The sequence below is a fragment of the Pseudomonas sp. Tri1 genome (genome assembly GCF_017968885.1).
GTDB lineage: Bacteria > Pseudomonadota > Gammaproteobacteria > Pseudomonadales > Pseudomonadaceae > Aquipseudomonas.
In genome coordinates this window covers 5,207,709-5,263,225 of sequence record NZ_CP072913.1, presented here as the reverse complement: position 1 = coordinate 5,263,225, position 55,517 = coordinate 5,207,709, and the positions used below count along the sequence as shown (strand labels likewise).

General features: G+C 60.2%; 59 protein-coding genes (2 of these 59 cut by a window edge). 25 read left to right on the top strand and 34 right to left on the bottom strand.

The window, feature by feature from the left end:
- Positions 1-61, bottom strand: partial view of an ornithine carbamoyltransferase gene (gene argF, locus J9870_RS22815; protein WP_210640323.1) — the 5' portion only. The gene continues 860 nt to the left of window position 1, outside the view; only the first 61 of its 921 coding nucleotides appear in the window; it begins with the start codon at positions 59-61; the stop codon falls past the left edge of the window.
- Between the two features lie 404 nt (positions 62-465).
- Here argF and J9870_RS22810 point away from each other — a divergent pair, with 404 nt between their 5' ends.
- The 3 genes from J9870_RS22810 (at position 466) to grxD (ending at position 3,424) form a co-directional block, all read left to right on the top strand.
- Entirely contained in the window at positions 466-753 is a 288-nt protein-coding gene (locus tag J9870_RS22810) for a hypothetical protein (protein ID WP_135846873.1), read from the top strand.
- A 131-nt stretch (positions 754-884) separates the two neighbouring features.
- Positions 885-2,993: a molybdopterin oxidoreductase family protein gene (locus tag J9870_RS22805; protein WP_210640321.1), complete on the top strand. Its 2,109-nt coding sequence runs from the start codon at positions 885-887 to the stop codon at positions 2,991-2,993.
- 89 nt (positions 2,994-3,082) lie between these two features.
- Positions 3,083-3,424 carry a Grx4 family monothiol glutaredoxin gene (gene grxD, locus J9870_RS22800; protein WP_135846871.1) on the top strand — a complete coding sequence of 114 codons (342 nt, stop codon included), beginning with the start codon at positions 3,083-3,085 and terminating at the stop codon, positions 3,422-3,424.
- 226 nt (positions 3,425-3,650) lie between these two features.
- On the opposite strand, the gene bfr is transcribed toward grxD, so the two are convergent.
- Both bfr and J9870_RS22790 read right to left on the bottom strand, forming a co-directional pair.
- The gene (gene bfr, locus J9870_RS22795) at positions 3,651-4,124 is read right to left on the bottom strand and encodes a bacterioferritin (RefSeq protein WP_210640319.1); all 474 of its coding nucleotides are present in this window, start codon (positions 4,122-4,124) and stop codon (positions 3,651-3,653) included.
- Between the two features lie 199 nt (positions 4,125-4,323).
- The gene (locus tag J9870_RS22790) at positions 4,324-4,542 is read right to left on the bottom strand and encodes a bacterioferritin-associated ferredoxin (RefSeq protein WP_092201551.1); all 219 of its coding nucleotides are present in this window, start codon (positions 4,540-4,542) and stop codon (positions 4,324-4,326) included.
- 315 nt (positions 4,543-4,857) lie between these two features.
- Here J9870_RS22790 and J9870_RS22785 point away from each other — a divergent pair, with 315 nt between their 5' ends.
- Positions 4,858-5,460: a peroxiredoxin gene (locus tag J9870_RS22785; RefSeq protein WP_003204949.1), complete on the top strand. Its 603-nt coding sequence runs from the start codon at positions 4,858-4,860 to the stop codon at positions 5,458-5,460.
- Positions 5,461-5,694: 234 nt separating this feature from the next.
- On the opposite strand, the gene rnt is transcribed toward J9870_RS22785, so the two are convergent.
- The gene (gene rnt / locus J9870_RS22780) at positions 5,695-6,372 is read right to left on the bottom strand and encodes a ribonuclease T (protein WP_025215178.1); all 678 of its coding nucleotides are present in this window, start codon (positions 6,370-6,372) and stop codon (positions 5,695-5,697) included.
- Positions 6,369-7,415, bottom strand: coding sequence for a dihydroorotase (gene pyrC / locus J9870_RS22775; protein ID WP_210640317.1), 1,047 nt, complete (start codon positions 7,413-7,415; stop codon positions 6,369-6,371). Before pyrC ends, rnt begins: the two co-directional genes overlap by 4 nt.
- A gap of 192 nt (positions 7,416-7,607) precedes the next feature.
- On the opposite strand from pyrC, the gene J9870_RS22770 reads away from it, so the two are divergent.
- Entirely contained in the window at positions 7,608-8,582 is a 975-nt protein-coding gene (locus tag J9870_RS22770) for an OmpA family protein (protein ID WP_210640316.1), read from the top strand.
- Between the two features lie 127 nt (positions 8,583-8,709).
- A complete protein-coding gene (locus tag J9870_RS22765; protein ID WP_003204943.1) occupies positions 8,710-9,927 on the top strand; it encodes an argininosuccinate synthase in 1,218 nt (405 codons plus the stop codon).
- 68 nt (positions 9,928-9,995) lie between these two features.
- On the opposite strand, the gene J9870_RS29600 is transcribed toward J9870_RS22765, so the two are convergent.
- Complete coding sequence (locus tag J9870_RS29600; protein WP_246883042.1) at positions 9,996-10,511, bottom strand: hypothetical protein; 516 nt, start codon at positions 10,509-10,511, stop codon at positions 9,996-9,998.
- Positions 10,512-10,963: 452 nt separating this feature from the next.
- Here J9870_RS29600 and J9870_RS22755 point away from each other — a divergent pair, with 452 nt between their 5' ends.
- A complete protein-coding gene (locus J9870_RS22755) occupies positions 10,964-11,590 on the top strand; it encodes a response regulator transcription factor (protein ID WP_210640314.1) in 627 nt (208 codons plus the stop codon).
- Between the two features lie 55 nt (positions 11,591-11,645).
- On the opposite strand, the gene J9870_RS22750 is transcribed toward J9870_RS22755, so the two are convergent.
- From J9870_RS22750 to metG, 8 genes are all read right to left on the bottom strand, one after another.
- Positions 11,646-11,828, bottom strand: a complete 183-nt coding sequence (locus J9870_RS22750; RefSeq protein WP_030142527.1) for a hypothetical protein — start codon at positions 11,826-11,828, stop codon at positions 11,646-11,648.
- Positions 11,829-11,935: 107 nt separating this feature from the next.
- Entirely contained in the window at positions 11,936-12,574 is a 639-nt protein-coding gene (nth, locus tag J9870_RS22745; protein WP_210640312.1) for an endonuclease III, read from the bottom strand.
- Positions 12,571-13,104 (bottom strand): Rnf-Nqr domain containing protein, encoded by a 534-nt coding sequence (locus J9870_RS22740; RefSeq protein WP_210640311.1) that lies wholly within the window; start codon positions 13,102-13,104, stop codon positions 12,571-12,573. Before J9870_RS22740 ends, nth begins: the two co-directional genes overlap by 4 nt.
- A complete protein-coding gene (locus J9870_RS22735) occupies positions 13,097-13,708 on the bottom strand; it encodes an RnfABCDGE type electron transport complex subunit G (protein ID WP_210640309.1) in 612 nt (203 codons plus the stop codon). The genes J9870_RS22740 and J9870_RS22735 overlap by 8 nt, the downstream gene beginning before the upstream one ends.
- Positions 13,705-14,691: an RnfABCDGE type electron transport complex subunit D gene (locus J9870_RS22730; protein WP_210640307.1), complete on the bottom strand. Its 987-nt coding sequence runs from the start codon at positions 14,689-14,691 to the stop codon at positions 13,705-13,707. Before J9870_RS22730 ends, J9870_RS22735 begins: the two co-directional genes overlap by 4 nt.
- On the bottom strand, positions 14,678-15,685 hold the full coding sequence (rsxB, locus tag J9870_RS22725; RefSeq protein WP_210640305.1) for an electron transport complex subunit RsxB: 1,008 nt from the start codon (positions 15,683-15,685) through the stop codon (positions 14,678-14,680). Before rsxB ends, J9870_RS22730 begins: the two co-directional genes overlap by 14 nt.
- Positions 15,682-16,254 (bottom strand): Rnf-Nqr domain containing protein, encoded by a 573-nt coding sequence (locus J9870_RS22720; protein ID WP_210640303.1) that lies wholly within the window; start codon positions 16,252-16,254, stop codon positions 15,682-15,684. Before J9870_RS22720 ends, rsxB begins: the two co-directional genes overlap by 4 nt.
- Positions 16,255-16,384: 130 nt before the next feature.
- On the bottom strand, positions 16,385-18,430 hold the full coding sequence (metG, locus tag J9870_RS22715) for a methionine--tRNA ligase (RefSeq protein ID WP_210640302.1): 2,046 nt from the start codon (positions 18,428-18,430) through the stop codon (positions 16,385-16,387).
- Between the two features lie 205 nt (positions 18,431-18,635).
- Between metG and apbC the strand changes: the two genes are divergently transcribed.
- Positions 18,636-19,730, top strand: a complete 1,095-nt coding sequence (gene apbC / locus J9870_RS22710) for an iron-sulfur cluster carrier protein ApbC (RefSeq protein ID WP_135846857.1) — start codon at positions 18,636-18,638, stop codon at positions 19,728-19,730.
- A gap of 125 nt (positions 19,731-19,855) precedes the next feature.
- Here apbC and J9870_RS22705 read toward each other — a convergent pair whose 3' ends face one another.
- A complete protein-coding gene (locus J9870_RS22705; protein ID WP_210640294.1) occupies positions 19,856-20,614 on the bottom strand; it encodes an SDR family oxidoreductase in 759 nt (252 codons plus the stop codon).
- 157 nt (positions 20,615-20,771) lie between these two features.
- Here J9870_RS22705 and J9870_RS22700 point away from each other — a divergent pair, with 157 nt between their 5' ends.
- The 4 genes from J9870_RS22700 to groL all read left to right on the top strand — a co-directional run bounded on the left by J9870_RS22700 (position 20,772) and on the right by groL (position 24,277).
- On the top strand, positions 20,772-21,503 hold the full coding sequence (locus J9870_RS22700) for a HugZ family protein (protein ID WP_210640291.1): 732 nt from the start codon (positions 20,772-20,774) through the stop codon (positions 21,501-21,503).
- 66 nt (positions 21,504-21,569) lie between these two features.
- A complete protein-coding gene (locus J9870_RS22695) occupies positions 21,570-22,046 on the top strand; it encodes an FxsA family protein (protein WP_210640289.1) in 477 nt (158 codons plus the stop codon).
- A gap of 244 nt (positions 22,047-22,290) precedes the next feature.
- Positions 22,291-22,584, top strand: a complete 294-nt coding sequence (locus J9870_RS22690; protein ID WP_024619193.1) for a co-chaperone GroES — start codon at positions 22,291-22,293, stop codon at positions 22,582-22,584.
- A gap of 49 nt (positions 22,585-22,633) precedes the next feature.
- Positions 22,634-24,277 carry a chaperonin GroEL gene (gene groL / locus J9870_RS22685; protein ID WP_109753861.1) on the top strand — a complete coding sequence of 548 codons (1,644 nt, stop codon included), beginning with the start codon at positions 22,634-22,636 and terminating at the stop codon, positions 24,275-24,277.
- A gap of 199 nt (positions 24,278-24,476) precedes the next feature.
- On the opposite strand, the gene J9870_RS22680 is transcribed toward groL, so the two are convergent.
- Together J9870_RS22680 and J9870_RS22675 are read right to left on the bottom strand one after the other, a co-directional pair.
- The gene (locus tag J9870_RS22680; RefSeq protein ID WP_210640287.1) at positions 24,477-25,220 is read right to left on the bottom strand and encodes a phosphatase PAP2 family protein; all 744 of its coding nucleotides are present in this window, start codon (positions 25,218-25,220) and stop codon (positions 24,477-24,479) included.
- A 53-nt stretch (positions 25,221-25,273) separates the two neighbouring features.
- The gene (locus tag J9870_RS22675) at positions 25,274-27,223 is read right to left on the bottom strand and encodes an LTA synthase family protein (RefSeq protein ID WP_210640286.1); all 1,950 of its coding nucleotides are present in this window, start codon (positions 27,221-27,223) and stop codon (positions 25,274-25,276) included.
- 209 nt (positions 27,224-27,432) lie between these two features.
- Between J9870_RS22675 and colR the strand changes: the two genes are divergently transcribed.
- The 5 genes from colR (at position 27,433) to J9870_RS22650 (ending at position 31,124) form a co-directional block, all read left to right on the top strand.
- Positions 27,433-28,116: a two-component system response regulator ColR gene (gene colR / locus J9870_RS22670; RefSeq protein ID WP_109753864.1), complete on the top strand. Its 684-nt coding sequence runs from the start codon at positions 27,433-27,435 to the stop codon at positions 28,114-28,116.
- On the top strand, positions 28,106-29,383 hold the full coding sequence (locus J9870_RS22665) for a HAMP domain-containing sensor histidine kinase (RefSeq protein WP_210640284.1): 1,278 nt from the start codon (positions 28,106-28,108) through the stop codon (positions 29,381-29,383). The genes colR and J9870_RS22665 overlap by 11 nt, the downstream gene beginning before the upstream one ends.
- A 127-nt stretch (positions 29,384-29,510) precedes the next feature.
- Entirely contained in the window at positions 29,511-30,179 is a 669-nt protein-coding gene (locus tag J9870_RS22660) for a class I SAM-dependent methyltransferase (protein WP_210640276.1), read from the top strand.
- A 4-nt stretch (positions 30,180-30,183) separates the two neighbouring features.
- Positions 30,184-30,894 (top strand): lipopolysaccharide kinase InaA family protein, encoded by a 711-nt coding sequence (locus J9870_RS22655; protein WP_210640274.1) that lies wholly within the window; start codon positions 30,184-30,186, stop codon positions 30,892-30,894.
- 2 nt (positions 30,895-30,896) lie between these two features.
- Entirely contained in the window at positions 30,897-31,124 is a 228-nt protein-coding gene (locus tag J9870_RS22650; protein ID WP_210640272.1) for a hypothetical protein, read from the top strand.
- A 101-nt stretch (positions 31,125-31,225) separates the two neighbouring features.
- Here the strand turns inward: J9870_RS22650 and J9870_RS22645 are convergent, their stop codons facing one another.
- The 11 genes from J9870_RS22645 to J9870_RS22595 all read right to left on the bottom strand — a co-directional run bounded on the left by J9870_RS22645 (position 31,226) and on the right by J9870_RS22595 (position 43,658).
- The gene (locus J9870_RS22645) at positions 31,226-34,252 is read right to left on the bottom strand and encodes a multidrug efflux RND transporter permease subunit (protein WP_210640270.1); all 3,027 of its coding nucleotides are present in this window, start codon (positions 34,250-34,252) and stop codon (positions 31,226-31,228) included.
- A gap of 13 nt (positions 34,253-34,265) precedes the next feature.
- On the bottom strand, positions 34,266-35,414 hold the full coding sequence (locus J9870_RS22640) for an efflux RND transporter periplasmic adaptor subunit (RefSeq protein ID WP_210640268.1): 1,149 nt from the start codon (positions 35,412-35,414) through the stop codon (positions 34,266-34,268).
- 155 nt (positions 35,415-35,569) lie between these two features.
- Complete coding sequence (locus tag J9870_RS22635; RefSeq protein ID WP_210640266.1) at positions 35,570-36,667, bottom strand: DUF1513 domain-containing protein; 1,098 nt, start codon at positions 36,665-36,667, stop codon at positions 35,570-35,572.
- A gap of 2 nt (positions 36,668-36,669) precedes the next feature.
- Positions 36,670-37,734 carry an imelysin family protein gene (locus tag J9870_RS22630; RefSeq protein WP_210640264.1) on the bottom strand — a complete coding sequence of 355 codons (1,065 nt, stop codon included), beginning with the start codon at positions 37,732-37,734 and terminating at the stop codon, positions 36,670-36,672.
- A gap of 28 nt (positions 37,735-37,762) precedes the next feature.
- On the bottom strand, positions 37,763-39,154 hold the full coding sequence (locus J9870_RS22625; RefSeq protein ID WP_246883158.1) for a di-heme oxidoredictase family protein: 1,392 nt from the start codon (positions 39,152-39,154) through the stop codon (positions 37,763-37,765).
- Between the two features lie 348 nt (positions 39,155-39,502).
- Positions 39,503-40,843 carry a HAMP domain-containing sensor histidine kinase gene (locus J9870_RS22620; RefSeq protein WP_210640261.1) on the bottom strand — a complete coding sequence of 447 codons (1,341 nt, stop codon included), beginning with the start codon at positions 40,841-40,843 and terminating at the stop codon, positions 39,503-39,505.
- A 66-nt stretch (positions 40,844-40,909) separates the two neighbouring features.
- On the bottom strand, positions 40,910-41,347 hold the full coding sequence (locus tag J9870_RS22615; protein WP_210640259.1) for a Spy/CpxP family protein refolding chaperone: 438 nt from the start codon (positions 41,345-41,347) through the stop codon (positions 40,910-40,912).
- Between the two features lie 211 nt (positions 41,348-41,558).
- Positions 41,559-42,236 carry a response regulator transcription factor gene (locus J9870_RS22610; RefSeq protein ID WP_025215146.1) on the bottom strand — a complete coding sequence of 226 codons (678 nt, stop codon included), beginning with the start codon at positions 42,234-42,236 and terminating at the stop codon, positions 41,559-41,561.
- A 7-nt stretch (positions 42,237-42,243) separates the two neighbouring features.
- Entirely contained in the window at positions 42,244-42,654 is a 411-nt protein-coding gene (locus J9870_RS22605) for a translation initiation factor 2 (protein WP_210640257.1), read from the bottom strand.
- 106 nt (positions 42,655-42,760) lie between these two features.
- Entirely contained in the window at positions 42,761-43,060 is a 300-nt protein-coding gene (locus tag J9870_RS22600) for a YciI family protein (protein WP_210640255.1), read from the bottom strand.
- A 1-nt stretch (position 43,061) separates the two neighbouring features.
- Positions 43,062-43,658, bottom strand: a complete 597-nt coding sequence (locus J9870_RS22595) for a septation protein A (RefSeq protein ID WP_210640253.1) — start codon at positions 43,656-43,658, stop codon at positions 43,062-43,064.
- A gap of 87 nt (positions 43,659-43,745) precedes the next feature.
- Between J9870_RS22595 and J9870_RS22590 the strand changes: the two genes are divergently transcribed.
- The 6 genes from J9870_RS22590 (at position 43,746) to rluB (ending at position 48,681) form a co-directional block, all read left to right on the top strand.
- On the top strand, positions 43,746-44,609 hold the full coding sequence (locus tag J9870_RS22590; protein WP_210640252.1) for a PHP domain-containing protein: 864 nt from the start codon (positions 43,746-43,748) through the stop codon (positions 44,607-44,609).
- Positions 44,610-44,622: 13 nt separating this feature from the next.
- Positions 44,623-45,252: an L-threonylcarbamoyladenylate synthase gene (locus tag J9870_RS22585; RefSeq protein WP_210640250.1), complete on the top strand. Its 630-nt coding sequence runs from the start codon at positions 44,623-44,625 to the stop codon at positions 45,250-45,252.
- Between the two features lie 132 nt (positions 45,253-45,384).
- On the top strand, positions 45,385-46,083 hold the full coding sequence (locus J9870_RS22580; RefSeq protein ID WP_165826070.1) for a ScpA family protein: 699 nt from the start codon (positions 45,385-45,387) through the stop codon (positions 46,081-46,083).
- 11 nt (positions 46,084-46,094) lie between these two features.
- Complete coding sequence (gene scpB / locus J9870_RS22575) at positions 46,095-47,060, top strand: SMC-Scp complex subunit ScpB (protein ID WP_210640248.1); 966 nt, start codon at positions 46,095-46,097, stop codon at positions 47,058-47,060.
- A 51-nt stretch (positions 47,061-47,111) separates the two neighbouring features.
- On the top strand, positions 47,112-47,303 hold the full coding sequence (locus tag J9870_RS22570) for a DUF1289 domain-containing protein (RefSeq protein ID WP_210640246.1): 192 nt from the start codon (positions 47,112-47,114) through the stop codon (positions 47,301-47,303).
- A gap of 142 nt (positions 47,304-47,445) precedes the next feature.
- A complete protein-coding gene (gene rluB, locus J9870_RS22565) occupies positions 47,446-48,681 on the top strand; it encodes a 23S rRNA pseudouridine(2605) synthase RluB (protein WP_210640244.1) in 1,236 nt (411 codons plus the stop codon).
- 219 nt (positions 48,682-48,900) lie between these two features.
- Here the strand turns inward: rluB and J9870_RS22560 are convergent, their stop codons facing one another.
- Positions 48,901-49,866: a leucyl aminopeptidase gene (locus tag J9870_RS22560; protein ID WP_210640241.1), complete on the bottom strand. Its 966-nt coding sequence runs from the start codon at positions 49,864-49,866 to the stop codon at positions 48,901-48,903.
- A 94-nt stretch (positions 49,867-49,960) separates the two neighbouring features.
- Positions 49,961-50,098 (bottom strand): hypothetical protein, encoded by a 138-nt coding sequence (locus tag J9870_RS22555; protein ID WP_003178782.1) that lies wholly within the window; start codon positions 50,096-50,098, stop codon positions 49,961-49,963.
- Positions 50,099-51,033: 935 nt separating this feature from the next.
- Here J9870_RS22555 and J9870_RS22550 point away from each other — a divergent pair.
- Together J9870_RS22550 and arfB are read left to right on the top strand one after the other, a co-directional pair.
- The gene (locus J9870_RS22550) at positions 51,034-52,452 is read left to right on the top strand and encodes an amino acid permease (RefSeq protein WP_210640240.1); all 1,419 of its coding nucleotides are present in this window, start codon (positions 51,034-51,036) and stop codon (positions 52,450-52,452) included.
- A 225-nt stretch (positions 52,453-52,677) separates the two neighbouring features.
- Positions 52,678-53,091 (top strand): alternative ribosome rescue aminoacyl-tRNA hydrolase ArfB, encoded by a 414-nt coding sequence (gene arfB, locus J9870_RS22545; RefSeq protein ID WP_210640238.1) that lies wholly within the window; start codon positions 52,678-52,680, stop codon positions 53,089-53,091.
- Here the strand turns inward: arfB and J9870_RS22540 are convergent.
- The 4 genes from J9870_RS22540 to J9870_RS22525 all read right to left on the bottom strand — a co-directional run.
- Positions 53,088-54,287, bottom strand: coding sequence for an MFS transporter (locus J9870_RS22540; RefSeq protein ID WP_210640236.1), 1,200 nt, complete (start codon positions 54,285-54,287; stop codon positions 53,088-53,090). The two genes, arfB and J9870_RS22540, sit on opposite strands and share 4 nt — an antisense overlap.
- A gap of 102 nt (positions 54,288-54,389) precedes the next feature.
- Positions 54,390-54,623, bottom strand: coding sequence for a hypothetical protein (locus J9870_RS22535; RefSeq protein ID WP_210640234.1), 234 nt, complete (start codon positions 54,621-54,623; stop codon positions 54,390-54,392).
- A 37-nt stretch (positions 54,624-54,660) separates the two neighbouring features.
- On the bottom strand, positions 54,661-54,804 hold the full coding sequence (locus J9870_RS22530) for a hypothetical protein (RefSeq protein WP_162893862.1): 144 nt from the start codon (positions 54,802-54,804) through the stop codon (positions 54,661-54,663).
- Between the two features lie 142 nt (positions 54,805-54,946).
- A protein-coding gene (locus J9870_RS22525) for a transporter (RefSeq protein WP_210640232.1) crosses the window boundary here: on the bottom strand, positions 54,947-55,517 show its 3' portion. It continues 452 nt past the right edge of the window; 571 of the gene's 1,023 nt are visible here — the last part of the coding sequence; the start codon falls outside the window, past its right edge; the stop codon is at positions 54,947-54,949.

Below are 55,517 nucleotides of genomic sequence, written 5' to 3'. Positions count from 1 at the left end.
TCACGCCGAGCAACTCATCGGGCGTGAAATCCATCAGGGAGAGAAAGTGCCTTGCGCTCATGATTGACTACCTTTTTGTAACTGACCGCAGATGCTCAAAGCCTTGTTTATTCAAAAAACGGGCGAGACCTGCGGCAAAAGCCGCACGGGGCGACGAAATAGGGGAAGGCGCGATCTTATAAGGAAATGTCGCGTCTTACCAATAGGGCTACAGTTTTAGGGGATTTCAGCGAGGTCATCACAGGTCTGCGATGACATGTATGAAGCCGGTTTCCTGATAGCAGTGCCCCATTTGTACACTGGCGTTGCGCAGCTTGGCAATCAAGCCGGGCGGGCATGGCGTGGTTGATAGTCGGCCTTTGGCCCGTCATTGCCGGGGTTTGCCTGCTTGTTGTCGGGTGTGAAACATTTCCTAATGCAAGGGGCTGGGTTATAAATGAGCCTCTAGACGCAGGAGCCCCCGAAATGGATTCGAAAGAGCAACAATTGATGGAACTACTGGGGCTGACGGCACGTTCCCTGACTCATTTGACCGCTTCGGTGACGTCCATGTCATTCGAATTGTTGCGCAGCGACGACGAAGTGACCAAGGCCGCAGGCCGCAGAATGATCGATCGCATGGCCACTATCAGCAACGGGCTCGACGAGCATTGGCGGCTGATCGGCGAGCTGACGGGCGTGCCCATCGCCCAGGAGCAGGTGGAAACCGTCGAAGAAATCCAGTTGCTGGCGCCGCCTCCCGAGCGCCCTTGATGCCACTTCATCGGCGGGCCTGATGCCCGGCAATTCACAGGACGAACGTCGCTGGCGCTGCCGGGGATCGCGCGCCATAGTTTTGTTCCCGCGGCCGAAAGCGCCCGCCACGAATAAAACAGAGACTGGCCATGACCAAGACTCTCCACCACCGTGCGTGCCATCTGTGTGAAGCCATCTGCGGCTTGACCCTCGAAACCACCGAAACCGACGGCCAGGGCCTGGCGATCACCTCGATCAAGGGCGATGCGCTGGACAGCTTCAGCCGAGGGCATATCTGTCCCAAGGCAGTGGCCCTGCAAGATATCCAGAATGACCCCGACCGCCTGCGCCAGCCCATGCAGCGGATTGGCAGCGAGTGGCAGCCCATTGCCTGGGACGATGCCTTTGCGCTGGTAGCCGAGCGCCTGGCGGGTATCCAGGCGCGCCATGGCCAGAATGCGGTGGCGGTCTACCAGGGCAACCCCAGCGTGCACAACTATGGGCTGATGACCCACAGCAACTATTTCCTGGGCCTGTTGAAAACCCGCAGCCGTTTTTCGGCGACCTCGGTGGATCAACTGCCTCATCACCTGACCAGTCATCTGATGTATGGCCACGGCCTGCTGCTGCCGATTCCAGACATCGATCACACCGACTTCATGCTGATCCTGGGCGGCAACCCGCTGGCGTCCAACGGCAGCATCATGACCGTGCCGGACGTGGAGAAGCGCCTCAAGGCTATCCAGGCCCGTGGCGGTAAAGTGGTAGTGGTCGATCCGCGCCGCAGCGAAACGGCGGCCATCGCCAACCAGCATGTGTTCGTGCGCCCTGGCGGTGATGCCGCGTTGCTGTTTGGTTTGCTCAATACGTTGTTCAGCGAGGGCCTGACCCGTGACAGCCACCTGCCGGTGGATGGCCTGGAAGAGGTGCGCCAAGCTGTTGCCACCTTCACGGCTGAGGCGATGAGTCCGCTTTGCGCAGTGCCAGCGGAACAGATCCGCCGATTGGCCCGGGACTTTGCCGCAGCGCCGTCCGCGGTGTGTTACGGGCGGATGGGGGTTTCGACCCAGGCATTTGGCACGCTGTGCCACTGGCTGATTCAACTGATCAATCTGGTCACCGGCAACCTCGATCGGGTGGGCGGGGCGCTGTGCACCGAGCCGGCAGTGGATCTGGTGGCCACCACCTCGGGAGGGCATTTCAACCGTTGGCAGAGCCGGGTGTCCGGGCGTCCCGAGTACGCCGGGGAGTTGCCGGTGTCGACCCTGGCCGAGGAAATGCTCACCGAAGGCGAGGGCCAGATTCGTGCGCTGGTTACCGTGGCAGGCAATCCGGTACTGTCCACGCCCAACGGGCGACAACTGGAGCAGGCGCTGGACGGGCTGGAGTTCATGGTCAGCATCGACTTGTACATCAACGAAACCACGCGCTATGCCGACCTGATCCTGCCCTCGACCTCGGCGTTGGAAAACGATCATTACGACACCACGTTCAACCTGTTCGCGGTGCGCAACGTGACCCGCTTCAACCGGGCTATTCTGCCCAAGCCAGAAGGGGCGCTGCATGACTGGGAGATTTTTGTCGGGCTGGCCAAGGCCTTTGCCGCCAGAACCGGTAAGGAACTCAAACCGACCATGCCGCCAGCGCAAATGATCGATTTCGGTCTGCGGGCCGGGGCTTATGGCGATGCTTCGCCACACAAACTGTCCCTGGCGACCTTGTTCGACCATCCCCATGGCATTGACCTCGGAGCTCTGAAGCCCAACCTGGCCCCACGGTTGAAAACCGAAAACCAACGGGTGCAAGCCGCGCCGGCGGTGATACTTGCCGACCTGGAGCGTTTTGCCGCGTTGCGGGCTCCAGCGGCGGATGAGTTGCTGATGATTGGTCGTCGCCATGTGCGCAGCAATAATTCCTGGATGCACAATTTCCATCGGCTGGTGAAGGGCAAGCCGCGTCATCAGCTACTGATGCATCCGGATGACCTCGCCAGTCGCGGTCTTGTCGATGGGCAGCGGGTGAAGGTCAGTTCGCGGGTGGGTATGATCGAAGTCGAGGTGCAGGGCAGCCTGGACATGATGAAGGGTGTGGTCAGCTTGCCCCACGGCTGGGGCCATGCCCGGCCGGGCGTGCAGATGACCATCGCCAGCGGCCAGCCGGGTTCCAGCGCCAATGACCTGACCGATGATTGTCAGCTCGATGAGTTGTCCGGTAATGCGGCGCTCAACGGCGTACCGGTGAAGGTGGCGGCTGCGTAAAATTGTCTCTGGAGCACGTTCGGCTTTCCGTTACAATGCATCACCGTGTCGACAACTTAAGTCGCAAAAGTTTTAAGCCGAGGTGCTCCATGGATATCATCGAAACGATTAAAGACCAGATTGCCAACAACACCATCCTGCTTTACATGAAAGGCTCGCCGAACGCGCCACAGTGCGGTTTCTCGGCCAAGGCTGCTCAGGCTGTGATGGCGTGTGGCGAGAAGTTTGCCTACGTGGACATCCTGCAGAACCCGGAAATCCGCGCCAACCTGCCCAAGTACGCCAACTGGCCAACGTTCCCACAGCTGTGGGTGGGTGGTGAGCTGGTCGGTGGTAGCGACATCATGACCGAGATGGCCGCTGACGGCTCTCTGCAGGCCACGATCAAGGAAGCGGTAGAAAAAGCTGCGGCGAACAAGACTGAAGCCTGATGTGTGATGGTTCTGTTCACCACACAAGTTGTGGTGGACAAGAACCTTGTGGGAGCGAGCTTGCTCGCGATAGCGGTGTGTCAGTCAGCATTTTTTTATCTGATCCACCGCTATCGCGAGCAAGCCCGCTCCCACAGTGGATTTCGGTAGGGTCTGAAACTCAGGCAATAAAAAGCCCCGCCTCTCGAAAGAGGGCGGGGCTTTTTAATGGGTTAGCCGCGAAGAATTACTCTTCACCCATCTGCGATTGCAGGTAGTTCTCAAGGCCGACTTTGTCGATCAGGCCCAATTGGGTTTCCAGCCAGTCGATGTGCTCTTCTTCGGACTCGAGAATGTCCTCAAGCAGTTCACGGCTGCCGAAGTCGCCAACGGTCTCGCAATGGGCGATGGCCGCCTTCAGGTCGGCGTGGCCAGTGCGCTCGATGCGCAGGTCGCACTCAAGCATTTCCCGGGTGTGTTCGCCGATGTGCAGCTTGCCCAAGTCCTGGACGTTCGGCAGGCCTTCGAGGAACAGGATGCGCTTGATCAGCTTGTCCGCGTGTTTCATCTCGTCGATGGACTCGTGGTACTCGTGCTTGCCCAACTTGTTCAGGCCCCAATCCTCGTACATGCGCGCATGCAGGAAGTATTGATTGATCGCGACCAGCTCATTGCCGAGGATCTTATTGAGATGCTGGATGACTGTGACGTCGCCTTTCATGATGAGACCTGCCCTGTAATAGCTGTATATAAGGCGGAGTTTGAGCCGCGTACTTGCGAGTGTCAAACCTAAGTTGTTGAATAATAAATGAAAATTAATCGGAATAAGAATGTTTGTGTTCCGCGTCTGAACGCTAAGCAATTGATTTACAGGCATAAAAAAACCGGACATTGAGTCCGGTTCCTTTGAAAGCTGTTTATTACGCGGCGGTAAATTCTACCGGGTAGGGGATCGAGGCCTGGGCGGTTTGTACTTTGGCGAGGGTTTCGCGGACCACGTCCTTGGCCAGGCAGGCACATTTGCCGCATTGGCTGGCTACGCCGGTGGCCTGGCGGACTTCGCGGTAGCTGCAGCAACCTTCATAGATCGCTTCGCGGATTTGCCCGTCGGTGACGCCAGTGCAGAGGCATACATACATAAGTGAGAACCGTCGCTGGTTGTGACTCAATTGAGACGGATCTTAATGTTAACGAGAATGATTGTCAAAGTGGTTTCTGAAACCCTTGCGCCAGAGCGGCGCCTGGCTGACGAACGGTTTCTGCCCTTGGCCCGTGAGGTGTCATGAAATGCCACAGCGATTTTTCAATACCGCCGAAAAACCGTTGAAGACAGTCCAAATTCGCGGTGTATGATGATCGGCCCTTGCAAGCGGGTTCGTGTCACAGGGCTGTCGCCTGAGGGTGGCAGGCTGGCCCGGACCTTGTTTTCACGTTACTACACCAGGAGATATCCAATGAGCGTACTCGTAGGCAAACAAGCCCCTGACTTCACCGTCCCGGCCGTGCTCGGCAACGGCGAAATCGTCGACAGCTTCACCCTGTCCTCGGCCATCAAAGGCAAATACGGCCTGGTGTTCTTCTATCCGCTGGACTTCACCTTCGTCTGCCCGTCCGAGCTGATCGCACTGGATCACCGCATGGACGACTTCAAGGCCCGCAACGTTGAAGTGGTCGCTGTTTCGATCGACTCGCACTTCACCCACAACGCCTGGCGCAACACCCCGATCAACAATGGCGGTATCGGTCAGGTGAAATACACCATGGCTGCCGACATGAAGCACGAAATCGCCAAGGCCTACGACGTTGAGTCCGAAGGCGGCGTGGCTTTCCGTGGCGCGTTCCTGATCGACGACAAAGGCGTTGTCCGTTCGCAGATCATCAACGACCTGCCACTGGGCCGTAACATGGAAGAGCTGATCCGTCTGGTCGACGCCCTGCAATTCCACGAAGAGCACGGCGAAGTGTGCCCGGCCAACTGGAAGAAAGGCGACAAGGGCATGACTGCATCGCCTGAAGGCGTTGCCGCCTACCTGGGTGAGCACAGCGACAAGCTGTAATCGCACAAGGCATAAAAAAACCGGCCCTCGATAGGGCCGGTTTTTTTATGGGTGTTTCAAACCGGATCATCTGCTGGAACACGAAGCTTTGTGGCGAGGGGATTTATCCCCGCTGGGCCGCGAAGCGACCCAAAACCCGCCAATTGATTTGGCCTGGCTCACCTTTCGTGGGACTGCTGCGCAGTCCCACGGGGGATAAATCCCCTCGCCACAAGAGCCATAGCTGGTCCGATGTCAGTCGTCGAAATCCTGCCAGCCACCCATCTGCTTCCAGCGGTTGACGATGCCGCAGAACAGCTCGGCCGTCTTCTCGGTGTCGTAGCGGGCCGAGTGGGCTTCACGGCCATCAAAATCGATGTCGGCCGCCTGGCAGGCCTTGGCCAGGACGGTCTGGCCATACGCCAGGCCGGCCAGGGTCGCTGTGTCGAAGCTGGAGAACGGGTGAAACGGATTGCGCTTCATGTCCAGGCGCGCGACAGCGGCGTTGAGGAAGCCCAGGTCGAAGCTGCTGTTGTGGCCGACCAGGATTGCTCGCTTGCAACCGTTGGCCTTCAGGGCCTTGCGCACACCGCGGAAAATGTCGGTCAGGGCGGTCTCTTCACTCACTGCCATGCGCAAAGGGTGATCGAGCTTGATCCCGGTGAACTCCAGGGCCGCCGCTTCGATGTTGGCGCCTTCGAACGGTTCGACACGAAAGAAATAGGTGTGGTCAGGGAACACAAAACCTTTTTCATCCATGCCGATGGTGGTCGCGGCGATTTCCAGCAACGCATCGGTGGCGGAGTTGAAGCCGCCGGTTTCTACGTCGACGACGACCGGCAGATAGCCCCGGAACCGGGCAGCCATGGGGTGACGGGCGCCGCCCGAACCACCGTTGCCGTCCTGTTCGTCGTCGAAATGATCTTCACTCACACGTTTTCCTCCAGCAGGCGCCAGCGCAGTTTTTCACCGGCGCGCAGCGGGATGACAGTCAGCTCGCCGAAAGGCAGGCTGGCGGGGGCGGTCCACTCGTCGCGGACCAGGGTAATACGATCGGTGTTCGCTGGCAGACCATAGAAGCTTGGGCCGTGCAGGCTGGCGAAACCTTCGAGTTTGTCCAGCGCGTTACGCTGTTCGAACGCCTCGGCGTACAGCTCGATGGCCGCGTAGGCGGTGTAGCAACCGGCGCAACCGCAGGCGGCTTCCTTGGCGTGGCGGGCGTGGGGCGCCGAGTCCGTGCCGAGGAAAAACTTGGCGCTGCCGCTGGTGGCGGCGACGAGCAGAGCTTCCTGATGGGTATTGCGCTTGAGGATCGGCAGGCAATAGAAGTGCGGACGGATCCCGCCCACCAGCATATGGTTGCGGTTGTACAGCAGGTGATGGGCGGTAATGGTCGCGCCGACGTTGGCCGGAGCCTCGTTGACGAACTGCACGGCATCGCCGGTGGTGATGTGTTCGAACACCACCTTGAGCGTCGGGAACCGTTCCACGACGCGGCGCATGTGCTCGTCGATGAAGATTTTCTCGCGGTCGAACACGTCGACGTCGCCCCGGGTGACCTCACCGTGGATCAACAACGGCATGCCGACTTCGGCCATCGCCTCCAGCGCCGCAAAGATCTTGTCGATGCTGGTGACACCGGAATCGGAGTTGGTGGTGGCACCGGCCGGGTACAGCTTGGCGGCATGGACGAAGCCGCTGGCCTTGGCCTCGCGGATCTCTTCGGGCTGGGTGCGGTCGGTGAGGTAAAGCACCATCAGCGGTTCGAAGCGGCTGCCAGCCGGGCGTGCGGCGAGGATGCGCTGGCGATAGCCATCGGCCTCGGCGGCGTTGCGCACGGGCGGAACCAGGTTAGGCATGATGATTGCGCGCCCGAAGGTGCGCGCGACATCGGCGACGGTATGGGTCAACACAGCACCATCGCGAAGATGAATATGCCAGTCGTCGGGACGCAGCAGGGTCAGGCGGTCGGACATGGGGGGGGCTTCCAGGCGGGTCAAACTCTGGGGAATGCTACCGGAAAAGACCGATTCAGGCACCCGCTATCAAGTTCTGCCGCAACTTACCGATAGCCCCTACAGGTGTGCCACGAATCCGTGCAGTGCCCCGGACAAGCGTCATGCCCTCGGCATGCGTCGATCTTTGTATAAAAGTCAGTGGAGCCTCCCGTGCGCCAGCGTTATCTAGCCTTGCTCAGTGTGTTTGCCAGCTTTCCCGCCATGGCGCTCACTTTCCAGACCCGTCTGGAGAGCATTGAGTGGACGGTCGAAGGCGATAAGTTCGAGTGTCGGCTGAGCCAGCCGATTACCGACTTTGGCAGTGGCGAATTCGTGCGTCGGGCGGGCGAGCAGGCCACATTTCGGCTCAAGGCCTACAACCCGATGCTCGGAGGCGGTTCGGCGACTTTGCTGGCGGCCGCGGCGCCCTGGCAACCGGGGAGGGGTGACATCAACCTGGGCTCGGTCAACATTGGCAGTGGCGATGTCTTGTTCAACAGCTCCCAGGTCCAGGCCGGTCGCTTGATCAGCGGGCTGATGGACGGTCGCAGCCCGGTGGTACGACGCAACACCGAGGACGGGCGGGTATCGGAAGTCCGCCTGCTGCCGGTGCGCTTCAACAAGGCCTTCAGCGACTATCAGAGCTGCGTGGCCAAGTTGCTGCCGAAGAATTTCGAACAGGTGAAGCAAACCCAGATCGGTTTCCCCGGGGAAGAAGTCGAGCTGGATGCGCAGGCCAAGGCTCAGTTGCAGGTGATGCTCGACTTCATCAAGGCTGATCCTAGCGTCAATCATGTCGAGCTCGATGGTCACTCCGACAACAGTGGCAACCGCTTGACCAACCGTGAGTTGTCACGGCGCCGGGCCCTGGCGGTCCAGGACTTCTTCAAGGCCAATGGTTTCCAGGAGTCGCAGATCACGGTGCGTTTCCACGGCGAGCGTTATCCGCTGGTACCCAATACCAATGCCGCCAACCGGGCCAAGAACCGTCGGGTGGTCGTGCGCCTGGAGCGGGTGGCGCCAACCGAGGCACCGGCACCGCAACCGACAACGGCGCCGGCACCTGCGGCAGCCCCTGGCAAGGTCCCGGCACCGGTCGCGGCTCCGGTCAAGGCGCCCGCTACCACCGCTGCGCGGACATCCTGATCCGCGATACCCGTCGCTCGCTCGACATAATCTGTCGCTTCGTCGTCATAAGCTGTCGCGCCCCTGTAAATTATCCGCATTGGACGTTAAACTTCCCGGCTTTCCGTACAACCCGTGGAGTGATGGCATGGCGGACGTAAACAAGGTCGTTCTGGCGTATTCCGGCGGCCTGGACACTTCGGTGATCCTCAAGTGGCTGCAGGACACTTATAACTGCGAAGTGGTGACCTTCACCGCTGACCTGGGGCAGGGCGAAGAAGTCGAGCCTGCACGCGCCAAGGCTCAGGCCATGGGCGTCAAAGAGATCTACATCGATGACCTGCGCGAAGAGTTCGTCCGCGACTTCGTGTTCCCGATGTTCCGCGCCAACACTGTTTACGAAGGCGAGTACCTGCTGGGTACTTCCATTGCCCGTCCGTTGATCGCCAAGCGCCTGATCGAAATCGCCAATGAAACCGGTGCCGACGCCATTTCCCACGGCGCTACCGGCAAAGGCAACGACCAGGTGCGTTTTGAACTGGGTGCCTATGCCCTCAAGCCTGGCGTGAAAGTCATTGCCCCATGGCGTGAGTGGGACTTGCTGTCCCGTGAAAAACTGATGGACTACGCCGAGAAGCACGCGATCCCGATCGAGCGCCACGGCAAGAAAAAATCCCCGTACTCGATGGACGCCAACCTGCTGCACATCTCCTATGAAGGCGGCGTGCTGGAAGACACCTGGACCGAGCACGAAGAAGACATGTGGCGCTGGACCGTGTCCCCGGAGAAGGCTCCCGATACCCCGCAATACCTGGAGCTGACCTATCGCAATGGCGATATCGTTGCCCTGGACGGCGTGGAAATGAGCCCGGCCACCGTGCTGGCGACCCTGAACCGTATCGGTGGCGAGCACGGCATCGGTCGTCTGGACATCGTCGAGAACCGCTATGTGGGTATGAAGTCCCGCGGCTGCTACGAAACCCCGGGCGGCACTATCATGCTGCGCGCTCACCGGGCGATCGAATCGATCACCCTGGACCGCGAAGTGGCTCACCTCAAGGACGAGCTGATGCCCAAGTACGCCAGCCTGATCTACACCGGTTACTGGTGGAGCCCAGAGCGGCTGATGCTGCAGCAGATGATCGACGCATCCCAGGCCCACGTGAATGGCGTGGTGCGCCTGAAGCTGTACAAGGGCAACGTGATCGTCACCGGGCGTAAGTCCGATGAGTCGCTGTTCGATGCCAACATCGCGACCTTCGAAGAAGACGGCGGCGCCTACAACCAGGCCGACGCAGCCGGTTTCATCAAGCTCAACGCCCTGCGCATGCGTATCGCGGCGAACAAGGGTCGCAAGCTGTTCTGACCCTGGCGATGTGAAAACGGCCTGCCATGAGCAGGCCGTTTTTTTTGCGATCGCCCTGTTATGCGGCGCTATTCCCCTGAGCGCCCACCCTCCTGCCTGTCCGGTACCACGTCTGCGTCGTCGCGGCTGTAAATGACGTACAGGACAATTTCGGTGTGTCCCGTGGCGCGCTTCAAGAGTTTGGCCCGATAGGCTGCAATCAGCTCTCCCGATGGGCTGCACACCAGAAGAATGACCCGTTGTGGATCGTGTTTGCGTCGATGACAGCGCATGACTGACTTTCTGACTTTGTCGGCCCGACGTAACACTCGTCTACGTCGGCAGGTCGAGTCATCCATGGTCTTTATGAAGTGCTTGCTCTTGTGAAAGTCGGACGGTGAATATAACGAGCGATAGTTGAAGTTTAGGGTGATAAAAAAAAGCAGCAGTAGATAGAACGGAAAGCTGATCAGGAACCACAGATAATATTCACGATCCTGATCATCCAGGAACGGCAGGGAAATCGCCGCGGACGTTTCAGATAACGTGGCAAATATAGCGATAAGGGTCATTGGGTTGGTGATGGTTTTCAAAGGTTTGTTCATGGTGAAAACTCATGGTTATGTAAGCTCGATGACTGAATGGAATGGCTGAGTGTTAGTCGTTCGGGTTTGCTAATTGAAGACGGGTATGCCCTGCATTAAGCACGTTGGTTTTATATAGGTTTTAGCTGGATTAATGAGGTTGTTGCTGTTTTATCGATAGATAATTCAGTTACTTTTTATGAGTGCAGTCACTTCTATTTCCTTCCCGCGCGACAGCCAGGAGGGGAAAGTCACAATATCCGAAGGGGGGGCGGCTCGTTAGGAAGGGGAGGCTGAGCCCTGTGAGAAAATTCATGGCACATTATTTCCAGGGGAATTTGTAGGATTTTTCTGTATTGCTTGTAGGTTGCGTCTCTCGGTGCGAGCACTCAGGGGGGGCAGCATGCCAAGGTAGAAATGACTAGGCTATTGTGCGTGCTCTAAAAATTCGAACAGCGAAGTTGGATTTGCCCATGAATAAAGTGCTGATCGTGGATGATCATCCCGTCATTCGTCTTGCTGTACGTCTACTAATGGAGCGTCATGGCTATGAAGTTGTTGCCGAAACAGATAATGGTGTCGATGCCTTGCAACTTGCTCGTGAACTTGCGCCTGACATTGTCATTCTCGATATCGGCATTCCGAAACTGGACGGGTTGGAGGTTATCGCGCGCCTGACCGCCAATTCTTCGCCCCTGAAAGTACTGGTACTTACTTCTCAGGCTCCTGGGCATTTCTCGATGCGTTGTATGCAGACGGGGGCCGCTGGTTATGTGTGCAAACAACAGGACCTCACGGAACTGTTGAGTGCGATAAAGGCGGTATTGTCAGGTTACAGCTACTTTCCCAACCAGGCACTGCATACGGTACGTTCGAGCCTTGGAAACGCCAGCGAGTCCGATATGGTGGATCGTTTATCCGGGCGAGAAATGATGGTCCTGCAGCAACTGGCGCGTGGAAAAACCAACAAGGAAATTGCCGATGGGATGTTCTTGAGCAACAAGACGGTCAGTACTTACAAGACGCGCTTGTTGTTGAAACTCAATGCCCGTTCGCTGGTCGATCTGATCGAGCTGGCACAGCGCAATGGGTTGGTGTGAGTTGTTCGGTCACGCGTACTCAGTAAAAAGCCTCCGTTAGGGAGGCTTTTACGTGTCAGAGGTCAAAATCGTAATCGGCCAGTTGCTTCTGCAGGCGGCGCTCTTCCAGCAGGTTATCGATGGTGCGGCGTTTGCTCAGATTGGTTTTCGCCACTTCCACTACCACAGGTTCCGCGTCGTCGGCCTCAACGGCGATGAAATCGTCTTCTACATCCAGTTGTTCTTTGCCAGTACTCATGGGTTCGACTCCAGGCTAAGACTGCCATTGGCGCTCCTTATATCGATAAACCACGGGCGGGTAAAAAAGATTTTTTCAATCGATGGATCAATAAAATCAATAGTGTCTCAATCGTCAGACGTCTTGTGCTTGTATTCGCATAAATCTTCGATTCGGCAGCTGCCACAGCGGGGCTTGCGCGCCAGGCAAACGTAGCGCCCGTGAAGGATGAGCCAGTGATGGGAATCCAGGAGAAATTCCTTGGGCACGAACTTCATCAGTTTCTTTTCCACTTCCACGACGTTTTTCCCAGGCGCCAGCCCGGTGCGGTTGCTCACGCGGAAGATGTGGGTGTCGACCGCCATGGTCAACTGACGAAATGCGGTATTGAGTACGACGTTGGCGGTTTTGCGGCCCACACCTGGAAGAGCTTCCAGTGCTTCGCGAGTCTGCGGGACCTCACCTGCGTGACGCTCGATCAGCAAGCGGCAGGTTTCGATCACGTTCTTGGCCTTGCTATTGAACAGGCCGATGGTCTTGATGTACTCGGAGAGTCCTTCGACGCCCAGGGCATGGATCGCCTCTGGCGTATTGGCCACCGGGAACAGCTTGGCCGTGGCTTTGTTGACGCCGACATCGGTGGACTGGGCCGACAGGATCACCGCGATCAACAACTCGAACGGCGAGGTATAGGCCAGTTCTGTTTTCGGTTCCGGGTTGTCTTCGTGAAAGCGACGAAATATTTCCAGGCGTTTTGCGGCGTTCATGGGCGCGGCGTTTCCTCAACGGATGAATGGGGTTTGGCGGCCGTCCAAGCCTGGTAAGCCGCCAACAGCAGACCGAGCAGGATGAACCCGCCGGGGGCGAGCCTGGCCAGGGGGATGCCGCTGCCGATCAGCTCGCGCAGGGTGCCCAGGCCGATCATCCAGAGGCCGAACAGCCCCGCGAGCCTGAGGTGTCCAGGCAAACGGGAGTCGATGCAGTGATCTTCGTGTTCCAGCGCCACGCAGCTCAAGGCGACCCAGCCAATGTAAAGGCTCAGCGCTCGATACAGTTCCAGCGCCCAGGCCTGGAAGGCAAAGCCTGCGCAGGCGGTCAGGGTCGCGGCCAGCACAATCGAGGCGAGCAAGCGCTCAGGTGCTGTCAGGCGGGACCGTAGAGCAGCCATTGCCAAGCCATGGGCAAGACTGATCAAAGCCCAGGCCAGCCACAGTCCCAGTGCGTTTACCAGCGAGTCGCTTGCGCCGACCAAGGGCACCAGCAGCAGGCCGCGAGTCAGTACCCATGGCTTATTCATTTGCGGCCACTCTGGTCAGTTGAGCCTTGTGCTCGTCGAAATAACGCAGCGCATCGTGAACCGCCTGGAGCACCGCCCGGGAGGTGACCGTTGCGCCGGCCAGTTGATCGAACTGCCCTTGATCCTTTTTCAAGGCCCAACCGTTGTCGTCCGGGGCTTGGCGCGATTTCCCATTGAACGTCTGCAACCAGGCGTTTGGCCAACCGGCAATCGCCGCGCCTAGCCCGGGTGTTTCGGACTGGCGCAGGGTTTTCACGCCCAGCAACCGGCCCTGAGGGTCGATGGCGATCAGCAACTCGATACTGCCTTCATAACCCAGCCCCTGACTGCGTAACAACACGGCGCTGGGCTGGCCGTTGCGGGTCGCCAGGTAAGCGCTCAGCAGCGTGCTATGGGCCAAGGTCTGCGGAGTCGTCACGACAGGCTGCGTCAACGGCTGGTTGTCATAGTGGTCGGCTGGCAGTACGTCGAGCAAGCTTCTGCTGGCGATGGCCTGTCGTTGGGCCTCGATGTGACCGGCAGTGCTGATTTGCGTGACGTAAGTGGCTCCTACGCCGAGGGCTGCCAGAATGATCAGGATCGCAACGCCGCCGGGGTTGTTCATGTCAGTTGCCGCCGTTGTCGTGCCTCGGCAAACCGATCCAGCGCCGGCACACCGAGATTCATCAGCAGCACCGCAAATGCCACGCCATCAGGATAACCACCCCAGGTGCGGATCAGGTAGACCAGCAGCCCCACGCCTGCGCCAAACAGCAGCCGGGCAAGCGCGGCTTTGGCGCCAGAGACGGGTTCGGTCACGATGAAAAATGCGCCGAGCATGGTCGCCCCGGTGAGCAGATGAAACAGTGGCGAGCCATGAGAGTCGGAGCCCGAGCCGTTCCAGTACAGCAAGCTGACGATGAACAGGCTGGTCAGCATGCCCACTGGCGCATGCCAACTGAACACGCGTTGTTGCAGCAGAAACAGGCCGCCCGCCAGGAACCCCAGATTGACCCATTCGACACCGCGGCCACCGAAACGCCCGAACGCCGGATCGTTGGCGAACAGTTCATCGACCGTCAGGCTTCTGTTGATGCGCAGGCTATCCAGTGCGGTCGCGCCGGCCCAGGCATCGGGGGACGGGTGAGCGCCAAACACCTGTTGCAGGCCTTCGAGCAAGCCCATGCCATGAAGGCTGGGCCATTGACTCATCTGTGAAGGGAACGCCACCAGCACCAAGGCATATCCGAGCATTGCCGGGTTGAACGGGTTAGTACCGACACCACCCCATAGGTGCTTGCCGAACAACAAGGCGCAGGCGGCCGCAGTGACGGTCAGCCACCAGGGGCAATAGGCCGGCAACGCCAGGGCCAGCAGAGTGGCGGTGACCAGCGCACTGCCATCGTTCAGGTCGGGCATCAGAGGCCGACGCCGCACACGCAACACCAGCGCTTCGACCGCCAGGGCGGTGAGGCCGGACAACAGCACGTTGAGCGCTACGCCCCAGCCATGGAACCACAGCAACGCCAGCGCGCCGGGCAGCGTCGCCAGCAACACTCGCTTCATCGCTTGGCGCAGCCGTTCGTCCACGGGCTCAGGGACTGGCATGGGCGTCCACCTGACGTTCGGCCTCTTTCACCGCTTGTTCCAGCAACTGCATGTGCTCATCCGATGCCCCGCCTGTCCGTGCTTTGCTGAGTTCGGCGCGGCGCATCGCCAGTTGGATCTTGGCCCGCTTCAGTTCGGCGTTTTGCGCCGGTGCGGGGGCTTCAATGGCCGGCGGTGCGGTGTTTTCCAGTTGCGCCAGGGCCTGCTCCGCGGCTTCGAACTGGCGCTGCAACAGGATCAATTGCGACTGCTGCTCAAAGGTCGGTGGGTGACCGAACGCTTTCAAGGATTTGTTCAACTGCGCCCGGCTCATGGCCAGGTCGATTTTGGCTTTCTTCAGGGCCGCATCGGCGTTGGCGGCTTTCTGCGCACGCACACGTTCCAGTGCGGCTTGTACGGGGTCGAGGGCTTGGGGCTGGACCTGGGCCGCGCGTTGGCTACGCGCCAGGCGCTCGGCCAGACGCTGTTCTTCCTCGTGCCGCAAACGCGCATTGCGCCGTTCGAAACGCTGCCGGGCGTGATTACGCTTGGCGGTTCGTGCCTGCTGTTCCTCGGTGCTGAAGGCCAGGCCGCCGACAATCGGCAGCACCGTGGCCAGCGGCAATGGCCGCATCTCGATGCAGTCGACCGGGCAGGGCGCCACGCAAAGATCGCAGCCTGTGCATTCGTCGATGAGAACGGTGTGCATCAGCTTCGCCGCGCCGACAATCGCGTCCACCGGGCAGGCCTGGATGCACTTGGTGCAACCGATGCATTCGGCTTCACGGATAAAGGCAATCTGCGCCGGGGCACTGCCGCGGCTGGTGTCCAGCTCCACTACCGGCACTTTCATCAGCTCGGCCAGGGCGGCGATGGTTTCGCGCCCGCCAGGCGGGCATTTGTTGATCGGTTCGCCCTGGGCGATGCCTTCGGCGTAGGGCTTGCACCCGGGATGGCCGCATTTGCCGCATTGGGTCTGCGGCAGCAGGGCATCGATACGTTGAATCAGACTCATGTTTTGACCAACCCGCGCAATCCGAGAAATGCCACCGCCATCAGCCCGGCGCTGATCAACTGAATCGGCAGGCCCCGAAAGGGCAAGGGAATATCGTTATTGAAGGTGCGCTGGCGCAAATCATCGAACAGGCTCAGTACCAGCCAGAATCCCAGCCCGGCGCCCAGGCTCGCGGCGAGGGCGTGGCCCAGGCCCTGGTCCTCCTGACCGTTGAGCAGCGTGACGCCGAGGATGCCGGCATTGCCGAGCAACAGTGGCCACAACCCCTCGAACGGCAACGCCGGCAGCCAGCGCGCGAGCAAGCGCAGCAATGGCCCGATCAACAGCACGCTCAGCGGCAGCCAAGCAAACAGACGCATGGATGTCAGGTTTGCCGGGACCAGCAACCAATGATCCAGCAGATAGCCCAAGGTGCCGACAATCGGCATCAGGCACGCGGTGGCCAGGCCCAGGGCGTGTATTTGTCTTCTACCGTTCGCCGCCAGCAGCGGATCGACGCCCAGCGGCCAATGCAACACGAGGTTGTTGATCAGGGCGGCGCTGAACAGTGTAAGGACAATTTCGGTCATGGGCGTGCCGGCGACAAAGAGCCTGTTACAAGATTAGGCATTATCCGGCACGCCGGGAGGGCGGGCCAGATATGAAAATCCCACAGCCGCCTGTGAGGCGACTGTGGGATCGGTGCAGCGTGTGGTCGTGTTACTTGATCCGCTGACCTGGCTTGGCGCCGCTGTCGGGGCTCAGCAGGTAGATTTCCTCGCCGCCAGGGCCCGCTGCCATCACCATGCCTTCAGAGATGCCGAAGCGCATTTTGCGTGGCTTGAGGTTGGCGATCATCATCGTCAGCCGGCCTTCGAGCTTGGCTGGGTCCGGGTAAGCGCTCTTGATGCCGGAGAACACGTTGCGTTGCTCGTCGCCAATGTCCAGGGTCAGGCGCAGCAGTTTGTCGGCACCTTCCACGGCTTCAGCCTTGACGATCAATGCCACGCGCAGGTCAACGGCGGCGAAGGCGTCGAAGTCGATTTCCGGCGACAGCGGGTCCTTGGCCAGTTCGCCGTTACCGGCCGGCGCGCCGGTGTCGGTCTGGCTGGCGGCCAGGTCTTCCTTGGAGGCGTCGCTCATGGCTTGCACCTTGGTGGCGTCGATACGGGTCATCAACGGCTTGAACTCGTTCAGCTGATGGTTGCTCAGCAACGTCTGGTGATCGTTCCAGGTCAGCGGCGCGACGTTGAGGAACGCCTCGGCATCGGCAGCCAGCAGCGGCAGCACCGGCTTGAGGAAAATCACCAACTGGCGGAACAGGTTGATGCCCAGGGCGCAGATCGCCTGGACTTCATCCTGCTTGCCTTCCTGTTTGTTCAACGACCAAGGGGCCTTGTCGGCGATCCAGGCATTGGCGCGGTCGGCCAGGGCCATGATTTCGCGCATGGCGCGGGCAAAGTCGCGGGTTTCATAGGCTTCGGCGATGCTGGGAGCAGCGGCCAGGAAGGCGTCGGTCAGCTCTGGCGCGGCGTTGCCGGCGACCAGGACACCGGCGTTGCCCTTGTGGATAAAACCGGCGCAACGGCTGGCGATGTTGACCACCTTGCCCACCAGGTCGGAGTTGACCTTCTGCACAAAGTCTTCGAGGTTCAGGTCCAGGTCGTCGACGCCGCGGCTGAGCTTGGCTGCGTAGTAGTAGCGCAGGTACTCCGGCGACAGGTGGTCCAGGTAGGTCCGGGCCTTGATGAAAGTGCCGCGGGACTTGGACATCTTCTGGCCGTTGACGGTCAGGTAGCCATGGACGTTGATGCCGGTCGGTTTACGGAAACCGGCGCCTTCAAGCATGGCGGGCCAGAACAGCGCGTGGAAGTTGACGATGTCCTTGCCGATGAAGTGGTACAGCTCGGCGGTGGAGTCCTTGCCCCAGAACGCGTCGAAGTCCAGCTCCGGCGTGCGGTTGCAAAGGTTCTTGAAGCTGGCCATGTAGCCGATGGGCGCATCCAGCCACACGTAGAAATACTTGCCCGGTTCGTCGGGGATCTCGAAGCCGAAGTACGGCGCATCGCGGGAGATGTCCCACTGTTGCAGGCCGGCGTCGAGCCATTCGGCGATCTTGTTGGCCACGGCGTCCTGCAGGGTGCCGCTGCGGGTCCAGGTTTGCAGCATTTGCTGGAAATCCGGCAGCTTGAAGAAGAAGTGCTGGGAATCCTTGAGCACTGGAGTGGCCCCGGAAATCGCCGATTTCGGGTCTTTCAGGTCGGTCGGTGCGTAGGTGGCGCCGCATTTTTCGCAGTTGTCGCCGTACTGGTCCTCGGTCCCGCATTTCGGGCAGGTGCCCTTGATGAAACGGTCGGCCAGGAACATTTTCTTTTCCGGGTCGAAATACTGGGTGATCGAACGGGTCGCGATGTGTCCGGCGTCACGCAGCTTCAGGTAGATCTGGCTCGACAGCTCACGGTTTTCTTCGGCGTGGGTAGAGTGGAAGTTGTCGAAGTCCACCAGGAACTCGGCAAAGTCGGCGCTGTGTTCAGCCTGGACGTTGGCGATCAGTTGTTCCGGGGTGATGCCTTCCTTTTCCGCGCGCAGCATGATGGCCGAACCGTGGGCGTCGTCGGCGCAGACATAAATGCATTGGTTGCCGCGATGCTTCTGGAAGCGCACCCACATATCGGTCTGGATGTATTCCAGCATATGGCCGAGGTGAATCGAACCATTGGCATAGGGCAGGGCGCTGGTGACGAGGATCTTGCGTGGCTCGGACATGGGGCTCGGCTACTTGATGAAACGGAGGTCGGCCACTATAAAGCGCTGGCGGCTTTTTTTCACCTTTCGGGGCTGTTTCGGGATGCATCGTCTGTGAACGGCGTCGCCACAAAAGGTGTTCGCCCTGCTGTAATCGGGTCGCCACGCGGGAGCGTGGGGCGTAGGATAGCGGCCTGTTTTTCAAGTCTTGCTATCGGAGTTGCCCATGAGCGCCGTCAATCGCGCAGCGGTGGAAGCCGTCCTTCGCCAGTACACCGACCCTTATCTGAACCAGGACCCGGTCAGCGCCGGATGCGTGCGCGCCATCGACATCCAGGGCGAGCGTGTCAGCGTCCAGCTGGAGATCGGCTACGCCGCCGATCTGTTCAAGAACGGTTGGGCGCAGATGCTGCAAATGGCGATCGAGTCCCTGGACGGTGTCGCCAGCGCCAAGGTTGAAGTCACCAGCGTGATTGCGGCCCACAAGGCCCAGGCGCAGGTACCGGGGCTGGCGAATGTGAAGAATGTCATCGCCGTGGCCTCGGGCAAGGGCGGCGTGGGCAAGTCCACTACCGCCGCCAACCTGGCCCTGGCCCTGGCCCGTGAAGGGGCGAAGGTCGGGATTCTCGACGCGGACATCTACGGTCCGAGCCAGGGCATCATGTTCGGCGTGGCCGAGGGCACCCGGCCGCAGGTCAAGGACCAGAAGTGGTTCGTGCCGATCCAGTCCCATGGTGTGGAAGTCATGTCCATGGCCTTCCTGACCGATGACAACACGCCGATGGTCTGGCGCGGGCCGATGGTCTCCGGTGCCCTGCTGCAACTGGTGACGCAAACCGCCTGGGGCGACCTGGATTACCTGGTAATCGACATGCCGCCAGGCACTGGCGATATCCAGCTGACCCTGGCGCAAAAAGTCCCGGTGGCCGGTGCGGTGATCGTCACCACGCCTCAGGACCTGGCCTTGTTGGACGCGCGCAAGGGCGTCGAGATGTTCCGCAAGGTCAACATCCCGGTGCTGGGCGTGGTGGAAAACATGGCCGTACACATTTGCTCGAACTGCGGGCATGCCGAGCATCTGTTTGGCGAAGGGGGCGGGGAGAAACTGGCGAGCCAGTACGGCGTCGAACTGCTGGCCTCGCTGCCGTTGTCGATGTTGATCCGCGAACAGGCCGACGGCGGCAAACCAACGGTCATCGCCGAGCCGGACAGCCAGATCGCCATGGTCTATCAGGAACTGGCCCGCCATGTGGGCGCACGGATCGTGTTGCAAGAGGCAGCATCACCGGCGATGCCGAATATCACTGTCAGCGACGATTGATGCTTGAAACACCATCCAATGTGGGAGCGAGCTTGCTCGCGATAGCGGTGTATCAGTCACATCAAGACTGACTGATCCGACGCCATCGCGAGCAAGCTCGCTCCCACATTTGGTTTGCGGCGACTTTAGATCCGCAACCCGCCATCCATCTCCAAGATCCGACCGGTGTAATAGTCGTTCTCGAAGATATACGCCGCCGAGTGAGCAATCTCCTCCGGCTTGCCCATGCGCTTGAGCGGAATCCCCGAAGTCATTTTTTCCAGGGCCTCGGGTTTCATGCCCAGGGTCATCTCGGTTTCGATGAAGCCCGGGGCGATGCCGGCGACACGGATGCCATAGCGTGCCAGTTCCTTGGCCCAGGTGACGGTGGCAGCGGCCACGCCGGCCTTGGCGGCCGAGTAGTTGGTCTGGCCGACATTGCCGGCGCGGGAGATCGACGAAATGTTGATGATCACGCCGCTATTGTTCAGCTCGACCATTTTCGCCGCCACTTCACGGGTGCACAGGAACACCCCGGTAAGGTTGACGTCGATCACCGCCTGCCACTGGGCCAGGCTCATCTTGGTCATTTCGCCATCCTTGACCTTGAGCAGCAGGCCGTCGCGCAGGATCCCGGCATTGTTGACCAGCCCATGGATCGCGCCAAAGTCCTCGGCGACCCGGGCGACCATGTCGCTCACCTGCTCTTCGTTGGCCACGTTGCACAGGTATGCCCGGGCCTCGACGCCCTTGGCCGTGCACGCAGCAACCGTTTGATCGAGTTTTTCCTGGTTGAGATCCACCAAGGCCAGCTTGGCGCCTTTGCCGGCAAAATACTCGGCCATGGAGCGCCCCAAACCCTGGCAACCGCCGGTGATAATGATTACTTTGTCGGTGAGTTGCATTCTCATGTCCCGGTGCAGAGCGGTGAAGGATGTCCTTTTGGAAGGCTTCTCGATCTGACGGTATAGCCCGGCTGCACGAGACTTGCCCAAGGCGTACTGGAACACAGCCCAGCTGCCTGACCGTTTTTTAGACGGCTTTCATCAAAGGAGTCATAAATTGAGCGTTGAAGCTGCCAAGCATGCCCGAGAATTACTGCTCAAGGAATACCGTGGAATGCTCTCCACCCATTCCAAGTCCATGCCCGGGTTCCCGTTCGGTTCCGTAGTGCCATATTGCTTGGACGCCCAGGGCCGGCCTTTGATCCTGATCAGCCGCATTGCCCAGCACACCCACAATCTGCAAAAAGACCCCAAGTGCTCGATGTTGGTGGGTGAGCGGGGCGCTGAAGACGTGCAGGCCGTCGGGCGCCTGACCTATTTGGCCGAGGCCCGGAAACTGAACGACAGCGCCGCCATCGACGCTGCCGCTGAGCGTTACTACCGCTATTTCCCTGATTCGCAGAACTATCACAAGGCCCATGATTTCGATTTCTGGGTGCTCGATCCGGTGCGCCATCGTTACATCGGCGGCTTCGGCGCCATTCACTGGATCGACCAGATCACCCTGGCCAACCCCTTCGCTGGCAAGGCCGAGGCGAGCATGGTCGAGCACATGAACGCCGATCATGCCAAGGCCATCGCCCATTACGTGGAGTTGGCCGGGCTGCCGAAAACCGAAGCGGCGCAACTGGTGGGCATCGACAGTGAAGGCATGCACCTGCGCATCGGCCAGGGCCTGCATTGGCTGGCGTTTCAAGAGACTTGCAACACGCCGACACAAGTTCGCGAAGCCTTGGTTTATCTGGCTCACGCCGAGCAATGGCCGAAAAATACAGTGGCCGACGCTTGAATTCACGAAAGGGCGACGTCATTTAAGGCCTACTAGCAAGGCATTCTTGCGTTGAGGAACCATTTGATGCGCCCTTTTTTGTTGCTCTTTCTGCTGTTCCCGGTGTTGGAGCTGTTCGTATTCGTCAAGGTCAGCGGTGCGATCGGGTTTTTCCCGGCGCTGTTGCTGGTCATTCTCGGCTCGATGCTCGGCGTGTTCGTGCTGCGTATCGCCGGCCTCGCCACGGCATTGCGTGCCCGTGAAAGCTTGAACCGAGGCGAGCTGCCTGCCCAGACCATGCTTGAAGGCCTGATGCTAGCCCTGGGTGGCGGTCTGTTGATCCTGCCTGGCTTCATCAGCGACGTGCTGGGCCTGGTCATGCTGTTGCCATTCACCCGTCGGATGCTGGCCAATAAAATGCGCCAGCGCGCCGAAGAGCAGGCGATGCGCCAGCGGGCCTTTGCCGACGACCTGCAGCCCCGTGGCGGGCCAGCTCCGCGCGAACCTCTGGGCCGCGAGCCCAACGTGATCGAAGGCGAATTCGAACACCGCGACCCTCGGTAAAAACCAGCGACACGGCACCTTCTGGTGCCGTGTTCGTTTTTGGCTGCGTGAAGTAAAAAATTTCATACCCGGCCCTTGTAATCGGCTTGTCCGCCCTTATGTATGGGTCACCGCAAGGTTTCCGGTGGCAACACCGGACAGACTTCTGCGGTTCGCTTGACGAACCGCACCCGGCACCGCCGGATTCGTTAAACCCGCCGGGACTACACCGGCCGATGAAAACCACAATTAGGAGAGATCGACAATGAAGCTTCGTCCTCTGCATGACCGCGTCGTCGTCCGTCGCAGCGAAGAAGAAAAGAAAACCGCTGGCGGTATCGTCCTGCCAGGTTCGGCTGCTGAGAAGCCAAACCAGGGTGAAGTCCTCGCTGTAGGCCCAGGCAAAGCACTGGAAAACGGTGAAGTACGTGCGCTGTCCGTGAAAGTGGGTGACAAGGTTGTTTTCGGCCCTTACTCCGGTAGCAACACTGTGAAAGTTGATGGCGAAGACCTGCTGGTTATCGGCGAGAGCGAAATCCTCGCTGTTGTCGAAGGCTGATTCCCCGCTCATTTTTCCGCGACTACAAAGTATTTAAGGAATATCGATCATGGCTGCTAAAGAAGTTAAATTCGGCGATTCCGCCCGCAAGAAAATGCTCGCCGGTGTCAACGTCCTGGCTGACGCAGTAAAAGCGACCCTGGGCCCGAAAGGCCGTAACGTGATCATCGAGAAGAGCTTCGGCGCTCCGACCATCACCAAGGACGGCGTTTCCGTAGCCAAAGAAATCGAGCTCAAAGACCGCTTCGAAAACATGGGCGCGCAACTGGTCAAAGACGTTGCCTCCCGTGCCAACGACGACGCTGGCGACGGCACCACCACTGCTACCGTCCTGGCTCAATCGATCGTCAACGAAGGCCTCAAAGCCGTCGCTGCCGGCATGAACCCGATGGACCTCAAGCGCGGCATCGACAAGGCGACCATCGCCATCGTCAAGGAACTCAAAGGTCTGTCCAAGCCTTGCGCTGACACCAAGGCAATCGCTCAGGTCGGCACCATTTCGGCCAACTCCGACAGCTCCATCGGCGACATCATTGCCGAAGCCATGGAAAAAGTTGGTAAAGAAGGCGTGATCACCGTTGAAGAAGGCTCGGGCCTGGAAAACGAACTGTCGGTTGTAGAAGGCATGCAGTTCGACCGTGGCTACCTGTCCCCGTACTTCGTCAACAAGCCAGACACCATGACCGCCGAGCTCGACGGCCCGCTGATCCTGCTGGTCGACAAAAAGATCTCGAACATCCGCGAAATGCTGCCAGTGCTGGAAGCCGTTGCCAAAGCCGGCCGCCCACTGCTGATCGTGGCCGAAGACGTTGAAGGCGAAGCCCTGGCGACCCTGGTTGTGAACAACATGCGCGGCATCGTTAAAGTCGCAGCCGTCAAGGCTCCTGGCTTCGGCGACCGTCGCAAGGCCATGCTGCAGGACATCGCCGTACTGACCGGCGGTACCGTTATCTCCGAAGAGATCGGCCTGAGCCTGGAAAGCACCACCCTGGAGCACCTGGGTAACGCCAAGCGCGTGATCCTGTCCAAGGAAAACACCACCGTGATCGACGGTGCTGGCGTCGAGGCTGATATCCAGGCTCGCGTTACTCAGATCCGCGCCCAAGTGGCCGAGACTTCGTCCGACTACGACCGTGAAAAACTGCAAGAGCGCCTGGCCAAGCTGTCCGGCGGCGTTGCAGTGATCAAGGTTGGCGCCGGTTCCGAAGTTGAAATGAAAGAGAAGAAAGCCCGCGTTGAAGACGCCCTGCACGCTACCCGCGCAGCCGTCGAAGAAGGCGTGGTGCCTGGCGGCGGCGTGGCACTGGTTCGTGCCCTGCAAGCCATCAGCGAACTCAAAGGCGACAACGATGACCAGAACGTCGGCATCCAGTTGCTGCGTCGCGCTGTAGAAGCCCCTCTGCGCCAGATCGTTGCCAACTCCGGCGACGAGCCAAGCGTTGTGGTCGACAAGGTCAAGCAGGGTTCGGGTAACTACGGTTACAACGCTGCTACCGGCGAATACGGCGACATGATCGAAATGGGTATCCTGGACCCAGCCAAAGTGACTCGTTCGGCCCTGCAAGCGGCTTCGTCGATTGCTAGCCTGATGATCACCACCGAGGCGATGATCGCTGAAATCAAGGAAGACGCTCCAGCTGGCGGCGGCATGCCAGACATGGGCGGCATGGGTGGCATGGGCGGCATGATGTAAGCCAGCCTTACCCCTGTAGCGAAAAACCCCGCCTGCGAAAGCAGGCGGGGTTTTTTATTGCCTTGGTTTTTCCCGGCGTTGAGATCGCGCCAATCCCTGTGGGAGCGGGCTTGCTCGCGAAAGCGGCGGGTCAGTCAATCAGGCATCGACTGATACTCCGCTTTCGCGAGCAAGCCTGCTCCTACATTGAGATTTATGCTCAGGCATTGACGGGGTGGGTGACGGCCATACGCTCAGCTGTAAAAGCCGGCCGGTACAGCACGTAGTAATAACACCCCAGGCAAATCAGCCAACAGAACACCGCGGTCCACACGTTGTGGGAAAAGAAATGTGCCCCTTGCATCATCCGCCCCACGGAGAAGACCGTTCCCAAGGTGAGGGCCGATATGAAGGCCAGGCGGGCCAGGCGCGGGCGACGGTCGCGCAACACGAAGAACAGCGCAAACAGCGTGAAGCCGGTGGCGGCGTGACCACCAGGCCAGCAACGACCGGGTTTGTCGGTGGCCGGACGCGGGCTCAGCAACTCACTGTAGGTTTCCTTGCCGCCGAACTCTTTCAAACTCCAGGGGCATTGCACCGCCGTCACCGCTTTCATCGGCGTGACGAAGGATGTCGCCAGGGCCAGGGACAGCACCAGGCAACCCAGTTCGCGTTTGAACGGTTTGAGGCCGGTGATGAAAAACGAGCTGATGAACCCCAGGATCGCCAGCACCGAAAAGGCGATGACGACTTGTTTTGCCCGGTCATGGAGGATGTTTTCCAGAAAGTAGCTGTGGCGCCCGATAAAGCCGCTGGCGGCCGGGTCATAGAACAATCGGGCCAAATACATGTCCAGGTCGGTCCACTCCAACAAAACCAGGGTGATTGCCGCAACGGCGGGAATGGCGAGGCACAACCAGAAGTTCAGCGGGCGGGGAGTGGGGCGTATAACGCTTGATGGCATGACAGATCCTGAACCAAGAAAGCGCCCCAGGGCATCAGCCTGGGGCAGTTCGATTAACGTTCGCTGACTTGCTCGACACCCTCCTTGGGTGTTCTCCAGCCAAGCAGCTGTTGCTTGAAGCCATAACTGGCGGTTTGGTAATACGTGATGGCGCGGCTGACCAGAGGGTCTTCGCTGTTCGCCCGGGATTCGCGACTTTCGGTCAGCGCATCGTCGTGCCGTCGCAGGCCCTGGCGTGGACTGAGGATTGCCAGATCCTTGCCGTCGAACAGACCCAGATGCTGATAATTGCCTACGACGACGCGAGGCGGCAACGGGTTTTCCTGTAGCAGGTTGCGACCGAAGAACGTCGACTGGTAATCCATGTTCAGCAAACCGAGCAAGGTTGGGGCGAGATCGATCTGGCTGGCCAGTTGGCCGCTTTCCCGCGGCTCGATCAGCTTCGGTGCGTAGATGAACAGAGGGATCTGATAATTGCTGATCGGCAGGTCTTCCTTACCGGCGCTGCCGGCGGTGTGGTCGGCCACGAAAACGAAGATCGTGTTATCGAACCACGGTTTTTGCCGTGCCTGCTCCAGAAACTGACCAATGGCGTAATCGGTGTATTTGACTGCCCCATCACGACCGTTGCCGGACTTGATGTCGATCCGATTGTCCGGATAGGTGTAGGGACGGTGGTTGGACGTGGTCATCAACTGCAATAGAAATGGCTGCTGCCTGGCGTAATTGGCATCGGCCAGTTTCAACGTCTGTGTGTACAGATCCTCGTCGGCCATGCCCCATGCATTCTTGAAGTGGATGTCGGATTCATCGACGCTGCTTTGATCGACGACCCGATAGCCATTGCCGCTGAAAAACGCGTTCATGTTATCGAAGTAACCGCGCCCGCCATACACGAATACGCTGTCGTAGCCGACTGCGTTCAATTGCTGGCCAAGGCTGGCGAAGCCGCTTTCTCGGCCAATGCGCTTGACGATCGAGCGTCCTGGGGTCGGTGGAATAGCCAGGGTGATGGCTTCCAGGCCTCGGTCGGTGCGGGTGCCTGTGGCGTAGAAATTATTGAAATACAGGCTCTGTTGGCGCAAGGCGTCCAGGTTGGGCGTCAAGTTGCGTTGGTCACCATTGCTGCCCAGGTATTTGGCGCTGAGGCTTTCGATGGTCACCAGCACGATGTTCGGTTTACGAGCGGTGCCGGGGTTGTCGATCATTCGGCGGATATCTTGCGGATCCTCGCCGATGAAGCGCGTATTGGGCTCGCTCAATTCGGCACGTATCTGCTGGGCAACGGTCGCTGGGGCCAGGCTGCTGTAGAACTGCCCATAGTCCAGCTCGTTATTGCGAAACGCCGCAAAGAACTGATACGGGCCGTTGCTCGCCAGTTCGTTCCGATAGGCATTGCCGCCCTGAGCGCGTGGCGCATCCTGACTGAGCAATTGTAAGCTCAGGCCTGTGATAGCCAGCAGGCCTAATGCACTGAACAGGCGTCCGCGCAAGGGAGGCAATGGCGCGGCCAGCGCGGCATTGAATGGTTTGCCCAAAGCCAGGCTCGAGCCCGCGGCCAGTACCGCGAGAATCGTCAGCAGGGTGCCGATTGGGTATGACTCCAGCACGTTGTTCAGCACTTCATCGGAATAGACCAGATAGTCGACAGCGATAAAGTTGAAACGCACGCCGAATTCATCCCAGAACAGCCATTCGGCGACGGCGGTGAACAACATGATGAACACGCTGACTGTCAGCAGCGCCCGAAGAAACCAGCGGTGACCGCGCCGATGCCATAGCGCCGGAGGGCAAAGCAGCAAATACAGCCCCATCGGCAAGATTGCGTAGGCGAGAAACCCCAGGTCATACAGCAGGCCGGTGCCAAACACGGAAAATGCGACGCCGCCAGCCTCATTCAGGTGAGTGAGCAGCAGAACGGTTCGGGTCAGGAGAAATACCACCAGCCAGACGCTGGTGATCAACAGCAGAAAGCGCATGGGCGCTGCTTTGATAAAGTCCATTTACTACTTTCCTTATATATCAATCCGATAGCGCGAGAGTGTCGCCCCTTCACTGTAGTCAGGTCGTGAATCGATAGTGAAAAATCCATTTAAAAGCTGATAAGTGGTCGGCGTCGATTTGCGCAGCGGCCAGCCCTAGCCCTGAATCGGCATTGGCCGTAAGCTGCGCGGGCCAAGATGGCCGTTAACCGTATACGCAGGAGGTGCCCATGCGAATTCTATTGGTTGAAGACAACCGCGACATCCTGGCCAATCTGGCCGATTACCTGGGGCTCAAGGGCTATACCGTCGATTGCGCCCAGGATGGTTTGTCGGGGTTGCACCTGGCCGCTACCGAACACTACGACCTGATCGTGCTCGACATCATGCTGCCGGGCATCGACGGCTACACCCTGTGCAAGCGCCTGCGCGAAGACGCCCGGCTCGATACGCCGGTGATCATGCTCACCGCCCGGGATCAGTTGGACGATCGTCTGCAGGGCTTCAAGTCCGGGGCCGATGATTATCTGATCAAACCCTTTGCGTTGTCGGAATTGGCGGCGCGGATCGAAGCCGTCATGCGTCGGGCCCAAGGTGGTGGCCGGCGGGCCTTGCAGGTTGGCGACCTGAGTTACGACCTCGACACCCTGGAGGTGACCCGTGAAGGCAAGCTGCTCAAGCTCAACCCCGTAGGCCTGAAGCTGCTGGCGGTATTGATGCAGAAAAGCCCCCACGTGTTGCGCCGGGAAATCCTTGAAGAAGCGTTGTGGGGCGACGATTGCCCGGACAGCGACAGCCTGCGCAGCCACGTCCATCAACTGCGTCAGGTGATCGACAAACCGTTCGACAAGCCGTTGTTGCATACCGTGCACGGCGTGGGTTATCGCCTGGCCGAGGGCCGTGATGGAGTTTAAGCAGAGCCTTGCCCAACGGATCATCATCGCCTTTGCGCTAATGAGCGCGTTGGTGGCCGGGGCATTTGCCATGGGCATCGTGGCGACGGTCCACCTGGTGGAAGAAAAACTGATTTCCGCCGGGCTTGGGGGCGACCTGCAACGCTTGCTATTGATGGACAGCGTCTCGGACTGGAACCATCGTCCGGAGCCCGACCAGTTGTTTTATTTCAGTGGCGGCCCGGGAGACTTCGAGTTACCCAAGGATCTACGGCATCTGGAGCGTGGCTTCCACGAGGTGTTTCGCGAACAACTGTCGTATCACGCCATGGTCGAGATCGTGGACGGTCGGCACTACGTGCTGTTGCAAGACCAGAGCGACTTCGAGGAGCGTGAGCGGGTGCTGTTTGCCGTGGTGCTGGTGGGCTTCGTGCTCAGCCTGGCACTGGCGGTATTTCTGGGGTGGATCCTGGCACGCCGGGTGATGGCCCCCGTGGTTCGCCTGGCTCGGCAAGTACGACATCGCGACCAGCTCCTCGGGCTTGCCCCTCCGCTGGCTCCGGATTACGCCGCCGATGAAGTGGGTGAACTGGCCGTGGCGTTCGACGCGACACTGGGGCGGTTGCGCCAGGCCCTGACCCGCGAACGCTTGTTTACCAGCGACGTGAGCCACGAATTGCGCACGCCGTTGATGATCCTGGCGACCTCTTGCGAACTGCTGCTGGAAAACCCGGCCCTGGATCAGCGTGGCCGCACCCAGGTCGAGCGCATTAACCGGGCCAGTGAAGAGATGCGCGAGCTGGTGCAAACCTTCCTGATGCTCGCCAGGGCCCAGCGCGAAGACAACGGCATGTCGCCTCGACTGACCCTGGAACAGGTGGCCGAGAACCTCCTCGGAGTGTGGCGCAGCCCCATCGAATCCAAAGGCTTGACGCTGATCTTCGAACCGGGACAAACCCTCGATACCCTGTATAACGCCACCTTCCTGACTGCCGTCATGGGCAACCTGCTGCGAAATGCCTTGCACTACACCGACCAGGGCTTCATCCGTCTTTCGTTGACTGCCACCGGGTTCGTGGTCGAGGACAGCGGTGTGGGCATCCCGGAGGAGAAGCGCGAAGCGATGTTCGAGCCATTCGTGCGCGGCAACGAAAAGCGCGGTGAGGGCCTGGGATTGGGGCTGTCACTGGTGCAACGGATTTGCGAGAACCAGGGCTGGACGGTGAGTCTCAGCACGATGGAACCCAACGGTTGCCATTTCGAGGTGGAGTTGAATCCGAAGGCGTGATCGCCAGGGTTGGAAAAATCTTGTAAAGATTCGGTCATTTACATGACAAAGTTTTCACAAAGTGATGACCTGACCCTGACATATCAATTCATAAGGTGGGGCTATTCAGACATGGAGGCCCCCATCAATGCCCGATCCCATCAAGCTCGATTTTTCCGAGAAGTACGACGAGCAGCATGCCCAAAGATATTTTCATAAGCATCGAGGCAGCTTGAGTCGCCGCCTTTCCAATCAACGAGACCAGCAACTGGCCCGCCGCGCATTAGCCCTTGTGGGCGACCCCGGCCTGGTGTTGGACCTGCCATGCGGTGCGGGGCGATTCTGGCCCTTGTTGGCCGAAAAGCCGAATCGGGTCATCATCGGCGCGGACAATTCCGAAGCCATGCTCAAGACCGCAATGGAGTCTCAGCCGGCCGATGTCGTGAAACGGGTACAACCCTTGCACACTTCTGCGTTCGACATTGCCTTGCCTGATAGCGCCGTCGACAGCATTTTTTGCATGCGCCTGTTGCACCACATTGGTGAACCCGAGCATCGACTGGCGATTCTTAGGGAGTTCGAACGCGTTACCCGTGATAGCGTGATCGTTTCATTGTGGGTCGATGGCAATTTCAAGGCCTGGAAACGCAAACGCCAAGAACGTACTCGTGGGCAAAAAGGCTACCAGAATCGCTTTGTGTTACCGGTTGCTACAGTAGAGGAAGAGTTTCGACAGGCAGGGTTTCGTATTCAGGAACGACTGGACTTTCTACCGCTCTATGCCATGTGGCGAGTTTACGTATTACGCAAGAGGTAAAGGCATGGGTGTACAGGCAGCAGGGACATCAACGATTCTCCTCGACGACTTCGAACATTTCTGGAGTCAGCAGGGGGAGTGGGTGGAAGAGCCCAATGTGCGTCGCGGCGGTGAAAGCGGTGTGCAACGAATCAAGGGCAAGGACGGCAAGCTGCTTTATGCCAAGCGTCAGACCGGCCATATCTATCGCAGTTGGCTGCACCCGTTTGGTAGACCCACCGTGCTGCGGGAGCAAGACGCACTCCTGGCGTTGACCCGACTGGGTGTCCGCGTCCCCCAACTCGTTTTCTGTGGCGCCCAGCGGGACCCGGTTCACAAGTGGCGCGCGCTGCTGGTGACCCAGGCGCTGGAAGGTTTTGAAGAGATCGAGCACTGGTATGCCGCAGGTGGCCGTGAGCGCCATGGCGAAGCAGTGCATGATCAAATCCTCCTGGCGCTGGCGGAAAACCTGGCCCGCATGCACAAGGGCCGTTGGCAACATGGCTGTATCTACATCAAGCACGTCTTTGTGCGCGTGACCGGAGAAGGTGAGGCGGCCAAGGCCGAAGTGGCTTTGCTCGATTTTGAGAAGTGCCGCCAGCGCCTGACCGCCCGGCGTGCGGCTTCCCATGACATGAAGCAGTTGCGGCGCCATTCGTCGTTCAGCGACGCTGACTGGAAAAAACTCGTCTACCTTTACGAGGCGGCGTTTGGCAGCGCTATCAAAGGTTTATAGCGATGAAATTAGAAATTGCTAGAGGTTTGTTTTTAGTAGGGGCCCTGGCAGTTGCATCGATGGCGGTGGCTGTATGGGAGCAGCCACGTTCGCAGATCCTCAGCGCTTCCACCGTTGACGCTCATTGCCCTTTGCCAAGGGTGGCCAAGGCCAGCGAGGCGATCCGACCGGACAACGATCTGCTGCTGTTCATGTTCAGTCTTTCCCAGGGGATGAGGCCGCAGAGTTGAGCATCACGAAACCTGGATAAAGGCCTCGCATATGCGAGGCCTTTGTTTTTTAACGACAGAAATCCCCTCGCCACAGAAGCCCCACAATCTCTCCAACAGCCTCAGGGTTGGTCCGGCTTGGCCAGCAGGGTATAGACGCAGGGCAGCACGAACAGCGTGAACAAGGTCCCAATCGACATCCCGGTGGCGATTACCGTACCGATGTCGAAACGGCTCACCGCGCCGGCACCGGTGGCCAGGATCAACGGCACCATGCCAAACACCATCGCCGCGGTGGTCATCAGCACCGGCCGCAGGCGAATCGAGGCCGCTTGCTCCACTGCGTCCCTTGGCGTCAGTCCCTGTTCCTTGCGCAACTGGTTGGCGAATTCGACTATCAGGATCCCATGCTTGCTGATCAGGCCGATCAACGTCACCAGCCCCACCTGGGTATAGATGTTCATGCTCGACCAGCCGAGGAACAGCGGAATCAACGCTCCGCAGATGGATAGCGGTACTGTCACCAGAATCACCAGCGGATCCCGGAAGCTTTCGAACTGGGCTGCCAGTACCAGGAAGATAATCGCCAGGGCCAGGGCAAAGGTCACCCATAGTGCACTGCCTTCCTGTACGAACTGCCGCGAAGCCCCCGCGTAATCGAAGGCGAACCCGGTCGGTGCTTCTTCCCGGGCGATCTGGCGAACCGTCTCGATCGCCTCGCCCATGCTCACGATGGGAAAGCCCGAAATCGTGACTGCGTTGAGCTGCTGGAACTGGTTCAGTTGTCGTGGTCGCGCTCGGTCGCTGACCTTGACCAGGGTCGAAAGCGGTAGCAGTTCGCCCTGGGTATTTTTCACGTAGTAATTATTCAACCAGCCCGGGCTATCCCGAAATGGTCGTTCGACCTGGGCGATGACCTTGTAGCTGCGCCCCTCGATGGTGAAGCGATTGATTTCGGCCTCACCCAGCAGGGTTGCCAGGGTGCCGCCCAGGTCCTGCATCGAAACCCCCATCTGGGCTGCCTTGGCGCGATCGATGTCGACCACTACCTCGGGTTTGTCGAACGCCAGGTCTATGTCCATGAAGGCGAACTTGCCGGATTCCATGGCGCGTTTTTTTACGCGTTCGGCAATCTGCAGCAGTGTGGTGTAGTCCTTCGGCGAGTTGATGACGAAGGCGAATGGCAGGCCCTCGCCAGTGCCCGGCAGGGAGGGCAGGTTGAAGCCGAAAATCTGCAAGCCGGGAATGCTCTCCAGCTTGGCCTGGACTTCAGGCAGGATTTCCATCTGGGTGCGGCTGCGTTCGTTCCAGGGCTTGAGCAGGAAGCCGCCGATGCCCGATTGCACACCGTTGTAGCCGTTGATCTGGAACGAGGAATAGTACTCGGGGAATTCCTTGAAGATCGTGATGAAGTGATCGGTGTAGGCGTTGAGGTAGTCAAGGTTGGTCGTCTTCGGCGCATTGGCCATCATGAAAATGATGCCTTGATCCTCGTCGGGCGCCAGTTCGGACTTGGTGAACATGATCAGCACCGGAATCAGCAGCAGTACGATTGCGGCGAATACCAGCACCACCGGCCGGGCATTGAGCGTGCCGTGAAGCAGGCGCTGATAGCGACTCTTCAAGCGTTCGAAGACCGTATCCAGCCGATGGGCCAGCCCCGAAGGGTTCTCATCATGACGCAGCAGCAGGGCGCACATCATGGGGGATAGGGTCAGGGCGACGATTCCGGAAATCACCACCGCGCCGGCCAGGGTCAAGGCGAACTCCTTGAACAACGCCCCGGTCAACCCTTCGAGCAGGCCAATCGGCGCGTAGACTGCCGCCAGTGTGATGGTCATCGAGACCACCGGCATGGCGATTTCCCGAGCACCTTCTATCGCGGCGTCGAACGGGTTTTTGCCTTCCTCGATGTGCCGGTGAATGTTTTCCACCACCACGATGGCATCGTCCACCACCAGGCCGATGGCCAATACCATGGCCAGCAGTGTCAGGAGGTTCATCGAGTAACCCATCAACTGCATGAAGAACATCACGCCGATCATCGACAGGGGGATGGTCACCACGGGGATGACCACCGAACGCAGGGCACCGAGGAACAGGAACACCACGACGACGACGATCAGCACTGCCTCGAACAGGGTTTTTACTACTTCGTCGATGGACGCCTGGATGAACAGGGTGGCGTCGTAGGCGATCTCGGCCTTGAGATTGGTGGGCAGTTGGGCCTCCAGCTCCGGCATGATCTTGCGCACTTCCTTGATCACATCCAGCGGGTTCGCGCCGGGTGTGGCCTTGATCCCGATGTACACCGAGGGCGTGCCGCCGAAGGAACTGATGGTGTCGTAGTTCTCGGCGCCCATTTCCACCCGGGCCACATCCCGCAGCAACACGCGGCTGTCACCGTCGGTCTTGAGCGGAATCGCGGCAAAGGCCTCGGCAGACTTGAGTTCGGTGTTGGCGTTGATGCTGGTGACCACGTACTCGCCTTTCACCTCGCCGGCCGCCGAGAGGAAGTTGTAATGGCGCACGGCATTGGTCACGTCAGCGGCAGTCAGGCCGAAACCGGCGAGCTTGACCGGGTCCAGCCACAGGCGCATGGCGAAGACCTGGTTGCCGAGGATTTCCGCTTCGGCCATGCCCGGCAACGTCGCCAGTTTGGGCTGGATCACCCGTGACAGGTAGTCGGTGATCTGCGGGTTGTTCAGTTCCTTGCTGAAAAAACTGATGTACATCAGCGCCGAAGCATCGGCGGCCTCGCGGCTGAGGACCGGGTCCTCGGCGTCCTGGGGCAGTTGGTTCTTGACCTCGTTGGCCTTGGCCAGCAGTTCGGTAAAGAGTCGGTCGCTGTTGGAGCCGATACGGGCATAAACCGATATCACCGAGAAATTCTGGCGACTGACCGAGGTCATGTAGTCGATGCCCTCGGCGCTGGCCAGGCTCTGTTGCATCGGTTGGGTGATGTAGCCCTGGATGGTCTCGGCGTTGGCCCCGGGGTAAGCGGTGGTCACCGTGATCAGGGCGTTTTCCATCTGCGGATACTGTCGCAGGGGCAGCTTGCTCCAGGCCTGGAAGCCCAGGAGCACGATCAGCAGGCTGACCACGGTGGCGAGCACCGGACGGCGGATGAACGGATCGGTAAAAGCCATGGGGGTTCCTTGATCAGTCCGCGCGCGGCGGGCTGTTCTGTTCGGTCAGGGTCTTGTCGTCGCTGATGGCGATGGGCGTACCGTTGTCGAGCTTGATCTGGCCGGCGATCACCACCTGTTCGCCGCTCTTCACACCCTTGGAAACCAGTACCTGCCCGTCGCGTCGCTCGCCGGTTTCGACGGAGCGCCGTTCGGCGATCAGGATCGGCTGGCCCTTGTCGTCTTTCTCGATACTGCCGTCGGCGGCTTTTTTCTGCGTCACCACGTACATGGAGTTGCCATAGAGGGTGTAGGTCACCGCGCTTTCCGGCACGACAATGGCGGCAGTCACGTCCGGCAGGATCACCTGCAGGTTGGCGAACATGCCGGGCAACAGTTTGCCGTCTGGGTTGGCCAGGGTGGCGCGCACCAGCACGTTGCGAGTGCTGTCCTCGACCTTGGGGTTGATCGCACTGATGGTGCCGACGAAGTTCTGCCCGGGATAGGCCGAGACGCTGACGTCGACCGGCTGGGCAACCGCGAGCCTGGGCACGGTTTGCTCGGGAACGTAGAAATCCACATAAAGGCTGCTGAGGTCCTGCAGGGTGGCGATCACCGTGCCGCTGGCCAGGTAGTCGCCGACGTCCACCTGGCGAATGCCGATGGTGCCGCTGAACGGTACCAGGATCTGTTTCTTGGCCAGGGAAGCCTTGAGCTGATTGACCGTGGCCTGGTTCTTTTTCAGTTGCGCCGAGAGCCGGTCGAACTCGCCCTTGGAGATCGCCTGGCTGCCCACCAGTTGTCGGCCGCGACCGAAGTCCAGTTGTGACAGGTCAAGGTCGGCCTCGGCGGTTTCCAGCAGGGCTCTTTCGACGTCACTGTCCAGTTGCAGGAGCGGCTGGCCAGCCTTGACCTTCTGTCCGGACTGGAACTGCACCTTTTGCACCGTCCCGGCAATTTCCAGGCTCAGGTCCACGCCTTGCAATGCCTTGAGGCTGCCAACGGTGGGCAGGCGTGCTTGCCAGGGCTGCTCGACGGCTGTGGCCACGGCGACGCTGACGGGTGGTTTCGGTACGGAAAACATCTGGATCTGCTGGTAAATGGAGAAGGCCTTGTAGCCGGCGAGCAACAGCACCACCAGCAGGACAACACCCAACATGATCAGCATGCGGCGTCGCAGCATGTTCCACTTCCTTGGAAAAGAGCTGAGAGAAAATACAGATAGGCGGGCACATTACTCCGAGTGTGCGGGCTATTCCAGATCCTGCAGGGCCGGTGGAGTGTGGGACTTTTCCGAAAAACCAGGGAGCTCGGCGCCGAGAGGCTTCGCTCCCTTGCTCAGGCCAGATGCAAATGGTTGTCCCAGAGCCCTGCTGGTAGATCCAGCGGCTTTGCAACCAGTTGTGTCTGCCGACAATCGTAATAGCGGCACCGCCCTTGGCCCGACGTCACGACGAAACCGTCGGCCACCGCGCCCACGCCGGCACAATCTGGCAGAGGCGCATCCAGGCGCACTTCGCCGCTGTCCAGGTCCCAGATGAAGAAGCGGTTGCCGCGCGGAGCGGTCAGGGCCACCAGGCGCAGGTCGCTGTGCACGGCGACGCTGGCTGTGTAGTGCCCCATGGCTTGCAATTGCTGCTCGGGCACCGCAAACGCTTGGAACGGTTGGCCTGGCCGCTTGATCGCCAGCAGCTCCGAGGGCTCGTGGGCAGGGCCCATGAACTGCTGGCCCGAAACGATGGTACCGTCGCTGGCGATACCCAGGTGACGCACGCTGTTCATTGACTGGGCGAGGGTTTCCTTGCTCAGCAAGGTGCCATCGCGTTGCATCAGCACCAGGCTCGGCTCCATGGCGTCGAGGTTCATTTCGACCCGGCTTTCGGCCTCGGTGCGAATGCCGCCATTGGCCACCACCAGCGTCTCGCCGTCAGGCATCCAGGACACCTGGTGCGGGCCGATGCCGTGGGTGGAAATCTCACCGCTGTGCACCAGCCGCTCGCCTTCGAAACGGTACACGCCCAACAGGCCGCGGCCTGGGTCGGTGGTGTCGTTCTCGGTGGCGTACAGCCATTCGCCACCTTTATGGATGACCGCGTGGCCGTAGAAATGCCGGTTCGGTAACGAGCTGATGGTTTGCAGCAGCGCACCGTCGCGCAGGTCGATCAGGTAGCTTTCGGTACCTGGACGACGAGCGACGAACAGCGCAACCGGCAACGTCGGGTGGTTGATGATGTCATGGCAACGCTGGCCGACCTGGGTGGCGAACACCCGGCTACCGTCCAGCCGATAGCCCACGGCGTAGTGCTTGCCGTCGCCATCGTCCCGTGCCGAAAGCAGGAGCGGACTCTTGTCCTTTTGCTTGAACAGCGTCCAGCCGCCCAGGGTAACGGCGCCGAGCAGCAAGCTGCCCAATGCCAGGGCCTGACGTCGAAACATGATCAGTCACCGTCGTTGGCGTTGAAGCCCAGTTGAATGCCCAGCGCCTTGGCCAGTTCGCCTTCGTGCAGGCGATGGACGACGTTGAGGCTGTCATACAGATCGTTGAGTTGCTGGCGCCCGGCGTCGTCGTTGAGCATTTCGGTCAGCGTGCGCTGGCTGCTGGCGAACAACTTCAAGGATGCCTCGTAGGCTGCATCGATTTTGTCAGCCAATGGTTTCTGGTCGTTGGGCAACAGGCCGCGCAGGCCTTTGTTGTCCACGCCCACCCAGACGGTCCTGGCCGCGCTCAGGCTGGCCTCCAGGCCTTGCAGCGACGACTGGCTGCGCCAGGCATCGGCCTGGAACGGTTGCGGCACGCCCTTGCTCTGGCGGCCCATCGGCGTACCAAGTTTTTTCTTCAAGGTGTCGAGGGCGGTGACCTGGACCCGCAGCAGATCGGCGATGGCTTCGTGAGAATCAGCGTAGCGCTGGTTCGGGAACTTGCTCATCTGGGCGAGCATGCCGTCGTTGGTGTTCCAGCGCGACAGGATCTCTTCGGCCAGTTGTTTCTGGCGTTCACCGATGGCGGTCAGCAGCGGGCAGTATTTGGCTTTCTGCGCACTGTCGGCCATGTCGATCTTGGCGTCGAACAGCAGGTACTCGTAGGCCGAAAGACCTTGGACCACGACGCTGGACTTGGCCAGGCCGGCGGCGTCGATCTGCGGCTCGCTGTTGACCAGTTGTTCGACCTGACGGCCCACGAGGTTTTTCTTGTCCGGCCAGAACTGCACCTGCCAGGCACGGTTGCCCTCGGCCAGTGGACCGATCAGCAGCGGTTGCAACTCGGCCCAGGCTTTTTGTGCCTTGAGGAAATCGGCGCGGGCAGTCTCCAGGTTTTCCTTGCCTTGGCAGAATGCCAGGGCGCTGCTCGCCAGTTGCCGGTCGGCATCGACCCAGCGGCTGTAGGTCGGCAGGATCACTTGCTTGGCGATAGCCGCGGAGGTGATCGCTTGCGGGTCTTGGGGCGAACAGGCTCCGAGGGCGAGGGCGGCGAGGCTGGTGAACAACAGCTTGGGACGGAACATGTCGGGCTCCCGGTTCTGGAAAGTGCGTTTAAAGGGAATTGAGGAACGCCAGTAGCGCGGCACGCTGCTGGGCATTGAACGATAAAACCTGGCGCTGCGCCGCTTGCGCTTCACCGCCATGCCACAGCACGGCTTCGAGCAGGTTGCGGGCGCGACCGTCATGCAGGAACTGGGTGTGGCCATTGACGGTTTCGGTCAGGCCGATGCCCCACAGCGGCGGGGTTCGCCAGTCACGGCCGCTGGCCTTGAATTCGCTGCGGTTGTCGGCCAGGCCTTCACCCATGTCGTGCAACAGCAGGTCGGTGTAAGGGCGGATGACCTGGTTCGCCAGCTCCGGTTCGGCAGCGTTGGCGGAGGTGGTGTATTTCGGTGTGTGGCAGGACTGGCAACCGGCCTGGAAAAACAGATTCTTGCCGGCCAGCACCTGGGGCGAGTTCACTTCGCGACGGGCCGGCACCGCGAGATTGCGGCTGTAGAACAGCACCAGACGCAGGATGTTGTCGCTGACTTCCGGCTCACCGTCCGAGCCGTTGCCGCTGGGCGCGCGCTTGCAGTCGACTTGGGTCTCGGTGCAGTCGTCGAACGGCCGCAGGCTGGTGGTCAGGCCCATGTCGCCGGAGAAGGCGTGGACGTTCTGCTGATTAAGATTGGGTTGCCCGGCCTTCCAGCCGAACCGTCCCAGGACGGTTTTTTGCTGGGCATCGTCCCAGACCTGATTGGGGCGGCCGGCGATGCCGTTTTTCTCCCGCGCCTGAGCCTCGGCGTTCGCCAGGATGGCTTCGTCAGGGATGGCCTCCAGCAGCCCGAGGCCGATCATTGGCGGGGCGACGCGGGCGGAAAAGCGCGTGTCGGGGTGCATCGGCCCATAGGCCAGTTGGCTGATCTGCAGGTTCGGCTTGCGCAGTTCCACGACAGTCCCGTCCTTGAAACGCACGGGGACGGGGTTGTAGTCGACCCGCACCTTGCCTTCGGGGGCTACGCCCGGGATGGACATATCCTGCAATTGCCCGCCGTAAACCGGTTCCGGCACGACCCCCAGTTGTTCGATGACCTTGGCATAGGGCGGCGCATCGGGGATCGACAGGCGCACCAGCATCGACACTGCGCTGCTTGCGTCTGGGGCCGGCGGATGACCGCGACCATCCTTGATGTGACAGTTCTGGCAGGCATTGGTGTTGAACAAGGGGCCGAGGCCGTCCCGGGCCGTGGTAGTCGAGGGAGCGATCACCCAGGGGCTGCGGAAGAAGCTGTTGCCGACACTGAAGTCCACGCGCCGCGACGGTGGCAGGTTGGCCGAAGGCAGGGAGAAGGCGTTCTGATCGGTCTTGCGTACCGTCGCGGTGCCACCGGACCGGGCTTCGCCGGGTTCGGCCTGGGTAAAACGCGGGGCATCATCGCAGGCACTCAGGCCCAGGGCCATGAACAGAGCGCATAAACGAAGAGGCAACGACGGCATCGGGCATCCTGGAAGATGAGTGAAACGAGGGCGCAAAGTCTAACAGGACGGGGCAGTTTGAATAAGAGGAATTATCGTTTAGTTTGATGAAGGCTGCTTTGATATGAGAGAGGAAAATGTGGCTCACTCAAGGGTGGTTTGATCCCATTGTGGCGAGGGAATTTATCCCCGTGGGGCCGCGCAGCGACCCCCTGGTTTATCTGCTACACCGCGGTGACAGACACATTTGGAGGCGCTGCGCACCCTAGCGGGATAAATCCCCTCGCCACAGATAGATCCTCTGCCACTGTTTGGTTTTCTTCCGCCGCGGGGTTAAGGCTGGACAACAGCTCCCGGCACCAATGGCAACTCCAAGGTCGCGATGAATCCGCCGCCTGGGTGATTGGCCAGCACCAGCGTGCCGCCATGACGCTCGGCGGCGCGGCGCGTAATGGCAAGGCCCAGGCCATGGCCGGCGGCGGTCTGGCCGGGCGCACGATAGAACGGCTCGCCCAACTGACCCAGGTGCTCGGCCTCTACCCCCGGCCCGTGGTCGCGCACGCTCACCAGAATCCGTTCGCCCTGGCGCACCGCGCGCATCTCGATCGATTGCCCGGTTGGGTTGAACCGCTGGGCGTTGCGCAGAAGGTTATCCACCGCCCGCTCGATCATGGTCGGCCAACCCTTGAGGGTCAGGTTTGGCTCTGCTTCCAGTTGCACACTTTGTTCCGGTGAGGCCAGTTGCGCATCTTTTTGCACTGTGACCAGCAAACCATTGAGGTCCACCTCTTCGGCGCTGGCGTTGTCGGCATCGACCCGGGCCAAGACCAGGATTTCGCTGATCAGCGCTTCCAGGCGATCGCATTCGCGGGTCAGGCGCGGCCAAAGCTTTTCCCGTTCCTCGGGGTTGGCCCGTTCAGCCAATGCCAAGGCGATGCGCAGTCGGGCCAGGGGCGAGCGCAATTCGTGGGACACGTCTCGCAATAGCTGCCGTTGGCTGCCGATCAAGCTCTGCAGGCGTGCGCCCATGCGGTTGAAGTCGGTGGCCAGTACGCCGAACTCATCCCGGCGATTGGCCAGTTTGGCCAGGCTGTTCTGCTGGTAGGTGGCTTGACCCAGGTCATGCACGGCGCCACGCAGGCGGCTCAGCGGGCGGGTGATAGAGAGGGTCACCAACAGGCTGAACAAGGTCAACACCACCAGGGCGATCCCCAAGGCACTGAGGGGCCAGAGCAAACTGTCGCGGTGCCAGGCGTCCAATTCGGGATGGGGGATGCGGTAGATGAACAGGTAGGTGTCGCCGGTTTTGGCGCTGGTGAATTCATCGGTCAGGCGCCGCCAGGGCAGGCGTCGGTCGTCATTGTTCTGCCGCGCCTCGAAGGCCGCGGCGCGGCGGGGGAAGGTGCCACGCACCACCGGGTCGCCGCTCTCGTTGAGCACCTGGACGTCGATGTGATACTGGCGCTTGCGCTGTTGCAGGATCTCCTGCGCCGCGTCTTCGCCCTGGCTTTCGTAGGTTTGCGTCCACTCTTCGGGCAGGGTGTTGAGGCCCGGATGGCGACTGAGGATCCAGGCGTCCTGGTTGAGCATGTGGCCCATAAGAATCGAAAGCCCTGCTACCAGGGCGATGGCCAGCCAGAAACTGGCCAGGATGCGCCAGAACAATGAACGCACGGTAAATCCTCGAAAACAAAGAAAGCCCAACGGCGGTTGCCGTTGGGCTGGGGGCATCTCAGTGCATTATTGCGCTTTTTGCGGTTGCTGCGCTTTCCAGGCCTTGAACTCGGCCCACTCGGCGCGGCGCTCGGCTTGCTTCTTCTGGATCGCGTCGAACTCTTTTTGCTGTTCAGGCTTGAGCAAACCGCGGATCTGGGCGTCGACTTTCTGGTGACGGGCTTCCATTTCGTCTTTCATGGCTTTCTGATCGGCTGGCGACAATTTGGCCAGGTATTTCTCTACCAGTTCGCGACGTTCATGGCGCTGCTCGCCCATGATCTTGCGGATCTGCTGGCGCTGTTCGCGGCTCAGGTCCAGGTCACTGAGGGGACCTTTGTCATGCATCATGCCGCCGTGGCGCGGGCCCTCCATCGGACCCATCGGGCCTGCATCTCCAGGCATGGCCATGGCGACGGTGGGCAGGGCGGCAGCGAACATCAGAGCGATAAGGGTCTTGCGCATGGGGTATCTCCTTGTCTCATTCCCGGTCAGTTCCGGATGAGTGCAGATTACGGAGATCAAGGTCAGCGGCGGTCAGGGGTGGGTAAAGCTTGGGTAAAGACGATTTGGTGCAGGCCTGACAAAACAGTGTGGGCCAAACACAAAAAGCGTGGCGAGAGGATTACCGTGGCGAGGGGATTTATCCCCCCGCCACAAGTAATCGGTGCCGTGTTCAGAGGCTGTAGTAATAGCCACGGCTGCGCAGGGCCACGATGCGTGGGCGGCCGTCGGGGTGGGGGCCGATTTTCTTGCGCAGGTTGCTGACGTGCATATCGAGGCTGCGATCGTACAGGGTGAGCTTGCGACCCAGGGCGATCTGCGCCAGTTCCTGCTTGTCCAGCGGCTCGCCCGGCTGCTTGAGCAGCGCTTCGAGCAGACGGCTTTCGGATACGGTGAGGGTCTGTTCCTGTTCGTCGATGCTGACCACGCCACGCACCGGGCTGAAGGTCAGGTCACCCAGTTCGATCTGGCTGGACACCGCCGCCGGGTGGCTACGGCGCAACACAGCGCGCAGGCGGGCGGTCAGTTCTCGCGGGTCGCAGGGCTTGGCCAGGTAATCGTCGGCCCCCAGTTCGAGGCCAAGGATGCGGTCCAGCGGTTCGCCACGGGCCGAGAGCATCAGCACCGGCAGCTCCGGGTGATCGTTGCGTAGCTGCTTGAGCAGTTCCAGACCGCTGCCGTCGGGCAGCATTACATCCAACACCACCGCCGCCGGGGCGGTTTCGGCCAGTGCCTTGCGGGCACTCTGGCCGTCGTGGCAGGCGCGGACCTGGAAACCTTCCTGGCCCAGCCAACTGCCAAGGAGCTCACACAGCTCCTGGTCATCATCAATCAGTAACAGCTCGCTCATGACTCACTCAATTTAGCCATTGCCGACGTTGTCTACGTCCACCGCTGGCAAAGATACCGCAGAGCAGGGCCAATAGCGCTACCCCGGCGCCAATGACGAACCATTGCTGTTGATCGGTCAACAGGCGTGGCAGGGGGTTGGCCTGGGCTTCCTTGAGTTGCAGTTTCAAGCGCTGATTCTCCTGGCGCAACCGCGCCAGCAAGGCGCTCTCGCGTTCGCTGTCGGCGCTTTGCAGTTGTTTGCTCAGTTCTTCGCGCTGGCGTTCGCTGTCTTTCAAGCGTTGCTGCAATTCGGCGATCTGGCTGCCGGCGCTCAGGGACAAGGGGGTCGAATGACTGCCCTCGGTGCTCTCCTCGCCATGGGCGGGTGCCCCGATCGCCAACGTGACCCATAACAGGCACAACGGACCTTTGCGCATTGCAACTCCTGAATTCCAATCGAGATTAGACAGGTTGTCGGCCGGCGAGCGAGAAAAATGAGCAACTGAACGCAATGAGCCGCGAAGGCTCATTGCGCGTGGAGGATTACGGCAGGACTTGCTTGAACGGTTTGACCACGACATTGGCATAGACGCCGGCTGCGACGAACGGGTCTGCCTCGGCCCAGGCTTGGGCGGCGACCAGCGAGTCGAACTCGGCCACGATCAGGCTACCGGTAAAGCCAGCGGCGCCCGGGTCATTGCTGTCTACCGCCGGGTGCGGGCCGGCCAGGACGACACGGCCTTCGGCCTTGAGCTGCTGCAGGCGTTCCAGGTGCGCCGGGCGGTTGGCCAGGCGTTTTTCCAGGGAGTTGGCGACGTCGGTGGCAATGATTGCGTAGAGCATGTCAGTCCTCGGTTTTTGGCGTGGTGGAGTCGGCATCATGCAAATGACGGGACAGGTAGATGCCCTGGCCAATCAGGAACAGCAGCGTCATGCCCAGGCTGCCGAAGACCTTGAAGTCCACCCAGTAGTCCTGGAATGTGAATGCGACGAACAGGTTGGCGGCGCCGCAGAACAGGAAGAAGGCGATCCAGGCGATGTTCAGCCGGGTCCAGATCAGGTCTGGCAGGCTTATGGCGTGGCCCATGATGCGCTTGATCAGCAGGCGATCACCGATGAAGTGGCTGCCGATGAAGGCCAGGGCGAACAGCCAGTTGACCACCGGAGCTTTCCATTTAAGGAAGGTTTCGCTATGGAAGGCCAGGGTCAGGCTGCCGAACACAAGGCAGGCGATCAGGGTCAGCCACTGGCTCTTCTCCAGCTTGCGCTGGGACACGAACAGCGCGCCGTAGACCACCAGCGAGCTGATGATCAGCACCGCTGTGGCGCTGTAAATACCGCCTACAGTCAAGGAATGACCGGCGATGTCGACGGCCCGTGGATCAAGTTTGTAGACGATGAAAAACAGCAGGAGCGGGATGAAGTCGATGAATTGTTTCACAGTGGCAGCCAGAAGCAGGATGTGGCGGCATAATAACAAACATCCTTGGCCGCGATAGGGCCAGCTGATTTGAGGTAACAAACTCTCGTGAATGTTGATTTGCACTGCCATAGCACGGCCTCCGATGGCGCCCTGGCGCCTGCGGTTCTGGTGGCGCGGGCGTTCGAGCACGGCGTGCGAGTCCTGGCCCTGACCGATCACGACACCCTCGAAGGCCTCGACGAGGCCCGCAGCGCCGCCACGGCGCTGGGCATGCAGCTGGTCAACGGGGTCGAATTGTCCTGCACCTGGGGTGGGGCAACCATCCACGTGCTGGGCTACGGTTTTGATGTGCATGCGCCGGCGCTGGTCCAGGCCATCGCCGACCTGCGCGATGGTCGCTGGCTACGCTCCGAGGAGATCAGCCGCAAGCTGGCCCTCAAGGGCATGCCCGGAGCGCTGGAAGGCGCCCGGCAGATCCAGCAGGAGCTGGGTGACAGTGGCAACGCACCGGCCCGGCCGCACTTTGCCGACTGGATGGTGCGCGAAGGGTTCGTCAAGGACCGCGCCGAAGCGTTTCGCAAATGGCTGGGGGCCGGCAAGCTGGGGGACGTCAAGCAGCATTGGCCGACGCTGGAGCAGACCGTCGAAACCCTGCGGGCCGCCGGCGCCTGGGTCAGCCTGGCGCATCCGTGGCACTATGACTTCACCCGCAGCAAGCGCCGTCGCCTGGTTGCCGACTATATTCAAGCAGGGGGCCATGCCATCGAGGTGGTCAACGGCCATCAGCCGGCCGAGCAGGTTGGCAGCCTGGCGATCCTGGCCCGCGAGTTCGGTCTGCTGGTTAGCGCCGGCAGTGATTTCCATGGCCCTGGGGGCTGGTCCGAGATCGGCGAATATCGCCCGTTGCCGGAAGATCTGCCACCACTATGGTGTAGATTCAAACATGATCCCGTTACCGCCGCCGTCTGAACAGGTAGAACACGTGAGTCAATTTTTCCAGATTCATCCGGAAAACCCGCAAGCGCGCCTGATCAAACAGGCCGTGGAAATCATCCGAGGCGGTGGTGTGGTGATCTATCCCACCGATTCCGCCTACGCCATTGGTTGCCAGATCGGTGACAAGAACGCCGTGGAGCGGGTAAGACGCCTGCGTCAGTTGGACGACAAGCACAACTTTGCGTTGATCTGCAGCGACCTGTCGCAGCTTGGCCTGTTCGCCAAGATCGACACCGGAACGTTCCGGCTGCTCAAGGCCCATTTGCCAGGGCCGTACACCTTTATCCTCAACGCCACCCGGGAAGTGCCGCGATTGTTGCTGCACCCGAAAAAACGCACCATCGGCCTGCGGGTGCCAAGCCATCCCATTGCCCTGGCACTGTTGGCGGAACTGGGTGAGCCGCTGATGAGCGTGACGCTGATCATGCCCGGCGAGACCGAGCCGCTGACCGATCCTTACGAGATGCGCCAGATGCTTGAACATCAGGTCGACCTGATCATCGACGGCGGTTTTGGTGGCATGAAGGCGTCTACCGTGATCAACCTGGCCGACGGCGAGCCGCAGGTGGTGCGTGTCGGGTGCGGCGATCCGGCGCCGTTCATGGTCGAGGCTTGAATGTCGGCTGTGGAAACCGCCGTGGACAGCGCAGATAGCCAGGCCGGCGCCCAGCAGGAGCTGCCGTTCGCCATGGTCTATGGCCAGGCGGTCATGGAAATGCCCCTGGACCTGTACATTCCGCCGGATGCGCTGGAAGTGTTCCTCGAAGCCTTCGAGGGGCCGCTTGACCTGCTGCTGTACCTGATCCGCAAACAGAACATCAATATCCTTGATATCCCCGTGGCGGAAATCACCCGCCAGTACATGGGCTATGTCGAGCTGATGCAGTCGGTGCGCCTGGAACTGGCGGCCGAATACCTGGTGATGGCGGCCATGCTCGCCGAGATCAAGTCGCGGATGCTGTTGCCGCGCTCGGCCGAGGTCGAAGCGGAAGAGGACGACCCACGGGCCGAGCTGATCCGCCGCTTGCAGGAATACGAGCGCTTCAAGGTCGCGGCTGAAGGCCTCGATGGCTTGAACCGGGTCGGCCGCGATGTGGTAGTGCCCAAGCTCGACGCCCCCGAAGCGCGGGCGCGCAAGTTGTTGCCGGATGTCAGCCTGGAAGAATTGTTGATGTCGATGGCCGAGGTCCTGCGCCGCGGCGATATGTTTGAAAGTCACCAGGTCAGCCGCGAAGCGTTGTCCACCCGCGAGCGCATGAGCGATGTGCTGGAGCGGCTCAAGGGCGGCGGCTTTGTGCCGTTCGTCGAGCTGTTCACCGCCGAGGAAGGGCGGCTGGGCGTGGTGGTGACGTTTATGGCGGTCCTGGAATTGGTCAAGGAATCCTTGGTCGAGCTGGTGCAGAATGAGCCGTTCGCAGCGATCCACGTGCGGGCACGAGCCGAATAACGAGCAAATCAATGAATCTGACTGAACCCCGCGAGCTGGCCCCCTTGCTTGAAGCTTTCCTGTTGGCCTCGGGAAAACCGCAATCGATGGAGCGGCTGTTCGAACTCTTCGAAGAAGGCGAGCGGCCTGAGCCGGCCGTGTTCAAGAAAGCCCTGACACTCCTGGGCAAGTCCTGCGAGGGGCGGGCTTTCGAGCTCAAGGAAGTGGCTTCCGGTTATCGCCTGCAGATCCGCGAGAAGTTCGCACCCTGGGTCGGGCGCCTGTGGGAGGAACGGCCGCAGCGCTACTCGCGCGCCATGCTCGAAACCATGGCGTTGATCGCTTATCGCCAACCGATCACCCGGGGCGAGATCGAAGATGTGCGGGGCGTGGCGGTTAACAGCCATATCGTCAAGACGCTGTTGGAGCGTGAGTGGATCCGGGTCGTCGGCTACCGGGATGTGCCGGGCAAACCGGCGATGTTCGCCACCACCAAGGCCTTTCTCGATCACTTCAACCTGAAAAATCTTGATGATTTGCCGCCGCTGGCCGAGTTGCGGGAGCTGGAACCCGAACCGATGCTGGAGTTCGACGACGCCCCGGTGCCCCAGGGCTTGCAGGAACTGGCCGACGCCAGCGCCGAGCCTGAGGAGCCCAAGGAGGAGACCAGTTTCCACTCGTTGTTGCTGGAGCTGGACACCATGGAAGAAGGCTTGAAGACCGACTTCGACGACTTGCTGCGTGAGGGGCCGGGGCCTGAAGGCGAGACGGATGAGCCCTTGCAGCCCGACGGTGAAGCTGAACTCCAGACCGAGCCTGAGCCTGAGCCTGAGCCCGAAGAAGACATTCTTGGCGTTGCCGAAGCTCGGGAGAAACTCCTGGCCGCCGTCGCCGCCCTCGAACCGCGCGAACCCGAGCCGGAACTGAGCGACGAAGAAGCCGAAGCCCGGGCTTTGGCTGAAGCGATTGAAAACGAACGGCGCCAGTTCGACGACTAATCCCGTCTGACACACCGCCACTCCCACACCAAGTAGTGCGGTCCAATGATCATGAGCTCCACCAAAGACCCCTGCATCAGCCTTTGCAAATTCGACGACGACATCTGCATCGGTTGCGGGCGTAGCAAGCGCGAGATCAAGGCCTGGAAAAAACTCGACAAGGATGACAAACGCACGGTGCTGGCCGAAGCGGCGTTGCGCCTGATCAAACTGGGCACCACCGGTCGGCGGAAAAAGCGCTGAGCGCGCATCGATCAACTAGTCTCTGATGCGCAAACGCCACAACGAGCGTATGATTCGCGACCCTTTGGCGATCCCTTCGCCAAGGACCCGTTTTCAAAGTGTCAGGCCAGGCCTGACCCGACCACACCGGGAGGTGCCCAGAATGAAAGACCAAGACCAGAACGACAGCCAGGAAATCGGCCCAGCAGGCGAGAAACTGCAGAAAGTCCTTGCCCGTATCGGCGTCGGCTCGCGCCGCGACGTAGAGGCCTGGATCACCCAGGGCCGGATCAAGGTCAACGGCAAAGATGCCACCTTGGGCCTGCGTGTCGACATGCACGACGCCATCACCATCGATGGCAAGGTGATCAAGCGCGAAGAGGCCGCCGAAACGGTGCGCCGCGTGATCATGTACAACAAACCCGACGGCGAGATCTGCACCCGTGACGACCCGGAAGGCCGTCCGACCGTGTTCGACAAGATGCCGCGTCCTAAAGAAGGCCGTTGGATCAACATCGGTCGCCTGGACATCAACACCACCGGTCTGCTGATGTTCACCACCGACGGTGAGCTGGCCAACCGCTTGATGCACCCGTCCTATGAAATGGACCGCGAATACGCCGTGCGCGTACGTGGCGAAGTCGACGACGAGATGATCGAGCGCCTCAAGGCTGGTGTCGTGTTGGAAGACGGCCCGGCGCGTTTCACCGACATCAAGCAGGCACCGGGCGGCGAAGGCTTCAACCACTGGTACCACTGCGTGGTGATGGAAGGCCGTAACCGTGAAGTGCGGCGTTTGTGGGAATCCCAAGGGCTGGTGGTCAGCCGCCTCAAGCGCGTGCGTTTCGGCCCGGTGTTCCTCAATTCCGACCTGCCGATGGGCCGCTGGCGCGAAATGAGCCAGTACGAAGTCGACATCCTGGCGGCCGAAGTGGGTCTCAAGCCGGTGGCGATGCCGCAGATGACCGCCAAGAGCAAGGACAAGCTGGAGCGGATGCAGCGTAAGTCCTCGCGCCCAATGGGCAAGACCGAGCGCGTGCGTACCCTGCGTCCGGCTGCTGAAGGTGCGCCGACCGGCCCACGTCCTTCCCGCGAGCCGCAGATCGAAGGCGAACGCCCGGCCCGCAAGCCGGCGCCACGTCAGGACGGCGAACGCGGCCCGCGCACGCCACGCCCGGCCAACGGTCGGACTGAACGCGGCGAAGGTCGCGGTGCTCCTGCTGGTCGTGGTACGCCAGTGGCCGATCGCCCGGCCGACACCAAGCGCCCGGCCAAGCCAGCGCCGAAAAAGCGCCCGGGCATCGTTCTGGTCGACCGTGACACGCCATCGGGCAAGCGCCGCGGGGCACCGGCAGGTTCGGGACAACGTCCGGGGTTTGGGCGTCGTAAGCCGGAGTGAGGCCGCTGTGAGCTTCTAGCTGCAAGAAAAAACGCCAACCCCTTGTGGTTGGCGTTTTTTTTTCTTGGCTTTAGTGATGCGGTGCAGATAGTCCGCCATCGCGAGCAAGCTCGCCTCCACACTGGTGCGGTGCCGACCGCAGTTGTTCTATTCACTGAAGACCAACTGTAGGAGCGAGCTTGCTCGCGATGGCGGCATCAGCCTTGCAGAAATCCCAAGCTAAAGCACAAACCGCCCATCAAACATCGGTTCGTTATCCAGGGCCAACATGCCCCCCTCGAAAATCAGGTCCAGGTGATGGCTCCCCTTGGCCCCGCCACCCAGCCCCAGGTGCAGGCCGCAATGGCGCTCCTCGAAGCCGGCATTGCGGGCATACAGGCCCTTGACCCCTTCGTTGGTGCCGATCCCCAGTTCCTCGATGCGACGGTTGGATGGATTGGCATCCAGGTACTTGTTGAAATCGTGCTCCAGGCCCGGTACATCGGTGGCGATTTTCTGGATGGTGGAATCTTCGATCCACAGCTCCAGCGGCGATTGCAGCACGCCATATTTGCGCGCGAACGGGATGGTGCCCAGGAACGTGCCGAGGAAATTCACCCGGCCATTGATGGTATCGCTGTGGGTGGCGATTTCGCCGGGGGCCAGGTCGTAGTTACCAAGGCCGTTGATGTCGGTCCATTTCTTGACGCTGGAAAGGGCCGTATCGAAATACGAGCCGTGGTCATCCTGGAAGCTCAAGGTCGTTGCCTGGGACATACGCCGGATCAGGTGGCTGTTGAGCCCCGCGATGCGTTGGGGAATGACGCTGAAGGTGTCGTAGAAATAATCGCCGTAGTCCTTGAACAGCAGCGATTTCTTCCAGTTGTCTGCCATCACGCCTTGCAATGCACGAACGAAGTCCGGGCCGTCGGGGCGCGGGTTGGGCAGGGTGGAGGAGTCGTAGAAGAAAATATACAGATCGCTTTCGGCAATGGCCTTGGACAGGCGCTCGGTGGATTCAAGGTCCAGGCGCATGGTGCTGAACCGAAAGGGCGAGGCGCTGCCAGCCTGTTCGGCAATGGCCCCGGTCAGTGCTTCGTAGTCGACGGTATGGCCGAGCAACACCTTGGCGGGCTGGATGCCGGCCAGGGCGGGATGGTGTTCGAGGTAGTAAAGGAAATGTGAGATGGCTCGTTGTGTGTCCATGCTTATTCTTCCCCTGACAAATGTAATTGGCTTCCCTGACACATCAGTAACAGTGGCGGAGCTGACCGGCCGGATCAGCTCCGCGGGTTAATGCCTACAGAGGCCACATGGCCGTGCCGAATGGAACGACGGCGTCGGCTTGCATCATTTCAACGGCGGCTTCATGGGTCGGTGCTTCAAACCATTCGTCCAGTTGCAGTTCGGTTTCCAAGTCTTTGTCCAGTGCTTGCATAGTGAATCTCCTAGATGACTTTTACGGAAAGTGCGGCGCGAGACAGCGAGTGAAAACTGGCCAGAAGCGGCACCGCAGAACTTGCCGGCACGATGCGTGGGCAAGTCGCTGAAACCTAGTCCAGGGTTTTTTGGAATGCAAAAAATTATTTTATTTTTTTCTTTTGAATTTTTTATTCCATTTTCGGGTGGGGAATTTACTCATTCAAAAACAGCTGTCTGGCGATTTTTTTTAATAGGTAGCTACCTACCGTCAATTTGCAGGCAGTTGACGGAAAATTCCTACTTGGAAATTCTGCGTTACAGGTTGTAAAGAATTACTGACGATTTCGCCTTGTCGAGTTGGCCGCAAATGACGATTCCAGATGGTGTAAGAAAAAGCTTCCGCCGCGTCCGTCGTAGTGGGCCTTCCAAGGCCCTGGCCCGCTTGTTTCAAATCGCCGGGAAGGGTGAGATGCGCCCCATGCCTGTCGTGCAGGTGAATAACAAGAAGGAGGCGCAATGAACGCCGTAGCTCAATTCCATTTCTCCCGTCGTGGCGTTTTTCACGCCATACCCATCGAGGGCTCGCAAGAGCCTGGACGCATTTTTGCAGCCGCCCGAAACCTTCGAGGCGGACACGCGCAATCCCGGCGAATGACACGCTGATCTGGTGGTGTCTGGCAGCAGGGGGTCGGCGGTGTACAATGCGCCGCGTTTTACTGTGACCCTTCGCGTACCCACGCACTTTCAAGGTTATCCGCCTTGTTCACTCCGCCACGCCACAAGCGTGTCGGGTTCGATTTCGTCACAGATAAAAACAAACAGGTGACGCATGACCGTTGAAAAAACGCTGAACTCCTGGTGCCTGCGCTGGGGTTTGATCGGCGCTGCTTGAGATCCGATTCGAGTGGCAACGTCTAACGAACATCATCAAACCTTGCGTGAGACCCTTTCATGAGTGGACAAAATTCGCATTCAGGCGAGCTGAAGCGCGGCCTGAAAAATCGCCACATTCAACTGATCGCCCTCGGCGGCGCGATTGGTACAGGCCTGTTCCTCGGTTCGGCGGGGGTGCTGAAGTCAGCCGGCCCGTCGATGATCCTCGGCTACGCCATTTGCGGCTTCATCGCCTTCATGATCATGCGCCAGTTGGGTGAAATGATTGTCGAAGAGCCGGTGGCCGGTTCCTTCAGTCACTTTGCCCACAAGTACTGGGGCGGTTTTGCTGGTTTCCTGTCGGGCTGGAACTGCTGGATTCTCTACATCCTGGTGGGTATGTCGGAACTGACCGCGGTTGGCAAGTACATTCACTACTGGGCGCCGGACATTCCGACCTGGGCGTCGGCCGCTGCGTTTTTCGTGCTGATCAACGCCATCAACCTGGCCAACGTCAAAGTCTTTGGCGAGGCCGAATTCTGGTTCGCGATCATCAAGGTCGTGGCGATTGTCGGCATGATTGCCTTGGGCAGCTACCTGCTGGTCAGCGGCCATGGCGGCCCGCAAGCGTCGGTGACCAACCTGTGGTCCCACGGTGGATTCTTCCCCAACGGCGTGAGCGGGTTGGTGATGGCGATGGCGATCATCATGTTTTCCTTCGGGGGCCTGGAGATGCTCGGTTTCACCGCCGCCGAGGCGGACAAACCGAAAACGGTGATCCCCAAGGCCATTAACCAGGTGATCTACCGGATCCTGATTTTCTACATCGGTGCCCTGGTGGTGCTGTTGTCCCTGACGCCTTGGGACAGCCTGCTGACCACCCTCAATGCCTCCGGCGATGCCTACAGCGGTAGCCCGTTCGTGCAGGTGTTCTCGATGCTGGGCAGCAACACCGCAGCCCATATCCTCAACTTCGTGGTGTTGACCGCCGCGTTGTCGGTGTACAACAGCGGTACCTACTGCAACAGCCGCATGCTGTTGGGCATGGCCGAGCAGGGCGATGCGCCCAAGGTCCTGGCCAAGATCGACAAGCGCGGCGTGCCGGTGCGTTCGATCCTCGCTTCGGCGGCCGTGACGCTGGTGGCGGTGTTACTGAACTACCTGATCCCGCAGCACGCGCTGGAGCTGCTGATGTCCCTGGTGGTCGCGACCCTGGTGATCAACTGGGCGATGATCAGCTACTCGCACTTCAAGTTCCGCCAACACATGAACCAGACCCGTCAGACACCGTTGTTCAAGGCGCTGTGGTACCCGTACGGCAACTACATCTGCCTGGCGTTCGTGGTGTTCATCCTGGGCGTGATGTTGTTGATCCCCGGCATCCAGATATCGGTCTATGCGATTCCGGTGTGGGTGGTGTTCATGTGGGTGTGCTACTTGATCAAGAACAAGCGCAGTGCCCGGCATGAACTGGCTGTGGCGGCGGCTGCCAAGTAAAAACGTCCTGGGAACATGACAAACCCGGCCTGGCGCCGGGTTTGTTGTTTTAAGGCAAGACACAATCCCCCTTGTGGGTGCGAGCTTGTTCGCGATGGCAGCGGTACAGCAGCCTATATCTTCACCACTGACACACCGCTATCGCGAGCAAGCTCGCTCCCACAAGGTTGATCGTTGGCTGGGGGATTCGCGGTATCCTGTAGGGCCTGATACCGGACGCTTTCCATGCTGGTGATTTCCAACGCTGTGCACATCCCGGACGCCGAGATCGAGCTGACGGCTATCCGCGCCCAGGGTGCCGGGGGGCAGAACGTCAATAAGGTGTCCAGCGCCGTGCACTTGCGCTTCGACATTCCGGCCTCGTCCTTGCCCGAGTTCTACAAGGAGCGCTTGCTGGCCTTGCGCGACAGTCGTATTACCAGCGACGGCGTGCTGATCATCAAGGCCCAGCAATATCGCACGCAGGAACAGAACCGGGCCGATGCCCTGGAGCGCCTGACGGAGTTGATCCTCAGCGCCACCAAGGTCGAAAAGAAGCGTCGCCCGACCAAGCCGACCCTGGGCTCGAAAAAGCGTCGCCTGGAATCCAAGACCAAGCGCGGCTCGATCAAGGCTGGGCGTGGCAAGGTGGACTTCTAGTTTTTCTCGCGTTTTTCGCGGTACTTCGGCGCCTGCCGGTACAGGTAGATGCTCAATGCCAGCCCACCCAGGGCCGCCAGAGCGGCGAACAGAAAGATCGAGGCAAAGCCGAAGCCCGCAGCGACTGCACCGGCCAGTGGCCCGGTGATCCCCAACGACAAGTCGATGAATAGCGAATAAGCGCCCACCGCCGCACCACGGCTGGAGGCCGGCACCAGATTGACGGCCTCCACGCCCAGCGCCGGAAACACCAGGGAAAAGCCAAAACCGCTCAACGCCGCGCCCGCCAGGGCCCAATGGGCGTCCGGTGCGAGCCACAGCAGCAACAGCCCCAGGGTTTCCACCGACAGGCAGGCAATCGCCACGCGAAAGCCGCCCAGGCGGTTGATCAGGTTGCCAAAGAGCAAGCGCGCGCCGATGAAGCTGGCGCCAAACAGGCTCAGGCACAGCACGGCGTTGTCCCAGTGCTGCGTTGCGTAATACAGGGTGATGAACGTGGCGATGGTGCCAAACCCGATGGAGCCCAGGGCCAGGCCGCAGCCGTGGGGCAGGACGCGCCCCAGCACGTGCATGAACGGCAGGCGCTCGCCAGCGACGATGGGCGCGGCGGTCTTGCGCCAGGCCAGTGCCAAGCCCAACAGACCCAGCATGATAATGCTGACGCCCATGCTCCACAGGCCCAGGCGATTGACCAGCCATACCCCCAGCGGTGCACCAATGGCCAGCGCGCCGTAGCTGGCAATACCGTTCCAGGAAATCACCTTCGCGGTATTCGCCGCACCGACCCGGCCGATGCCCCAGCCAATCGAGCCGGAGCCCACCAGGCTTTCCGCGCTGCCCAGCACCAGGCGCCCGATCAACAGGCTGATCAGGCTGAACGTTGGCAGATGGGGCGTCCAGGCAGACACCAGCATGAACACACCGCTCAGCCCGCAGCCGGCGAGGCCGAACATGACCGCACGCTTGCTGCCCAGGTTGTCGATGATTTTTCCTGAGTAAGGACGGCTGAGCAGGGTGGCCAGGTACTGCACGCTGATCACCAGCCCGGCGATCACCGCGCCGAAACCCAACTCGCCGTGGACATACCCAGGCAGCACGGCCAGGGGAATGCCGATATTCAGGTAGCCAATGAAGGTGAACAGGACGATGGAAACGACTTGCAGCGTGACCGCCAGGGGGCGCTGGGAATCTGTCATGGGGTAAAGGTCCACGGAGCAGCAGGATAGATAGGCTGCTTATGATAACGGCGACCGTGGTGGCTGCGCGTGGAAAAGTAAAACTATTTGCCCAATGGTTGCTCAGCGGTCGTTTTGCCCGCCGACCAGGTGCGTGGTGACCAGTGCCGCAAGGGCGTTTTCTTCGGTGCCGAAACGAGCCAGCAGGGCGGTTTGCTTCTCGGGAGAAAGGCGTGTCCAGATATCGACCATTTTCTCGGCGGTGCCGATCAGGACGCTGGCTTGGGCTTCGCTGAAGGTCGGGGAGTCATCGGTCATGGTGCGGGGCTCAGGATTCAGGCAGTGTGGAAAGCGCATATTAGCGCTTTCCACACGGTCTGGTGGTGCGGGTCAATCAGTCTTCGCTGTCAGCCTGGCGGCGTTCAGTGGCTTCTTTCGGCTCGGGTTGCTGGGCGTCTGGTTGCCCCCCGGCTTGTAGCGTGGTCGTCTGCTCAGTGTCGTGCAGGCTTGGGAAGGGGAGATTAGGGATCTCGTGCATATCGCGCTCCTCGCAAAGTCTGTTGATAGATCTGGTAGATCCGCGCTTTTAAAAAGCCTGGGCAGGATACCCCAGGAGAAATGACAAAAAGACTTTTAAATCCCGCTGTGCCGACAAAAGGGGTTGTCTGGACAGGTCATGTTCAATAGTCGCGGCGCTTGCGAAATGCCCAGCGGCCAGCAATCAGCGTGAAGGTTGCGACCAGCGCCACCAGGATCCAGAAGCCTTCTGGATCACCAGCAAGCGGCACGCCACCGACGTTCATGCCAAAGAAACCGGCAATGATGTTGATGGGCAACGCCAACACCGTGACCACCGTCAGGGTGAACAGGGTGCGGTTGCTTTGTTCGTTGAGGTTGGCGGCGATTTCTTCCTGTAGCAGTTTGATCCGTTCGCTCAATGCGGTGAGGTCGTTGATGATCAGGGCGAATTCCTCGGTGGATTTGCGCAGCTCCTTGACGTCTTCTTTCTGCAACCATTGCGGCGGGCGGTTGAGCAGGCGCAGCAATGAACCTGGCTCCAGGGCCAGCAAGCGTTGCAGGCGCACCAGTACCCGACGGTTGCTGCCCAGCTCGGCGCGGTTGGTGGACAGCCGCGAGGACAGCAACTGATCTTCGACCTGATCGACGCTGAGGCTGGTCTTGCGCACGATCTGGGTCAGTACTTCGCCTTGGTCGCGCAGCAGGTGCACGAGTAATTCCACTGGCGAGCGA

What these genes read in the sequence shown, in the direction of transcription:
- J9870_RS22810 (WP_135846873.1), top strand. Translation starts at nt 466, where the DNA reads ATGGATTCGAAAGAGCAACAATTGATGGAACTACTGGGGCTGACGGCA.
- J9870_RS22805 (WP_210640321.1), top strand. Translation starts at nt 885, where the DNA reads ATGACCAAGACTCTCCACCACCGTGCGTGCCATCTGTGTGAAGCCATC.
- grxD (WP_135846871.1), top strand. Translation starts at nt 3,083, where the DNA reads ATGGATATCATCGAAACGATTAAAGACCAGATTGCCAACAACACCATC.
- bfr (WP_210640319.1), bottom strand. Translation starts at nt 4,124, where the DNA reads ATGAAAGGCGACGTCACAGTCATCCAGCATCTCAATAAGATCCTCGGC.
- J9870_RS22790 (WP_092201551.1), bottom strand. Translation starts at nt 4,542, where the DNA reads ATGTATGTATGCCTCTGCACTGGCGTCACCGACGGGCAAATCCGCGAA.
- J9870_RS22785 (WP_003204949.1), top strand. Translation starts at nt 4,858, where the DNA reads ATGAGCGTACTCGTAGGCAAACAAGCCCCTGACTTCACCGTCCCGGCC.
- pyrC (WP_210640317.1), bottom strand. Translation starts at nt 7,415, where the DNA reads ATGTCCGACCGCCTGACCCTGCTGCGTCCCGACGACTGGCATATTCAT.
- J9870_RS22765 (WP_003204943.1), top strand. Translation starts at nt 8,710, where the DNA reads ATGGCGGACGTAAACAAGGTCGTTCTGGCGTATTCCGGCGGCCTGGAC.
- J9870_RS29600 (WP_246883042.1), bottom strand. Translation starts at nt 10,511, where the DNA reads ATGAACAAACCTTTGAAAACCATCACCAACCCAATGACCCTTATCGCT.
- J9870_RS22755 (WP_210640314.1), top strand. Translation starts at nt 10,964, where the DNA reads ATGAATAAAGTGCTGATCGTGGATGATCATCCCGTCATTCGTCTTGCT.
- J9870_RS22750 (WP_030142527.1), bottom strand. Translation starts at nt 11,828, where the DNA reads ATGAGTACTGGCAAAGAACAACTGGATGTAGAAGACGATTTCATCGCC.
- nth (WP_210640312.1), bottom strand. Translation starts at nt 12,574, where the DNA reads ATGAACGCCGCAAAACGCCTGGAAATATTTCGTCGCTTTCACGAAGAC.
- J9870_RS22740 (WP_210640311.1), bottom strand. Translation starts at nt 13,104, where the DNA reads ATGAATAAGCCATGGGTACTGACTCGCGGCCTGCTGCTGGTGCCCTTG.
- J9870_RS22735 (WP_210640309.1), bottom strand. Translation starts at nt 13,708, where the DNA reads ATGAACAACCCCGGCGGCGTTGCGATCCTGATCATTCTGGCAGCCCTC.
- J9870_RS22730 (WP_210640307.1), bottom strand. Translation starts at nt 14,691, where the DNA reads ATGCCAGTCCCTGAGCCCGTGGACGAACGGCTGCGCCAAGCGATGAAG.
- rsxB (WP_210640305.1), bottom strand. Translation starts at nt 15,685, where the DNA reads ATGAGTCTGATTCAACGTATCGATGCCCTGCTGCCGCAGACCCAATGC.
- J9870_RS22720 (WP_210640303.1), bottom strand. Translation starts at nt 16,254, where the DNA reads ATGACCGAAATTGTCCTTACACTGTTCAGCGCCGCCCTGATCAACAAC.
- metG (WP_210640302.1), bottom strand. Translation starts at nt 18,430, where the DNA reads ATGTCCGAGCCACGCAAGATCCTCGTCACCAGCGCCCTGCCCTATGCC.
- apbC (WP_135846857.1), top strand. Translation starts at nt 18,636, where the DNA reads ATGAGCGCCGTCAATCGCGCAGCGGTGGAAGCCGTCCTTCGCCAGTAC.
- J9870_RS22705 (WP_210640294.1), bottom strand. Translation starts at nt 20,614, where the DNA reads ATGCAACTCACCGACAAAGTAATCATTATCACCGGCGGTTGCCAGGGT.
- J9870_RS22695 (WP_210640289.1), top strand. Translation starts at nt 21,570, where the DNA reads ATGCGCCCTTTTTTGTTGCTCTTTCTGCTGTTCCCGGTGTTGGAGCTG.
- J9870_RS22690 (WP_024619193.1), top strand. Translation starts at nt 22,291, where the DNA reads ATGAAGCTTCGTCCTCTGCATGACCGCGTCGTCGTCCGTCGCAGCGAA.
- groL (WP_109753861.1), top strand. Translation starts at nt 22,634, where the DNA reads ATGGCTGCTAAAGAAGTTAAATTCGGCGATTCCGCCCGCAAGAAAATG.
- J9870_RS22680 (WP_210640287.1), bottom strand. Translation starts at nt 25,220, where the DNA reads ATGCCATCAAGCGTTATACGCCCCACTCCCCGCCCGCTGAACTTCTGG.
- J9870_RS22675 (WP_210640286.1), bottom strand. Translation starts at nt 27,223, where the DNA reads ATGGACTTTATCAAAGCAGCGCCCATGCGCTTTCTGCTGTTGATCACC.
- colR (WP_109753864.1), top strand. Translation starts at nt 27,433, where the DNA reads ATGCGAATTCTATTGGTTGAAGACAACCGCGACATCCTGGCCAATCTG.
- J9870_RS22665 (WP_210640284.1), top strand. Translation starts at nt 28,106, where the DNA reads ATGGAGTTTAAGCAGAGCCTTGCCCAACGGATCATCATCGCCTTTGCG.
- J9870_RS22660 (WP_210640276.1), top strand. Translation starts at nt 29,511, where the DNA reads ATGCCCGATCCCATCAAGCTCGATTTTTCCGAGAAGTACGACGAGCAG.
- J9870_RS22655 (WP_210640274.1), top strand. Translation starts at nt 30,184, where the DNA reads ATGGGTGTACAGGCAGCAGGGACATCAACGATTCTCCTCGACGACTTC.
- J9870_RS22650 (WP_210640272.1), top strand. Translation starts at nt 30,897, where the DNA reads ATGAAATTAGAAATTGCTAGAGGTTTGTTTTTAGTAGGGGCCCTGGCA.
- J9870_RS22645 (WP_210640270.1), bottom strand. Translation starts at nt 34,252, where the DNA reads ATGGCTTTTACCGATCCGTTCATCCGCCGTCCGGTGCTCGCCACCGTG.
- J9870_RS22640 (WP_210640268.1), bottom strand. Translation starts at nt 35,414, where the DNA reads ATGCTGCGACGCCGCATGCTGATCATGTTGGGTGTTGTCCTGCTGGTG.
- J9870_RS22635 (WP_210640266.1), bottom strand. Translation starts at nt 36,667, where the DNA reads ATGTTTCGACGTCAGGCCCTGGCATTGGGCAGCTTGCTGCTCGGCGCC.
- J9870_RS22630 (WP_210640264.1), bottom strand. Translation starts at nt 37,734, where the DNA reads ATGTTCCGTCCCAAGCTGTTGTTCACCAGCCTCGCCGCCCTCGCCCTC.
- J9870_RS22625 (WP_246883158.1), bottom strand. Translation starts at nt 39,154, where the DNA reads ATGGCCCTGGGCCTGAGTGCCTGCGATGATGCCCCGCGTTTTACCCAG.
- J9870_RS22615 (WP_210640259.1), bottom strand. Translation starts at nt 41,347, where the DNA reads ATGCGCAAGACCCTTATCGCTCTGATGTTCGCTGCCGCCCTGCCCACC.
- J9870_RS22610 (WP_025215146.1), bottom strand. Translation starts at nt 42,236, where the DNA reads ATGAGCGAGCTGTTACTGATTGATGATGACCAGGAGCTGTGTGAGCTC.
- J9870_RS22605 (WP_210640257.1), bottom strand. Translation starts at nt 42,654, where the DNA reads ATGCGCAAAGGTCCGTTGTGCCTGTTATGGGTCACGTTGGCGATCGGG.
- J9870_RS22600 (WP_210640255.1), bottom strand. Translation starts at nt 43,060, where the DNA reads ATGCTCTACGCAATCATTGCCACCGACGTCGCCAACTCCCTGGAAAAA.
- scpB (WP_210640248.1), top strand. Translation starts at nt 46,095, where the DNA reads ATGAATCTGACTGAACCCCGCGAGCTGGCCCCCTTGCTTGAAGCTTTC.
- J9870_RS22570 (WP_210640246.1), top strand. Translation starts at nt 47,112, where the DNA reads ATGAGCTCCACCAAAGACCCCTGCATCAGCCTTTGCAAATTCGACGAC.
- rluB (WP_210640244.1), top strand. Translation starts at nt 47,446, where the DNA reads ATGAAAGACCAAGACCAGAACGACAGCCAGGAAATCGGCCCAGCAGGC.
- J9870_RS22560 (WP_210640241.1), bottom strand. Translation starts at nt 49,866, where the DNA reads ATGGACACACAACGAGCCATCTCACATTTCCTTTACTACCTCGAACAC.
- J9870_RS22555 (WP_003178782.1), bottom strand. Translation starts at nt 50,098, where the DNA reads ATGCAAGCACTGGACAAAGACTTGGAAACCGAACTGCAACTGGACGAA.
- J9870_RS22550 (WP_210640240.1), top strand. Translation starts at nt 51,034, where the DNA reads ATGAGTGGACAAAATTCGCATTCAGGCGAGCTGAAGCGCGGCCTGAAA.
- arfB (WP_210640238.1), top strand. Translation starts at nt 52,678, where the DNA reads ATGCTGGTGATTTCCAACGCTGTGCACATCCCGGACGCCGAGATCGAG.
- J9870_RS22540 (WP_210640236.1), bottom strand. Translation starts at nt 54,287, where the DNA reads ATGACAGATTCCCAGCGCCCCCTGGCGGTCACGCTGCAAGTCGTTTCC.
- J9870_RS22535 (WP_210640234.1), bottom strand. Translation starts at nt 54,623, where the DNA reads ATGCGCTTTCCACACTGCCTGAATCCTGAGCCCCGCACCATGACCGAT.
- J9870_RS22530 (WP_162893862.1), bottom strand. Translation starts at nt 54,804, where the DNA reads ATGCACGAGATCCCTAATCTCCCCTTCCCAAGCCTGCACGACACTGAG.